Source organism: Streptomyces sp. NPDC003038 (assembly GCF_040611115.1).
Lineage (GTDB): Bacteria > Actinomycetota > Actinomycetes > Streptomycetales > Streptomycetaceae > Streptomyces.
On the sequence record NZ_JBEXNN010000020.1, the window covers coordinates 55,026 to 112,696 of the forward strand.

At 72.7% G+C, this 57,671-nt stretch carries 46 protein-coding genes; 21 read left to right on the forward strand and 25 right to left on the reverse strand.

What is annotated here, in order from left to right; genetic code table 11:
- Positions 1 to 69: 69 nt before the first annotated feature.
- On the forward strand, positions 70 to 1,533 hold the full coding sequence (locus tag ABZX75_RS23510; protein WP_355413613.1) for an MFS transporter: 1,464 nt from the start codon (positions 70 to 72) through the stop codon (positions 1,531 to 1,533).
- Positions 1,534 to 1,721: 188 nt separating this feature from the next.
- Here the strand turns inward: ABZX75_RS23510 and ABZX75_RS23515 are convergent, their stop codons facing one another.
- From ABZX75_RS23515 to ABZX75_RS23555, 9 genes are all read right to left on the reverse strand, one after another.
- Positions 1,722 to 2,933 carry an FAD-dependent oxidoreductase gene (locus ABZX75_RS23515; protein WP_355413615.1) on the reverse strand — a complete coding sequence of 404 codons (1,212 nt, stop codon included), beginning with the start codon at positions 2,931 to 2,933 and terminating at the stop codon, positions 1,722 to 1,724.
- A gap of 38 nt (positions 2,934 to 2,971) precedes the next feature.
- Entirely contained in the window at positions 2,972 to 4,417 is a 1,446-nt protein-coding gene (locus tag ABZX75_RS23520; protein ID WP_355413617.1) for an FAD-dependent oxidoreductase, read from the reverse strand.
- Positions 4,414 to 6,933: a molybdopterin oxidoreductase family protein gene (locus ABZX75_RS23525; protein ID WP_355413619.1), complete on the reverse strand. Its 2,520-nt coding sequence runs from the start codon at positions 6,931 to 6,933 to the stop codon at positions 4,414 to 4,416. The genes ABZX75_RS23520 and ABZX75_RS23525 overlap by 4 nt, the downstream gene beginning before the upstream one ends.
- Positions 6,926 to 8,341, reverse strand: a complete 1,416-nt coding sequence (locus ABZX75_RS23530) for a nitrate/nitrite transporter (protein WP_355413621.1) — start codon at positions 8,339 to 8,341, stop codon at positions 6,926 to 6,928. Before ABZX75_RS23530 ends, ABZX75_RS23525 begins: the two co-directional genes overlap by 8 nt.
- A 64-nt stretch (positions 8,342 to 8,405) precedes the next feature.
- Positions 8,406 to 9,836, reverse strand: a complete 1,431-nt coding sequence (pcaB, locus tag ABZX75_RS23535; protein WP_355413623.1) for a 3-carboxy-cis,cis-muconate cycloisomerase — start codon at positions 9,834 to 9,836, stop codon at positions 8,406 to 8,408.
- Positions 9,833 to 11,824 (reverse strand): FAD/NAD(P)-binding protein, encoded by a 1,992-nt coding sequence (locus ABZX75_RS23540; protein WP_355413625.1) that lies wholly within the window; start codon positions 11,822 to 11,824, stop codon positions 9,833 to 9,835. The genes pcaB and ABZX75_RS23540 overlap by 4 nt, the downstream gene beginning before the upstream one ends.
- Before the next feature lie 288 nt (positions 11,825 to 12,112).
- Positions 12,113 to 13,681, reverse strand: a complete 1,569-nt coding sequence (locus tag ABZX75_RS23545) for an AMP-binding protein (RefSeq protein ID WP_355413627.1) — start codon at positions 13,679 to 13,681, stop codon at positions 12,113 to 12,115.
- Between the two features lie 101 nt (positions 13,682 to 13,782).
- Positions 13,783 to 14,331: an SRPBCC family protein gene (locus ABZX75_RS23550; RefSeq protein WP_355413629.1), complete on the reverse strand. Its 549-nt coding sequence runs from the start codon at positions 14,329 to 14,331 to the stop codon at positions 13,783 to 13,785.
- Positions 14,332 to 14,587: 256 nt separating this feature from the next.
- Positions 14,588 to 15,568 (reverse strand): NADPH:quinone reductase, encoded by a 981-nt coding sequence (locus ABZX75_RS23555; protein WP_355413631.1) that lies wholly within the window; start codon positions 15,566 to 15,568, stop codon positions 14,588 to 14,590.
- A gap of 273 nt (positions 15,569 to 15,841) precedes the next feature.
- Between ABZX75_RS23555 and ABZX75_RS23560 the strand changes: the two genes are divergently transcribed.
- From ABZX75_RS23560 to ABZX75_RS23595, 8 genes are all read left to right on the forward strand, one after another.
- Positions 15,842 to 17,014, forward strand: coding sequence for a 3-deoxy-7-phosphoheptulonate synthase (locus ABZX75_RS23560; RefSeq protein WP_355413633.1), 1,173 nt, complete (start codon positions 15,842 to 15,844; stop codon positions 17,012 to 17,014).
- A 19-nt stretch (positions 17,015 to 17,033) separates the two neighbouring features.
- Positions 17,034 to 17,804: a 2,3-dihydro-2,3-dihydroxybenzoate dehydrogenase gene (locus ABZX75_RS23565; protein WP_355413635.1), complete on the forward strand. Its 771-nt coding sequence runs from the start codon at positions 17,034 to 17,036 to the stop codon at positions 17,802 to 17,804.
- 50 nt (positions 17,805 to 17,854) lie between these two features.
- A complete protein-coding gene (locus tag ABZX75_RS23570) occupies positions 17,855 to 18,478 on the forward strand; it encodes an isochorismatase family protein (RefSeq protein ID WP_355413637.1) in 624 nt (207 codons plus the stop codon).
- On the forward strand, positions 18,475 to 20,370 hold the full coding sequence (locus ABZX75_RS23575) for an anthranilate synthase family protein (protein ID WP_355413639.1): 1,896 nt from the start codon (positions 18,475 to 18,477) through the stop codon (positions 20,368 to 20,370). The genes ABZX75_RS23570 and ABZX75_RS23575 overlap by 4 nt, the downstream gene beginning before the upstream one ends.
- 130 nt (positions 20,371 to 20,500) lie before the next feature.
- On the forward strand, positions 20,501 to 21,523 hold the full coding sequence (locus ABZX75_RS23580; protein WP_355413641.1) for a beta-ketoacyl-ACP synthase 3: 1,023 nt from the start codon (positions 20,501 to 20,503) through the stop codon (positions 21,521 to 21,523).
- A 52-nt stretch (positions 21,524 to 21,575) separates the two neighbouring features.
- Positions 21,576 to 22,400 carry an arylamine N-acetyltransferase gene (locus ABZX75_RS23585; protein ID WP_355413643.1) on the forward strand — a complete coding sequence of 275 codons (825 nt, stop codon included), beginning with the start codon at positions 21,576 to 21,578 and terminating at the stop codon, positions 22,398 to 22,400.
- A gap of 16 nt (positions 22,401 to 22,416) precedes the next feature.
- Positions 22,417 to 24,030 carry an FAD-dependent monooxygenase gene (locus ABZX75_RS23590; RefSeq protein ID WP_355413645.1) on the forward strand — a complete coding sequence of 538 codons (1,614 nt, stop codon included), beginning with the start codon at positions 22,417 to 22,419 and terminating at the stop codon, positions 24,028 to 24,030.
- A gap of 239 nt (positions 24,031 to 24,269) precedes the next feature.
- On the forward strand, positions 24,270 to 24,437 hold the full coding sequence (locus tag ABZX75_RS23595) for a hypothetical protein (RefSeq protein ID WP_355413647.1): 168 nt from the start codon (positions 24,270 to 24,272) through the stop codon (positions 24,435 to 24,437).
- Between the two features lie 117 nt (positions 24,438 to 24,554).
- Here ABZX75_RS23595 and ABZX75_RS23600 read toward each other — a convergent pair whose 3' ends face one another.
- Positions 24,555 to 27,665 (reverse strand): BTAD domain-containing putative transcriptional regulator, encoded by a 3,111-nt coding sequence (locus tag ABZX75_RS23600; protein ID WP_355413649.1) that lies wholly within the window; start codon positions 27,663 to 27,665, stop codon positions 24,555 to 24,557.
- Positions 27,666 to 27,816: 151 nt separating this feature from the next.
- Here ABZX75_RS23600 and ABZX75_RS23605 point away from each other — a divergent pair, with 151 nt between their 5' ends.
- Positions 27,817 to 29,187, forward strand: a complete 1,371-nt coding sequence (locus ABZX75_RS23605; RefSeq protein WP_355413651.1) for a transposase — start codon at positions 27,817 to 27,819, stop codon at positions 29,185 to 29,187.
- Positions 29,188 to 29,265: 78 nt separating this feature from the next.
- Here the strand turns inward: ABZX75_RS23605 and ABZX75_RS23610 are convergent, their stop codons facing one another.
- From ABZX75_RS23610 to ABZX75_RS23625, 4 genes are read right to left on the reverse strand one after another with little or no spacing between them, the layout of a single operon-like run.
- Entirely contained in the window at positions 29,266 to 30,465 is a 1,200-nt protein-coding gene (locus tag ABZX75_RS23610) for an MFS transporter (protein ID WP_355413653.1), read from the reverse strand.
- A gap of 44 nt (positions 30,466 to 30,509) precedes the next feature.
- On the reverse strand, positions 30,510 to 31,811 hold the full coding sequence (locus tag ABZX75_RS23615) for an ATP-grasp domain-containing protein (RefSeq protein WP_355413655.1): 1,302 nt from the start codon (positions 31,809 to 31,811) through the stop codon (positions 30,510 to 30,512).
- A gap of 27 nt (positions 31,812 to 31,838) precedes the next feature.
- Positions 31,839 to 32,483 (reverse strand): NADPH-dependent FMN reductase, encoded by a 645-nt coding sequence (locus tag ABZX75_RS23620; RefSeq protein WP_355413657.1) that lies wholly within the window; start codon positions 32,481 to 32,483, stop codon positions 31,839 to 31,841.
- On the reverse strand, positions 32,480 to 35,956 hold the full coding sequence (locus ABZX75_RS23625; RefSeq protein WP_355413659.1) for an ATP-grasp domain-containing protein: 3,477 nt from the start codon (positions 35,954 to 35,956) through the stop codon (positions 32,480 to 32,482). The genes ABZX75_RS23620 and ABZX75_RS23625 overlap by 4 nt, the downstream gene beginning before the upstream one ends.
- Before the next feature lie 305 nt (positions 35,957 to 36,261).
- Here ABZX75_RS23625 and ABZX75_RS23630 point away from each other — a divergent pair, with 305 nt between their 5' ends.
- From ABZX75_RS23630 to ABZX75_RS23665, 8 genes are read left to right on the forward strand one after another with little or no spacing between them, the layout of a single operon-like run.
- Positions 36,262 to 38,136 carry a WD40 repeat domain-containing protein gene (locus ABZX75_RS23630; RefSeq protein WP_355413661.1) on the forward strand — a complete coding sequence of 625 codons (1,875 nt, stop codon included), beginning with the start codon at positions 36,262 to 36,264 and terminating at the stop codon, positions 38,134 to 38,136.
- Complete coding sequence (gene ribA / locus ABZX75_RS23635; protein ID WP_355413663.1) at positions 38,133 to 38,834, forward strand: GTP cyclohydrolase II RibA; 702 nt, start codon at positions 38,133 to 38,135, stop codon at positions 38,832 to 38,834. Before ABZX75_RS23630 ends, ribA begins: the two co-directional genes overlap by 4 nt.
- The gene (locus tag ABZX75_RS23640; RefSeq protein ID WP_355413665.1) at positions 38,831 to 39,802 is read left to right on the forward strand and encodes an SUMF1/EgtB/PvdO family nonheme iron enzyme; all 972 of its coding nucleotides are present in this window, start codon (positions 38,831 to 38,833) and stop codon (positions 39,800 to 39,802) included. Before ribA ends, ABZX75_RS23640 begins: the two co-directional genes overlap by 4 nt.
- On the forward strand, positions 39,799 to 40,881 hold the full coding sequence (locus ABZX75_RS23645; protein ID WP_355413667.1) for a pyridoxal-phosphate dependent enzyme: 1,083 nt from the start codon (positions 39,799 to 39,801) through the stop codon (positions 40,879 to 40,881). The genes ABZX75_RS23640 and ABZX75_RS23645 overlap by 4 nt, the downstream gene beginning before the upstream one ends.
- Positions 40,865 to 41,656 (forward strand): class I SAM-dependent methyltransferase, encoded by a 792-nt coding sequence (locus tag ABZX75_RS23650; RefSeq protein WP_355413669.1) that lies wholly within the window; start codon positions 40,865 to 40,867, stop codon positions 41,654 to 41,656. The genes ABZX75_RS23645 and ABZX75_RS23650 overlap by 17 nt, the downstream gene beginning before the upstream one ends.
- Before the next feature lie 29 nt (positions 41,657 to 41,685).
- Positions 41,686 to 42,609 carry a 2-oxoglutarate and iron-dependent oxygenase domain-containing protein gene (locus tag ABZX75_RS23655; RefSeq protein WP_355413671.1) on the forward strand — a complete coding sequence of 308 codons (924 nt, stop codon included), beginning with the start codon at positions 41,686 to 41,688 and terminating at the stop codon, positions 42,607 to 42,609.
- A complete protein-coding gene (locus tag ABZX75_RS23660) occupies positions 42,606 to 43,178 on the forward strand; it encodes a serine O-acetyltransferase (RefSeq protein ID WP_355413673.1) in 573 nt (190 codons plus the stop codon). The genes ABZX75_RS23655 and ABZX75_RS23660 overlap by 4 nt, the downstream gene beginning before the upstream one ends.
- Positions 43,175 to 43,489, forward strand: coding sequence for a hypothetical protein (locus ABZX75_RS23665; RefSeq protein ID WP_355413675.1), 315 nt, complete (start codon positions 43,175 to 43,177; stop codon positions 43,487 to 43,489). Before ABZX75_RS23660 ends, ABZX75_RS23665 begins: the two co-directional genes overlap by 4 nt.
- 15 nt (positions 43,490 to 43,504) lie before the next feature.
- Here the strand turns inward: ABZX75_RS23665 and hemB are convergent, their stop codons facing one another.
- From hemB to ABZX75_RS23695, 6 genes are all read right to left on the reverse strand, one after another.
- Positions 43,505 to 44,506 (reverse strand): porphobilinogen synthase, encoded by a 1,002-nt coding sequence (hemB, locus tag ABZX75_RS23670; protein WP_355413677.1) that lies wholly within the window; start codon positions 44,504 to 44,506, stop codon positions 43,505 to 43,507.
- Positions 44,507 to 44,651: 145 nt separating this feature from the next.
- Positions 44,652 to 46,325 carry a bifunctional uroporphyrinogen-III C-methyltransferase/uroporphyrinogen-III synthase gene (locus ABZX75_RS23675; RefSeq protein ID WP_355413679.1) on the reverse strand — a complete coding sequence of 558 codons (1,674 nt, stop codon included), beginning with the start codon at positions 46,323 to 46,325 and terminating at the stop codon, positions 44,652 to 44,654.
- On the reverse strand, positions 46,322 to 47,290 hold the full coding sequence (gene hemC / locus ABZX75_RS23680) for a hydroxymethylbilane synthase (RefSeq protein ID WP_355413681.1): 969 nt from the start codon (positions 47,288 to 47,290) through the stop codon (positions 46,322 to 46,324). Before hemC ends, ABZX75_RS23675 begins: the two co-directional genes overlap by 4 nt.
- The gene (locus ABZX75_RS23685) at positions 47,287 to 48,966 is read right to left on the reverse strand and encodes a glutamyl-tRNA reductase (protein WP_355413683.1); all 1,680 of its coding nucleotides are present in this window, start codon (positions 48,964 to 48,966) and stop codon (positions 47,287 to 47,289) included. Before ABZX75_RS23685 ends, hemC begins: the two co-directional genes overlap by 4 nt.
- Complete coding sequence (locus ABZX75_RS23690; RefSeq protein ID WP_355413685.1) at positions 48,963 to 49,772, reverse strand: redox-sensing transcriptional repressor Rex; 810 nt, start codon at positions 49,770 to 49,772, stop codon at positions 48,963 to 48,965. Before ABZX75_RS23690 ends, ABZX75_RS23685 begins: the two co-directional genes overlap by 4 nt.
- Positions 49,773 to 50,045: 273 nt before the next feature.
- The gene (locus tag ABZX75_RS23695; protein ID WP_355413687.1) at positions 50,046 to 50,324 is read right to left on the reverse strand and encodes a glutaredoxin family protein; all 279 of its coding nucleotides are present in this window, start codon (positions 50,322 to 50,324) and stop codon (positions 50,046 to 50,048) included.
- Between the two features lie 106 nt (positions 50,325 to 50,430).
- Here ABZX75_RS23695 and ABZX75_RS23700 point away from each other — a divergent pair, with 106 nt between their 5' ends.
- The 3 genes from ABZX75_RS23700 to ABZX75_RS23710 all read left to right on the forward strand — a co-directional run bounded on the left by ABZX75_RS23700 (position 50,431) and on the right by ABZX75_RS23710 (position 53,979).
- Positions 50,431 to 51,381 carry an HAD-IB family hydrolase gene (locus ABZX75_RS23700; RefSeq protein WP_355413689.1) on the forward strand — a complete coding sequence of 317 codons (951 nt, stop codon included), beginning with the start codon at positions 50,431 to 50,433 and terminating at the stop codon, positions 51,379 to 51,381.
- Positions 51,382 to 51,742: 361 nt separating this feature from the next.
- A complete protein-coding gene (locus tag ABZX75_RS23705) occupies positions 51,743 to 52,558 on the forward strand; it encodes an ECF subfamily RNA polymerase sigma factor, BldN family (RefSeq protein ID WP_355413691.1) in 816 nt (271 codons plus the stop codon).
- A 218-nt stretch (positions 52,559 to 52,776) separates the two neighbouring features.
- The gene (locus ABZX75_RS23710) at positions 52,777 to 53,979 is read left to right on the forward strand and encodes a DUF5667 domain-containing protein (RefSeq protein ID WP_355413693.1); all 1,203 of its coding nucleotides are present in this window, start codon (positions 52,777 to 52,779) and stop codon (positions 53,977 to 53,979) included.
- A gap of 71 nt (positions 53,980 to 54,050) precedes the next feature.
- On the opposite strand, the gene ABZX75_RS23715 is transcribed toward ABZX75_RS23710, so the two are convergent.
- From ABZX75_RS23715 to ABZX75_RS23735, 5 genes are all read right to left on the reverse strand, one after another.
- Complete coding sequence (locus tag ABZX75_RS23715) at positions 54,051 to 55,043, reverse strand: lysophospholipid acyltransferase family protein (protein ID WP_355413695.1); 993 nt, start codon at positions 55,041 to 55,043, stop codon at positions 54,051 to 54,053.
- Complete coding sequence (locus ABZX75_RS23720; protein ID WP_355413697.1) at positions 55,043 to 56,119, reverse strand: NAD-dependent epimerase/dehydratase family protein; 1,077 nt, start codon at positions 56,117 to 56,119, stop codon at positions 55,043 to 55,045. Before ABZX75_RS23720 ends, ABZX75_RS23715 begins: the two co-directional genes overlap by 1 nt.
- Positions 56,120 to 56,219: 100 nt before the next feature.
- On the reverse strand, positions 56,220 to 56,318 hold the full coding sequence (locus ABZX75_RS23725) for an AURKAIP1/COX24 domain-containing protein (protein WP_003948845.1): 99 nt from the start codon (positions 56,316 to 56,318) through the stop codon (positions 56,220 to 56,222).
- A 150-nt stretch (positions 56,319 to 56,468) separates the two neighbouring features.
- A complete protein-coding gene (locus tag ABZX75_RS23730) occupies positions 56,469 to 56,678 on the reverse strand; it encodes a helix-turn-helix domain-containing protein (RefSeq protein ID WP_008738568.1) in 210 nt (69 codons plus the stop codon).
- A 113-nt stretch (positions 56,679 to 56,791) separates the two neighbouring features.
- The gene (locus tag ABZX75_RS23735) at positions 56,792 to 57,622 is read right to left on the reverse strand and encodes a phosphatase (RefSeq protein ID WP_355413700.1); all 831 of its coding nucleotides are present in this window, start codon (positions 57,620 to 57,622) and stop codon (positions 56,792 to 56,794) included.
- Positions 57,623 to 57,671 lie beyond the last annotated feature (49 nt).

Here is a 57,671-nt window from a genome sequence, read left to right on the forward strand (position 1 = left end):
GCTTCACACCGCTTCACACAGCGACCCCCAGACCATCCCCCGACCCGACACCCGGGAGCTGTACACACCATGTCTTCGACCCCGATCGCCCAGGACGGCCGGCGCAAGCGCCTCGGCTTCACCCTGGCCCTGCTGGCCTTCGCCCAGCTGATCATCTCCATCGACTACAACATCGTCTACGTGGCGCTCCCGGACATCGGTTCCGGGCTCGGCTTCTCCGCCCAGACCCTCCAGTGGGTCGTCAGCGCCTACGCCGTCGCCTTCGGCGGATTCCTCCTCCTCGGCGGCCGTGCCTGCGACCTCTTCGGCCCGCGCCGCATGTTCGTCCTCGGCCTCGGCCTCTACGCCGGCTCCTCGCTCCTCGGCGGCCTCGCCGGCTCCCCCGAGGTGCTGATCGCCGCCCGCGCGATCCAGGGCATCGGCGGCGCCTTCCTCTTCCCCGCCACCCTCACCCTGGTCTCCACCAGCTTCGCGGAGGGCAAGGAGCGCAACCGCGCCTTCGCCGTCTGGGGCACCGCCGGCGGCAGCGGCATGATCGTCGGCTCGCTGCTCGGCGGCGTGCTGACCGAGTCCTTCGGCTGGGAGTCCGTCTTCTACGTCAACGTGCCGCTCGCCGGCGTCGCGATGCTGCTCGCCTTCCCGCTCATCAAGCCCGACACCAACGTCAGCAGCGGCCGTAGCTTCGACCTCATGGGTGCGCTGACCTCCACCGTCGGCATCACCGCGATCGTCTTCGCCCTCGTCCAGGGTCCGGAGTCCGGCTGGACCGCCCCCATCGTCCTCAGCGCCCTCGCCATCGGCGTGGTCCTGGTCGTCGCCTTCTTCGTCATCGAGAAGAAGTCCTCCGACCCGCTGCTGCCGCTGAGCCTCTTCAAGAACCGCAACCTCACCACCGCGGTCGGCGTGACCTTCTTCTACATGGCCACCTTCGGCACCCTGCTCTACTTCCTGACCGTCTACTTCCAGGGTGTCCACGGCTACAGCCCGCTGGAGACCGGCATCGCCTTCCTGGTCCCGATGGTCGCCATCGCCATCGGCGCCCAGACCGCCGGCGGCCTCGCCACCAAGCACGGCATCCGCGCCATCATGGTGGCCGCGATGGTCATCGGTGTCATCGGCACCGCGATCCTCGGCTTCACCCTCGCCACCGACGCCACGTACTGGCTCCTCGTCCCCGGCCTGATCATCATGGGTCTCGGCCAGGGCGCCGGCTACACCCTGATGTTCGGTGCCGCCGCCATCGGCGTCGCCCCCGAGGAGCAGGGCATCGCCTCCGGTGTCGCCTCCACCACCCAGCAGATCGGTGGCGCCGTCGGCCTCGCCGTCCTGGTCGCCATCGCCAACTCCGGCCTGGAGGGCCAGACCGGTGAGGCGCTCCGCGCCGCCACCACCGACGGTCTGCGCACGGCGGTCTTCATCGCCGCCGCGGGCATCGTCATCACCGCGCTGATCGCCCTGGGCCTGAAGAAGCCCGAGCAGCAGGCGCCGGCCGCGTCCGCCGCCGACCGCAAGTCGGAGACCGCCGCCGTCTGATCCGGTCCGAGGAACCGACGCCCCCACGCCCCGACTACGCACCGGAGCACCGGCGCACCGCACGGCGAGAGCCCTTACCCCGATCGGGTAAGGGCTCTCGCCGTTGGTGTTCACGGTCAGGACCAGGACCAGGAGCAGGGCCGGGGCCGGGACCAGGGCCCGGGCCGGGAATCGGCTCAGGCCCAGGATCACGAGCTCGCGAGCAAGGCCTCCGCCGAGTCCGGGAGTTCACGGCCCAGCAGGGAGCGCAGCAGCGGGTAGGCCGCGGCGTCCCCGGCGAGGATCCCGCCGAGCAGGCTGTCGCCCTCGGAGTCGAGCACGAGCTTCGCGTACACCTCGCCGCCCGCGGACTCCCGTACGAATTCCAGCGCCCCCGGCGTCTGCGCGTGCGCGTCGCCGAAGGAGGCGACGTCCACGCCCATCAGCTTGAGCTTCGTGGACATGTCGGCGCCGGGGAAGCGGGTGGGACCCTCGCCCAGGAGCTGGCCGGCGACGGCCTCCGCCATCCGGTAGCCGGGGGCGACCAGGCCGTAGCAGCGGCCCTCGACGGCCGCGCACTCGCCGATGGCCCAGACGTACGGGTCCGGGGTGCGGCAGTGGTCGTCGACGAGGAACCCGCCGCGCTCGCCGCGCGGCATGTCCGCGGCTTCGGCGAGGGAGTCCGCGGGCCGTACGCCGGCGGAGAAGACGACGAGCCCGGTCTCGATCGACGTACCGTCCGCGAACACCAGGCGCGCCACCCGGCCGTCCGGGCCCGCCTCGATGTGGCTGGTCGCGACGCCCAGGTGCGTGGTGACGCCGAGCCGGCCGACAAGCCGGTCCAGCACCCGCCCGCCGCCCTCGTCGACCTGGACGGGCATCAGCCGCGGGGCCATCTCCACGACGTGCGGGGACAGGCCCAGCAGCCGCAGGCCGTTGGCGGCCTCCAAGCCGAGCAGGCCGCCGCCGATCACCACCCCGGTGGTGGTGCCGGCGGCGGCCTGACGGATCGCGTCGAGGTCGTCGAGGGTGCGGTACACGCAGGCGCCCGGCAGGTCACGGCCGGGGACGGGCGGGACGAAGGGCACGGAGCCGGTGGCTAGGACGAGGGCGTCGTAGGGGAGCTGCCCGCCGTCCTCCAGGGTCACGGTGCGGGCCGCGCGGTCAATGCCGACGGCCCTGGTGGAGTGACGGAACTCCACCAGGGCGTCTTCGTACAGTTCTGCTTTCACCAGGCTCAGCCCGGCGGGGGTGGCGCCGTCGAGGGCCGAGGAGAGCCTGACCCGGTCGTAGGCGGGGTGTCGCTCGGCGCCGAGGACCACCACCCGCCAGAGTCCGTCCCGGTCGCGGGAGCGGACCTCCTCCACGAGGCGGTGGCCGGTCATTCCGTGGCCGATGACGACGAGGGTGCGGGTGGTCATGCGGTGCCGTCCTTAGAGGTGGGGACCACCGCTCCGGCTCAACTGCCGGTCGCGGCCGGTCTGGTGGAGGCCAGGGAAGCGCAGATCGCTTCCACTTGGCGGGTGCAGCCGCCGCAGCCGGTCGTGGCGCGGGTGGCGGCGGCCAGTTCGGGGAGCCGGCGGGAGCCGGCGTGCCACGCGTCGGTGAGGTCCCGGTGCGTGACGTTGTTGCACAGGCACACGACGGTGTCGGGGCTCAGCTCGGTCGAGCCGGTCCGCGCCACGCGGGGGGCCCGGCCCAGGAGCAGGCTCAACCGGTCACGCGGGACGGGCAGGTCGTGGACGTACAGCTCGGTGGTGGTGGCGATGGCCCGGTCGAAGCCGAGCAGAACCCCGGCGGTGATGCGTTCGCCGGCGAGCTCCAGGCGGGCGTAGCGGGCGTTCGCCGGGTCGTTGAGGGTGATCGTCTCCTCCGCGGGGACACTGCCCGGGACGCCGAGGACGACCAGGCCGGGGCCGGCGATACGGGGCCGCAGCACGCGGCGGGCGGCGGCCACGCCGCGCGCTCCGGTGGCGAGATGGCGGGCCAGCGCCTCGGCCTGGGCCCAGCCGGATGCGAGGGAGCCGCCGCGGCCGCCGCGGTGCTCGGCGCAGTCGCCGAGGGCGTGGATCAGCGGGTCGTCGGTGCGCAGGCAGTCGTCGACGACGATGCCGGTGCGCACGCTCAGGCCGGCGGCGCGGGCCAGTCCGGTCTCGGGCAGCACGCCGGTGCAGAGCAGGAGGGTGGCGACGGGCAGAGTGCGGCCGTCGGCGAGGGTGAGGGCGCCGGGGGTGTACGCGGCGGCCGCCTGGCCGGTGACGACCTCCACTCCGGCGGTCGCGAGCCGGTCGGCGACGAGGGCTCCGGCGGTCCGGTCGAGGAGGTGGTCCATGGGCCAGGCGCCGGGGTGGACGAGGGTGACCGGACGGTCCTTGGCGGCCAGCGCGAACGCCGCCTCCACGCCGAGGGAGCCGGCGCCGAGGATGGTCACCGGGGTACGGGCGGCCACCGCCGCCGGATCGGTGAGGCGGGCGCAGTCGGCGAGCGTACGGAGGGTGGCGACGCCCGCGGCCGGAGCGCCGTCGGGCGTCCGCAGGCCCGGCAGGGCGGGCAGCAGCGGCGTCGCGCCGGTGGCCAGGACCAGCCGGCCGTACGGGAAGACCTGCCCGTCGGCGGTGTGCACCCGGCGCCGGGCGCGGTCGATGCGGACGGCGCAGACGCCGGTGCGGACGCGGGTGTCGCCGGGCGGCGGGGGCAGCTCCATCGCCGCGGGCGGGAGACTGCCGTCGAGCGCGGAGGTGAGCAGCGCGCGGTGGTAGGCGGGGACCTCTTCGGCGCCGAGGACGGTGACGGGGTCGGTGCAGCCGAAGTGGCGCAGCCGGTCGAGGAGTTGGTGGGCGGCGGGCCCGTTGCCGATGACGAGGATCGGAGCTTGCCCTTGCCCTCCGGGCACGGTCGCGGTCATGATCGGCCCCCCTGGAGGCGTGTGACACCGGCTGCGCCGGGCGCGGACGAATCGAACGGAACGGCTGCCCTCACGGCTGCGCCGGGCGGGGCGCCCTTCGCGTCGGCCGGGGCCGGCGGCACAGCCCGGGCCGCGTCGGGCACGCCCGCCAGAGCGGCGCGGTCGGCGGCAGGCGCCGCGGGCGGAACGGGCCCGGGCGCAGTCGGACCGGCCGCCGCAGGCGGGACCGCGGCCCCCACCACGCCGGGCACGGCCCGGACCGGCACGGTGGGCGCGGGTGCCGGGGGCGCCGGCTCGGTGGCTTCACGGGTGGATGCCGCGGCCAGCGGATCGGCAGGCGCGAGGCTTACCGCGCAGACCTTGAATTCCGGCATGCGGCTGCGCGGGTCGAGGGCGTCGTTGGTGAGCAGGTTGGCCCGTCCCGCGCCCGGGAAGTGGAACGGCAGGAAGACGGTGTCGGTGCGCAGCGTCGGGTCGAAGCGGACCCGGGCCAGCGTGGAGCCGCGCGCCGAAGTGATCCGCGCGTGGGCGCCGTCGGTGAGGCCGGCCCGGGCGGCCGTGTCGGGGTGGACCTCAAGGTGCGCCTCGGGGGCGGCCGCGATCAGTTGCGGCACCCGGCGGGTCTGCGCGCCGGACTGGTACTGGGCCAGCACGCGCCCGGTCGTGGCGTACAGCGGGTACTCGGCGTGCGTCTCCTCGGCGGGCGGGCGGTGTTCGACGTCGGCGAAGCGGGCGCGGCCGTCCGGGTGGGCGAACCGTTCCAGGAAGAGCCGCGGCGTGCCCGGACTGCCCTCGGGGCACGGCCAGTGCAGCGCCTCCCCCGCGTCGAGCCGCTCGTAGCTGATGCCGGAGTAGTCGGCGGGCCCGCCGGCCGAGGCGCGGCGCAACTCCTCGAAGACGGCGCGCGGCTGCGCCGGATAGCGCTCGGGCAGGTCGCCCAGCCGGGTGGCGAGGCCGCGCAGGACCTCCAGGTCGGAGCGGGTCCCGGCGGGCGGGTCGAGGAGCCGGCGGCGGCGCAGGACACGGCCTTCGAGGTTGGTCATGGTGCCCTCCTCCTCGGCCCACTGGGTGACGGGCAGCACCACGTCGGCCATGCGGGCGGTCTCGGAGGGCACGAAGTCGGCGACGACGAGCAGGTCGAGGGAGGAGAGCCGCTCGGCGACGTGCGCGGAACGCGGCGCGGAGACCACCGGGTTGGCGCCGAAGACGAGCAGGGCGCGCGGGCCGTTCTCGGTGCCGAGGGCGTCGAGGAGTTCGTAGGCGCTGCGGCCCGGCCCGGGCAGGACGGCCGGATCGACGCCCCAGACGGCCGCCACGTGCGCGCGGGCCGCCGGGTCGGTGATCATGCGGTAGCCGGGCAGCTGGTCGGCCTTCTGGCCGTGCTCGCGCCCGCCCTGGCCGTTGCCCTGGCCGGTGAGGCAGCCGTAGCCGCTGCCCTCGCGGCCGGGCAGGCCGAGGGCGAGGGCGAGGTTGATGAAGGCGGCGACGGTGTCGGTGCCCTTGCTGTGCTGCTCGGCGCCGCGCCCGGTGAGGACGTACGCGCGGGAGGCGGCGGCCAGCATCCGGACGGCTTCGCGCTGGTCGCTGACGGGCACGCCGGTGACCTTCTCGACGCGCTCGGGCCACCAGGAGGCGGCGCGCTTCCAGGCGGCGTCGAAGCCGGTGGTGCGCCGGTCGACGTACTCCCGGTCGCTGTGTCCCTCGACGACCAGGATGTGGAGCAGGCCGAGGGCGAGCGCGAGGTCGGTGCCGGGGCGCGGCTGGAGGTGGAGGGCGGCGCGCTCGGCGGTGGGGGTGCGGCGCGGGTCGATGACGATCAGCCGGGCGGCGGTGAGGTGCCGCATCAGCGGGGGCATCGTCTCGGCGGGGTTGGCGCCGGCGAGGAGGACGGTGTCGGCGGAGCCGAGGTCGGTGACGGGGAAGGGCAGGCCGCGGTCGAGGCCGAAGGCGGCGTTCCCGGCGGCGGCGGCCGAGGACATGCAGAAACGGCCGTTGTAGTCGATCTGGCTGGTGCCGAGGGCGAGGCGCGCGAACTTGCCGAGCAGGTAAGCCTTTTCGTTGGTGAGGCCGCCGCCGCCGAAGACGCCGACGGCGTCGGGGCCCTGCTCGGCGCGGATCCGGGCGAGGGAGGCGGCGACCGTGTCGAGGGCGGTGTCCCAGTCGGTGGGGCGCAGGGTGCCGGAGGCGTCACGGACGAGGGGGGTCCGCAGCCGGTCGGGGGTGGTGAGCAGGGCCGGGGCGGTCCAGCCCTTCTGGCACAGGCCGCCGCGGTTGACGGGGAAGTCGGGGTCTGGCTGGACGGTGACCGTACCGCCCTCGGCTCCGGCGGGACGGGTGCCGGCGCCCGGCCCCGTACCGGGCTCAGTCCCCGGCTCAGTCCCCGGCGCGGCATCCGGCGCAGTCCCCGGCGCGGCACCCGTGCCGGCGCTGAGCCGGGTGCCGCATTGCAGGGCGCAGTACGGGCAGTGCGTGGCCACCTGGCCGGGCCGCGCCGGCGTGCGCTCGGCGTCACGCATGGACCGACTCCGTAGGGCGGGATCCGGCGGGGGCAGGGGCGCCGGCGGCGGTCGCGGCCGCCACGGGGGCGGATCCGGCCCGCTCGCGGCGGACGTACACGACCCAGGTCACGACCGCGCACACCGCGTAGTAGCCGAGGAAGGACAGGAAGGCGGGGGTGCCGTTGCCCGCGCCGCCGCTGTAGGCGCCGCGGAAGGCGAGGTTGATGGCGACTCCGCCGAGCGCCCCGACCGCACCGGCGATGCCGATGGCGGCGCCGGACATCCTGCGCGCGGTGGCGAAGGCACTGGTGGCGTCGCTGCCGGCGACGATGCGGGCCTCGGCGTCACGGGCGAAGGCGGTGGGGATGAGCTTGTAGGTGGAGCCGTTGCCGATGCCGCTGAGGACGAACAGCGCGGTGAAGCCGGCGATGAAGATCGGCAGCGAGTGCTGCGCCGAGGCGATGAGCAGGACGCCGGTTCCGGCGCCCATGCCCCCGAAGATCAGCAGGGTGACCCGGGCGCCGCCGAACTTGTCGGCGAGCCAGCCGCCGAACGGGCGGGCGAAGGAGCCGAGCAGCGGGCCGAGGAAGGTGTACGAGGCGGCCTGGAGCGGGGTGGAGCCGAACTGCGTCTGCAGGACCAGCCCGAAGGCGAAGCCGTAGCCGATGAAGGAGCCGAAGGTGCCGATGTACAGGAGGGAGATCCACCAGGTGTCACGGTGGGCGAGGGCCTGGCGCTGGACGCCCGGTTCGGTGCGGACGGTGGCGATGTTGTCCATCTTCATCGCGCACAGCAGGGAGATGAACACGATGAGCGGCAGGTACACGGCGGCGACGTAGGCGGGGTGGGTGTCACCGACGGTGGAGATGACGAGCAGGCCGAGCAGCTGGACGGCGGCGACGCCGAGGTTGCCGCCGCCGGCGTTGAGGCCGAGGGCCCAGCCCTGGTGGCGGTGGGGGAAGAAGCTGGTGATGTTGGTCATCGAGGAGGCGAAGTTGCCGCCGCCGACCCCGCCGAGGGCGCTGATCAGCAGGAACACCCACAGCGGGGTGCCGGGCTGCTGGATGAAGTACACGGTCGCCACGGCCGGGATCAGCAGGATCGAGGAGGCGAAGACGGTCCAGTTGCGGCCGCCGAAGCGGGTGACGGCCCAGCTGTACGGCGGCCGCAGGAGGGCGCCGACGAGGGTGGGGGTGACGACGAGGAGGAACTTCTCGTCCGGCGCGAAGCCGAGGCCGATCTCGGGCGTCATGAACAGCACCAGGACCGACCACATGCTCCAGACGGAGAAGCCGATGTGCTCGGAGGCGACGGACAGGAAGAGGTTGCGGCGGGCGATGCGCTTGCCGCCGCGCTCCCAGTACTGCTCGTCCTCGGCGTCCCAGTCCTCGATCCAGCGCCCCTTGGCGGATCTCATGGCACTCATCTGACCTGTCTCCCTATGTCTGTCAGGCGGGTTGTCGTTCCGGAATGGCGTTCATGAAGGGCGTTCAGGAGCGGCCTGCGGACGGTGCGCCGGCCAGCGCGCGGTCGACGAGGGCGCCCGCCCCGCCGCTGTAGCCGGCCGGGTCGCACAGCCGCGCGACGGCCTCCGCGTCGAGCCCGTGGCCGGGCATCGCCGCGAGGACGGCGCCCAGGGGCCGCCCGCTCGCCGCGGCGGCCGCCGAGGCCTCGGTGAGCAGCTGCTTCGCGGCGGCCTTGCCCAGGCGCGGCGCGAGCCGGGCCGCGATGCGCTCGGAGACGATCTGGCCGCCGGTGAGGTCGAGGTTCTCCCGCATCCTTGCGGGCCGGACCTCCAGCCCCTCGGCGAGCTCGACGGCGGTGTGCGCCGCGCCGCCGGTGAGCCGCAGGGCTTCGCGCAGCAGCTGCCATTCGGCGTGCCACACGCCGCCGGAGCGCTCGTCCTCGGTGACCAGGCACTGTGTCAAACCGGCGGCGATGACGGGGACCTGGAGGGCGGCGGCGCGGATCAGGGTGGCGAGGACCGGGTTGCGCTTGTGCGGCATGGCGGAGGAGCTGCCGCGTCCGGCGGCGGTCGGCTCGGCGACCTCGCCGACCTCGGTGCGGGTCAGCGACTGGACGTCGACGGCGATCTTGCCGAGGGCCCCGGCGGTGAAGGCCAGGGCGGCGGCGAGATCGGCGAGCGGCGTGCGCAGCGCGTGCCAGGGCAGGACCGGGCGGGCGAGTCCGGTCTCGGCGGCGAAGGCGTCGACGAGCCGGTCCAGGTACGGGTGTTCGGCGCTGGCGGCCACCTCGGGCCGGTCGATGTCGGCGTACTCCAGGTAGCCGGCGAGGGTGCCGGCGGCCCCGCCGAGCGAGACGGGCAGGCCTTCTCGCAGGACGCGGGCCAGGCGGGCGTCGGCGTCGAGGACGAGCCGGTGCCAGCCCGCCGCCTTGAGGCCGAAGGTGGTCGGTACGGCGTGCAGGGCCAGGGTGCGCCCGGCCATCAGGGTGTCGCGGTGGGTCTCGGCCAGGCCCGCCAGGGCCTGCGCGGTCCGTGCCAGGTCGGCGCGGACCAGGCGCAGGGCCCGGGCGGCCACCAGCATGGCGCCGGTGTCGAAGATGTCCTGGCTGGTGGAGCCCCGGTGGACGTAGTCCGCGGCCTGCGGGTCCCGCTCGCGGACGGCCGCGGTGAGCGCCCGGACCAGGCCGACGACCGGGTTGGCGGTCTCCCGCGCGGCGAGCGCGAGGGCCCGCAGGTCGAAGTCCTCGGCCCGGGCGGCCTCCGTGATGGCGTCCGCGGCGCTCTTCGGCAGGGTGCCGAGTCCCGCCTGGGCCCGGGCCAGGGCGGCCTCGGCGTCGAGCATGGCCTGGAGCCATGCCCGGTCGCCGACGGCCGCCTCGGCCGGGGTGCCCGCCCGCACGGGGGAGAGCAGGCCGGCGTCCATGAGGAGGTGACCCCGGTCTGGGTCCGTCGTCATACGATCACGCCGGGCAGGTGGTCGTCGGCGGCCACGGCGTCGGTGACCGGGCGGATGCCGGCCGGGACGTTCGCGACGGGCGGCAGGGCCAGCACGGCGCGGGCGATGGCGTCGGAGTCTCCGAGGGTGACGGAGTCCACGCCGGGACGGATGCCGGCGGCGGTGACCCAGTGCACGGATTCGGTGGGCACGCCGTAGGCGAAGCGGCGCGGGTGGGCGACGCCGCGGGCATCGACGAGCCGGTACGGACGCTCGGTGACCGCGAGGCCGCCGGTCTGGTAGCCGCCCTGGCCGCCGGTGACGACGTACGGCTTGGCCTGGTCGGTGTCCAGCAGGTGCTGGAGCAGCGGGTCGGCCGTGCGTCGCAGGTCGGGTTCGGGCAGCCGGGCCTCGATGAGGACCTGCGCCTTGATCACCGCGCCCGGCACGGTCGCGGACTCGGCCAGGTACGTCTGGGCGTTGGTGTCGATGCGCACCTGCGTGCCGGGGCCGGTCAGGGTGAGGATGCCCGCCTCGATCAGGGCGATCATCTCCTCGATGCGGGTGGCCGGCGGGCCGATGGAGAGGAAGCCGTTGAGCGGGGTGTACCAGCCTTCGAGGTCGTCGCGGTGCGAGTCGCCGTCGAGGCCGCCGTGGTCGACGGCGAGGCGGACTTCGTTGCGCAGGTCGCGCAGGACGTCCAGGGCCGACTTGAGCGGGCCGTTGACGTTGCCCTGGCGGGCGGCGACGACATCGGCCGCGAGGTACTCGACGAGCCACTTCTGGAAGGCGTCGCGGTCGGCGAACCGCGTGTCGCCGTAAGGGCGGGAGAGCTTCTCCCAGCTCCAGTGCTGCTCCTCGGGGATGCCGTACTCGGCGAGCAGGTTGACCCGGTCGTCGGCCTCTTCGAGGTCGAGGTAACGCTCGGTGAACGCCTCGCGCTCCTCCTGCTGACCGGTGGCGGCGAGCAGGGCCCCGTAGTAGACGCTCTCGACCTCCCGCGAGATGAAGGGCCACAGGTCGGCGTTGAAGGTGACGGAGCCGCCCTCGGCGGCGCGCTCGCGCAGGCTCTGGACGTAGGCCGGGGTCAGCAGCTTGGGGTAGTAACGGCCGTACGCGCCCTTCTCGTTGTCGCCGCGGGCGTGGTACGGGATGCCGCGCCGGGAGAAGGCGTACAGCCGGGGCTCCTGCCCGGAGGGCTGGTAGGTGAGCTTGCCGTCCTCGTCGCGGACGAAGGTGCCGCCGCGGCCGTGGCTGAACAGCGACATGTAGTCGAAGAAGTTCAGGCCGAGGCCGCGCAGGAGGACCGACTGGCCGGGCTTGACCTGCGAGAGGTCGGCGTCGGCCGGGTTGCCCGGCGTCAGGTACGTCAGGTAGTGGATGCGGGCGAGGGAGGCGGTGCGGGCCTCGCGCGGGGTCAGGCGGGCCGGGACGTGGCCCTGGGCCAGGATGATCGCGTCGAGGTCGTTCAGGCGGGTGCCGTCCTCCAGCCGGACGCCCTGCGGGCCGCCGGGTATGCCCCGGGTGTCGGCGACGGCGACGGCGCGGGAGTTGTGGACGTGGACGGTGACGTGCTTGGGGGCGCCGACGATGACGCGTTGGAAGCACTCGCCGAGGTAGCTGCCGTAGAAGGCGCGGGTGGGGTAGGTGTCCGGGCCCATGGCGGCGGCCTCGGCGAGGGTGCCCTCGTCGTAGTCGCCGAACTGGCCGAGGACCGAGAGGGACTTGGCCCACTCGTAGAGGCTGGGGCCGGGCTCGATCGGGCCGTCGATCGTGCAGCTCTCGTCGGTGTAGACGGTGATCTGGCAGGCGACGGTGTTCATCAGCAGGTGGCGGGACTGGCCGGAGCGCCAGACCTGGCCTGCGCCGGGCGCGGAGGGGTCCACGACGTGGATGGCGACCGAGTCGTGCGAGGGCCGCTGCCGTTCGTTGGCGGCCAGTCGCTCCACGACGGACAGGCCGCGGGGACCGGCGCCGACGACGCAGATCTCGACGGATGAGCTGCTCATGCGATTTCTCCGTTGCTGTGGGGTGTACGGGCCGGGTCGGCTGCCGAGTCGGCTGCGCCGGGCTCGGGGGTGCGGGTCCGGCTGCGCCGGGCTCGGGGGGCGGTCCGGCTGCGCCAGGCTCGGGGGAGCGGTCCGGCTGCGCCAGGGCCGGATCGGCTGCGCCAGCGCCCGGGGGGCCGGTGCGGGGCTCGGCCCCTGGCTCCGGGCTCCGACTCTCCCGGCCACCTCCCCCGGAGGTGCCCCCTGGCGAGCCTGCCCCGGCGCCAGGGCAGGCCGGCTCCCGGCGGGCTATTCGGCGGTGGAGCCGGCCGCGACCAGGCGCGCGAGCTCCAGACGCTTGATCTTGGTGGTGGAGGTCTGCGGGACGTCCTCCAGGCGCCACTGGACCGGGTCGGCCAGCTTCGGCAGGCCGATGACCGCGGATTTCCACGCGATCAGGTCGAGCGGCTTGTCGTCGCGGGTGCACACCACCGGCACCGGAACGCCGTCGGCGCCGGGGATGATGATGACCTCGATCAGCTCGTGCAGCCGGGTGAAGAGCTTGTCCTCGATCTCCAGCGTGGAACCGATGCCGGGGATCTCGTCGACCTCGCGGTCGAGGAGGTGCAGGCAGCCCCACTTGGTGCGGTAGCCGAGGTCGCCCATGCGCCACCAGCCGTCGTTGACCTGCTTCTCCCAGCGTTCGTGCTCGGAGAGGTAGGTGATGATCCGGCCGTCGGACTTGATCTCGATGAAGCCGGGGTTCGTCTTGGTGACGGGGTTGCCGTCACGGCTGACGACGCGGACGTTGGTCATGCCGGGGAACGGCGATCCCACGCAGCGGCCGTCGAAGTCCGCGCCGCCCTTGCGGGTGTAGGTGCGGGCGGCGATGGGGCCGACCTCGCTCTGGCCGTAGGCCTGCGCGAAGAGCGGGTTACGCCTCTTCGTCGCGTTGAGCAGGATGGAGACGGTGCGCGGGTGGATCGCGTCGAAGGTCGAGCTGAAGTACTTGACGTTGGCGAGGGGGCCGCGCGGGTCGTCGGCCAGGGCCTCCCAGCGCAGGAAGGTGTTGGGGTGGGCCTCGATGAAGCCGGGCGGGACCTGGGCGAAGATGTCGCTGACGGTCTCCGGGTCGTCCTCCCGCAGGACGATGAGGGTGTGGCCCTGGAGGATCGAGATCGGCATGGCCGTGAACATCCGGGAGTGCACGAAGGAGACGTGCACGGCGACGGGCTCGCGCTTGCTGACGGCCGAGAAGACGGTGGCCTGCGGGCGGTAGCGGGACTCGAAGGTGTGGCCGGTGTGCACGGCGAGCTTCGGGGTGCCGGTGGTGCCGGAGGTGTGCGTGATCAGGGTCGGGTGGTCCGGCGGCATCGGGATGGCCGGGACGCGGACCACACCGGCGAGCGAGGCCAGTTCGACGGCCCCCTCGAAGGCGCCCGTGGTCAGCAGCACCTTGGCCGTGATGTCGAAGACCTCGGCCGGCAGGTGGTGGTCCAGCTTGTCCTGGTCGGTGATCAGGAAGGGCTGGTCGATGCGGCGGATCAGCACCGCGACCGTCTCGCCGTCCAGCTTCGGGGACAGCAGGGCCGGGATCGCGCCGATGCGGGCGATCGCACAGGCCAGCAGCGAGATGTCGAAGCCGTCGGACTTGTGCACGACGACGTGGTGGTTCGGCCGCACGCCGACCGACCACAGCCTGGAGGCGAAGTCGTCGACGAGGTCGGCGAGTTCGGTGAAGGTGGCTCGGCGCCCGAGCTGCGGGGCGATGTCCAGGTCGTGGTCCATGACCACGAGACCGGCGGGGGTCCGGGCGGCCGCTCGGTCGAAGAGCGTACCCAGCCGAATGCCCTTGTTTCCTATGCGCTGGAGAAGCATGGCCCTCGTTCTCTCAAGATTGTCTTCGTTGGCGTACGGGGAGTGCGCCGGCACCGGGGGGACGACCGGTGCCGGCGGCCAGGCGGTCGGGCAACGCGAGCTCAGCGGCCTTCGACGACGTCGCGGATGCGGGCGAGGGTGGCGTCGAGGTCCTGTTCGAGCTTCTCGGTCCAGTCGGCGATGAACTGCTTGCGCTGGACCTCGTCCAGGTCCGCCACGATCTTCTGGATGCCGGCGGTCGCCTTGCCCATCCGGAAGTGGTGCACGAGGACCGAACCCGAGCCCTGCTCGGCCGGCTCGATGTCGAAGCCCCAGATGGACTCCTGGTCCTCCTGGGCGTGCGTCAGCATCATCCAGCGGAAGGTGCGGCCGGGCTCGGCGGCCGTGATGCGGGCCTCGGTGTACCAGGTGCCGCGGACCAGGGGGGCCCAGCCGACGACGTCCTCGGCGCGCAGGTTCTCGCCGCGGAAGACGGCGCCGACGCTGGAGGGCTCACCGGAAATCCACTCGCCGCCCTGGCACTCCGGGCTCCATTCGCCGCTGCGGGTCAGGTCGCTGACGACGTCGTAGATTTCCTGCGCGGTGGCCGCGACGGGAATGTCCGCGCGGACCTCGAAAAGCGGGGTCGAGTCGATGATGGAGTTCGTCATGGCCGAAATACTGCTGCCCTGGCATTCGGCGATCAATGACCTTCTCCGAGGTCCATCAAGTCATTTACCCGGACCTGCGGGAGGATGACTGGGGTCGCGTTCCGGGCGCGCCGAAGCGGCGCCGTGGCCGTCATGCCGCGGCGCCGCCGAGCGAATTCTCACCCGGGCTTCCGTACCGGCTTCCTGCCGGGATTCCGTCCCTGGTTCCTGCCGGAATTCCGTCCGTTACACGGAATCGATATCCGGAATATCCCGTTCAGTTCTTGGCGCGCAGGACGAGCTTTCCCGTCACCTTGCCCTCGTCCAGCAGCCGGTGGGCCCGGGCCGCCTCCGACAGCGGCAGCACCTCGGTGCCGCGCGGGCGGAGCAGGCCCGCCGCCGTCAGCCTGTTGACGTGGGCCGCGGCCTCGGCGAGCCGGCCCGCGGTGGCGTGGGAGATCGCGAAGCCGCGCACCGAGCAGTCCTTGAGGTAGAGCGGCCCGACGGGCAGCACCGGACGGGTGCGCATTCCGGAGAGCAGCACGATCCGGCCGCGGCTCGCCAGCAGGTCCACCGCCGTCTCCAGGTCGTTGCGGGCCGAGGTGTCGACGTGGATGTCCACCCCGCCCGGGGCGAGGGCGCGGATCCGGCCCGGCACGTCGGGGTCGTGGTAGTCGATGACCTCGGCCGCGCCCAGCTCCCGTACGTAGGCGAAGTCGCGCGGCGAGGCCGTCGCGATGACCCGGGCTCCGGCGTGCGCGGCCATGGTGACCAGCGCGCTGCCGACGTTGCCCGCGGCCCCGGCCACCAGCACGGTGTCGCCGGCCGTGATGTCTCCCTGGTCGAAGAGGGCCAGGTATGCGGTGACGGCCGGGTGCGCGAGGGCGACGGCGTCCACCGGGTCCACCCCCTCGGGCAGCGGGTAGAGCCGCTCGGCCGGGACCACGGCCTGTTCGGCGGCGGCGCCCTGGCGGCCGTCGTGGCCGAGGCTGTTGCACCAGACGCGGTCGCCGGGGGCGAAGCGGTGGGCGACGGCGGGGCCCGCGCGGAGCACGGTCCCGACGAGGTCCCGGCCGATGACGAAGGGGAAGTCGAGCGGGGTGCGCCAGGCACCCGAGCGGACGAAGGTGTCGACGTGGTTGACGGAGACGACGTCGACCTCGACGAGGACGTCGGACGGCCCCGGCTGCGGAGCGGGGAGCTCACCGAAGCGGATGACCTCCGCGGGACCGAGCTGTTCGATATAGGCGGCATGCATGAGTCGGATTCTGTTCGGGCCGGCCGCCGCGGGAAACCTTCCGTCCGCCGTCTGTCAGGTACCGCCGCCCCGGCGACCGGCCCGCAAGCCGCGCCCGCACGAGTTCCGGCCGCGGATGCGGCCCGGCACTCGCACGGTGCACCCGTAACTCTCACCTGACGTAGTGATCCGTGGTCCGTGGTTACTTCCGGCCAGCCACCGCAGGATCCATATTCCGCCCGCCCTTCACATTTGCCCGAGCACCCCACGCCTGCCCATTCCTGGGAGTTTCCTGTGGTTACAGCTTCGCTTACCGTCAGAAAAGAGTCCGCCCGTCAGCAGCCAGATTGGGCCGACAATCCGGAACTGCCGAAGGTAAAGGAAGAGCTTTCCCAAAGACCGGCTCTGGTCAACGCCGGAGACGTCCGCCGCCTGCGTTCCCACCTCGCACGTGTCGCGGCGGGCGACGCGTACATCGTCCAGGCCGGCGACTGCGCCGAGGACCCGTCGGAGTGCGACGCCGGCTACATCGCCCGCAAGTCCGCACTCCTCGACCTGCTCGCCGGCACCCTCAAGATGATCACCCACAAGCCGGTGGTCCGGATCGGCCGCCTCGCCGGCCAGTTCGGCAAGCCGCGCTCGCGCCCCACCGAGATCGTGGACGGGACCGAACTCCCCGTCTTCCGCGGCCACATGGTCAACGGTCCCGAGGCGAGCCTCGCCGAACGCATCCCCGACCCCTACCGGCTGCTGGCCGGCTACGACGCCGCCTCCCAGGCCATGGCCCACCTCGGCTGGACCGACCCGGCCCGCCGCTCCGGCATCTGCCCGCCGGTGTGGACCAGCCACGAGGCACTGCTCCTCGACTACGAACTGCCCATGATGCGCTGGGACGAGGAGGGCAACACGCTGCTGACCTCGACGCACTTCCCGTGGATCGGTGAGCGCACCCGGCAGCTCGACGGCGCCCACGTCGACACGCTGGCCGGCGTCGTCAACCCGGTGGCCTGCAAGGTCGGTCCCTCGATGGACCCGGAGGAGCTCATCGAGCTGTGCCGGCGCCTCGACCCGTGGCGCGAGCCGGGCCGCCTCACCCTCATCGCCCGCATGGGCGCCGACCTGGTCTCCGAGCGGCTGCCCGCGCTGGTGGACGCGGTCCAGCAGGCCGGCCACCCGGTGGTCTGGATCACCGACCCGATGCACGGCAACACCGTCACCGCTCCCGGAGGTCTCAAGACCCGCCTCGTCGACACCGTCGTCGAAGAGGTACGGGGCTTCCAGGCGGCCGTGGTCCGCGGCGGCGGCGTCGCGGGCGGGCTGCACCTGGAGACGACCCCGGACCCGGTCACCGAGTGCGCCGCCGACGCGGGCCACCTCGACGGGGTCGGCGAGACCTACACGAGCTTCTGCGATCCCCGCCTCAACCCGCACCAGGCCTACGCCGTGGTGTCGCAATGGCGGGCCTGAACAAGCAGGGAGATGGGACATGGACAACAAGGTCGCCCTCGTCACGGGAGCCGCGGGAGGCATAGGCCTGGCCGTAGCCCGCCGACTCGCCGAGGAGGGCGCGGCGGTGGCAGCCGTCGACCGGGACGCGACGCGGCTTCGGGAGGCGGTGGACAAGCTGATCGCCGACGGGCTCACCGCCCGTGCCTACCCGGCCGACGTCACCAGCACCGAGCAGGTGGAGGCGGTCGTCGACCAGGTCGAAGCCGAACTGGGTCCGCTGGACTTCCTCGTCAACACCGCGGGCATCCTGCGCATGGGCGAGGTACGGGACTTCAGCGACGAGGACTGGCTGCAGACCTTCGAGGTCAATGTCAGCGGCGTCTTCCGGCTATCGCGCGCCGCCGTCAACCGGATGGCCCCGCGGGGTCGCGGAGCCATCGTCACCGTCGCCTCCAACGCGGCCGGCACCCCGCGGACCGGTATGGCCGCCTACGGGGCCTCCAAGGCCGCCGCGACGATGCTCACCAAGTCGCTCGGCCTGGAAGTCGCCCAGTACAACATCCGCTGCAACGTCGTCGCACCCGGCTCCACCGACACCGCGATGCTCGCCTCCATGTGGGAGGACGAGCAGGGACCCGCCAAGACCATCGCGGGCAACCCCGCTTCCTACAAGGTCGGCATCCCCCTGGGCAAGCTCGCCCGGACCACCGACATCGCCGAAGCCGTGCTCTTCCTGCTCTCCGACCGCGCGGCCCACATCACTCTGCACGTCCTGACCGTGGACGGCGGAGCCACGCTCGGCGCGTGACCCCGCCGATCGCCCAGCCCTTTGAGGAACGACACATCCGAGAGGAAATCATGGCCGGCATACCGACCATCGAGCCCTATCCCCTCCCCACCGCGGGAGACCTTCCCCCGTCCGTCCCGCAGTGGTCGTTCGACGCCGACCGGGCCGTGCTGCTCGTCCACGACATGCAGCGCTACTTCCTCGCGCCGTTGCCCGAAGGGCTGCGCGAGGAGCTGACCGCCAACGCCGTCCTGCTGCGCGAGCACTTCGCGGACGCCGGCGCGCCCGTCGCCTACACCGCCCAGCCCGGCGGCATGACCCCCGAGCAGCGCGGCCTGCTGGCCGACATCTGGGGTCCGGGCATGCGTACGAGCCCCGAGGACCGCGAGGTCGTCCCCCCGCTCGCCCCCGCCGACGGCGACTGGGTCTGCACCAAGTGGCGCTACAGCGCCTTCTTCAACACCGACCTGCTGGAGCGGATGCGCGCCGCAGGCCGCGACCAGCTGGTCATCTGCGGGGTGTACGCGCACGTCGGCGTGCTGACCACCGCCATCGAGTCCTTCAGCCACGACATCCAGACCTTCCTCGTCGCGGACGCGATCGGCGACTTCAGCGAACGGGAGCACCGGCTGGCCATCGACTACGCCGCCAAGCGCTGCGCGGTCGTCACCACCGCGAAGGAGATCGCAGGATGAGCTCGCCACTGCTGGCCCGCGTCCTCGGCCCCAACCCGCCCCCCTTCGCCCTCCTCTACCGTCCCGAGGCCACCGGCCCCAGCATCCTGGACGTCATCGTCGGCGACACCCGGGACGCCGAGACCCTCGCCCAGCTGCGCCCGGTGGAGGCCCAGGCCGCCCAGGGGCCGGCCGGCGCCCGGCACGAGGTGCTGGCGCTCGTCCCGTACCGGCAGATCACCGAGCGAGGCTTCGCCGCCCCCGAGGAGGACACCCCGCTGGTCGCGATGACCGTCACCGGCCAGGAGCGCGTCTCCCTGGTCGAGGCCCTCGCGCTCATCCCCGACCTGCCGATCGAGCTGGAGGGCGGCCGGTTCGACGTCTCCGACGAGGAGTACGCCGACACGGTGCGCCGGGTGATCTCGGACGAGATCGGCGAGGGCAAGGGCGCCAACTTCGTCATCAAGCGCTCCTGGTCCACCGGCATCCGCGAATACTCCACGGACCACGCGCTGACCCTCTTCCGGCGGCTGCTGGAGCGGGAGTCCGGCGCGTACTGGACCTTCCTCGTGCACACCGGCGAGCGGACCCTCGTCGGCGCCAGCCCCGAGCGGCACGTCAGCCTGCACCGGGGCGCCGCCGTCATGAACCCGATCAGCGGCACCTACCGCTATCCGGCGGCCGGGCCCTCGCTGCCGGAGGTGATGGACTTCCTCGCCGACACCAAGGAGACCGACGAGCTGTACATGGTCGTGGACGAGGAACTGAAGATGATGGCCCGGATCTGCGAGGGCGGTGCCCGCGTGGAGGGCCCGTACCTCAAGGAGATGGCCCGCCTCGCCCACACCGAGTACTTCATCGAGGGCCGCAGCGAGCGCGCGCCGGAGGAGATCCTGCGCGAGACGCTCTTCGCGCCCACGGTGACCGGCAGCCCGCTGGAGAGCGCGGCCTCCGTCATCGCCGCCTACGAACCGCAGGGCCGGGGCTACTACAGCGGCGTACTGGCGCTGATCGGCCGCGACGAGGAGGGCGGGCACGCACTGGACTCGTCCATCCTGATCCGTACGGCCGACATCACCGCCGCCGGCGAGGTCCGCATCGGCGTCGGCGCGACCCTGGTGCGCCACTCCGACCCGTGGTCGGAGGTGGCCGAGACCAAGGCCAAGGCGGCCGGGCTGCTCGCGGCGCTGGAGTCGCGGGGCGGCCGGACCCGGTTCGCCTCCCACCCCCACGTCCGCGCGGCGCTGCGGGACCGCAACCGGACCATCGCCGGCTACTGGCTGGGGGAGGAGAAGGAGCGGGCGGCCGTGGACCCGGCGCTGGCCGGACGGCGGGTGCTGGTGGTGGACGCCGAGGACACCTTCACCGCCATGATCGCCCGTCAGCTCGGCTCGATCGGCCTGGACGTGACGGTCCGCCGGTTCGACGAGCCGTACTCCTTCGACGACCACGACCTCGTCGTGATGGGTCCCGGCCCCGGCGATCCGCGCGACGCCGCCCATCCCAAGATCGACCACCTGCGGACGGCCGTACGGACCCTGCTGGACGAGCGCAGACCCTTTCTGGCCGTCTGCCTGAGCCACCAGGTGCTCTCCACCACCCTCGGCTTCGAGCTCGTGCGCCGGAGCGAGCCCAACCAGGGCGTGCAGAAGGAGATCGACTTCTTCGGCCGGCCGGAGCGGGTGGGCTTCTACAACACCTTCGCCGCGCGCTCCGCCGTCGACTCGGCCATCGTCCCGGGCATCGGGCTCGTGGACATCAGCCGCGACCCGCGGACGGGCGAGGTGCACGCGCTGCGCGGCCCGCACTTCGCCTCGATGCAGTTCCACGCCGAGTCGGTGCTGACACAGAACGGTCCGCGGATCACCGGGGAGCTCCTGGCCTCGCTGACGGCGCGGATGCTCGCCGCCTGACGCCGGTGCGGGGCGGTCCCCGGCGGACCGCCCCGCGCCGCCCGCCCTACCTGACAAGGTCCCGCAGACACCATTGTCGGCATTTCCCCGGGACGGAACCATAAGTTTCACGCAGTGAGGAGTCGCCCAAATGATTACGACGGGAATTCACGGTGCGCGCAATTCTCTTTCGGTCGGCGTGCTGGGCACGGGGTCGTACGTACCGGCTCATGTCGTCTCCAACGACGAAGTCGGAGCGCCGGCCGGGGTCGATCATGAATGGATCTTCGGCAAAACGGGAATACGCAACCGCAGGTGGGCGAAGGCCGATGAGGCCACATCCGACCTTGCGGTGATCGCGGGGCGCGCGGCGCTGGAGAGCGCCGGAATCCGCGCCGCGCAGCTCTCCCTGATCGTGGTGGCGACCTCCACCCCCGACCAGCCCCAGCCGCCGACCGCGGCCGTGGTCGCCGCCGAGCTCGGCGCCGACCAGGGCACCGCCGCCTTCGACGTCAACGGCGTGTGCACGGGTTTCCTGTTCGCGCTGGCCACGGCGCAGAGCATGCTGGCCGCCGCGGCCGGCAACGGCTACGCGCTCGTCATCGGCGCCGACGTCTACTCCCGCATCCTCAACCCCGAGGACCGGCGCACCACGATCCTCTTCGGTGACGGAGCGGGTGCGGTCGTCATCGGCCGGACGGCCGGAGCGGGCCGGGGAATCCTTTCGAACCGGCTGGCCAGTTATGCGGCGGACCGGCATCTCATCGAGGTTCCCGGCGGCGGCAGCCGCATTCCCACCACTGCCGAAACCCTCGCCCAGGGACTTCAGTACTTCACCATGAACGGCCGCGGTGTCCGCGATTTCGTGGCCGAAAACGTCCCGCCCGCGGTCCGTGAATTCCTCGCGGAGCAGGACCTCACCCCCGCGGATCTCGCGCATTTCGTTCCGCACCAGGCCAACGGCCGCATGCTGGAGAGCCTTTCCGCCGAACTCGGCGTGGGCGCCGGCCGCACCTGGACCACGTACGAGGAGTACGGCAACACCGGCTCCGCCTCCGTCCCCATCACCCTCGACCACGCGGCGCGCTCCGGCCGGCTGACCGCCGGCGACCTGGTCCTGCTCGCCGGCTTCGGCGGCGGCATGGCCCTGGGTCTGTCGCTCATCCGCTGGTAGTCCACCTCCCTCCCCTACCACCCCAGGGGATGACATCCCTCAAGGAGTTCCCATGCTGGACGCAACCGTGCTCGACGACGCCACGGTCGACGCCTACCTCACCCGCATCGGCGCCACCCGGCCCGCGGCCCCGGACCTCGCGGGCCTGCGCCACCTGGCCGAACGCGCCGTGCTTTCCGTACCGTTCGAGAACCTCGACTACCACCTCGAAGGCCGCGAGATCCACATGGACCAGCGGTCCGTGGACAAGGTCGCCCGGGAGAACCGCGGCGGCGGCTGCTACGAGGTCAACCCCGCGCTCGGCTTCGTCCTCGAAGCCCTGGGCTACGACGTGGAGATCCTGCCGGGGCGCGTGCACCGCCCGGAGGGCCTCGGCCCGTTCCTCGGCCACCTCGCCCTGAAGGTGACCATCGGCGCGGACGCCTACCTCGTCGACACCGGCTTCGGCCGCAACAGCCGCTTCCCGCTGGACTTCAACAGCCGCGAGGTCCAGAGCGACCCGCACGGCGAGTACCAGCTCAAGGACGTGGAGGGCCAGGCCGGCACCGTCGACCTGTGGCTCGGCGGCCGCCCGCTGTACCAGGTCGTCGAGACCCCCGTCCGCATCGAGGACTACGCGCCCTCCCTGTGGTGGTACCGCACGGCGCCCGACTCCTCCTTCCTCCAGGCGCTGTTCTGCTCCATCCGCACCGAGAACGGCCTGGTGACCCTCAAGGGCCGCCACCTGAACATCGTGGACGGCGACCAGCGCTCCAAGACCGTCCTGGAGGACGACGCAGACGTCCTCGCGGCGTACAAGACCCACTTCGGCATCAGCCTCGACGTGCTGCCCGCCGAGCCGGCGAACTCCACCACCACCGGCGTCCGTACCGACTGAGAGAGTCCCAGAGGCCATGGCTGACCTGATCGCCGGCGAAAGCCGGCCCACGAGAGAGAGCGAAGCGGTGTCCGCCGCCGGGCCGTCCGACCTGGACGTCCTGGTGGTCGGGGCCGGCCCCACCGGCCTGCTGACCGCCGTCGAGCTGCTGCGGCGCGGCATCCGGGTCCGGGTGATCGACCGAGCCGCCGAACCCATGCTGACCCCCAAGGCCCTGTCCGTCTGGCCCCGTGCCCTCGACATCCTCGAAGACACCGGCCTGGGTGACGTGGTGAACGAGGAGTCCGTACGGATCAACACGCTGAGCTACTTCTCCGAGCGGCGCCCGCTGGCCTCCTTCGGATTCTCGGACGACCTGGCGTGCCGCACCCTCCCGCAGCACGTCACCGAGCGGCTCGTGACCGAGCGCTTCCAGGCACTCGGCGGGAAGATCGAGCGCGGTGTACGGCTCCTGGCCCTGGACGGCGTGGACTTCTCCGGCCGGATCGAGGCCACCGACGGCGTCACCGCCGTGCTGGAGACGCCCGAAGGCCTGGAGCGGATCCGCGTACCGTTCGTCGTCGGCGCCGACGGCGCGGGCAGCGCGGTCCGCGGCCAGCTGGGCGTCGGCTTCGAGGGGTCCACGTACGAGATGGCCTTCGCCCTGGTCGACGCCCGCATCGAGGGGCATCTGCCGCCGGACGAATGCCACTTCTACCAGTCGGCGAACGGCGCCCTGGTGATCGTGCCCATCCCGGGCGGGATCTTCCGGTTCCTGTCCGTGATGCCGCAGGGCGACGCCCAGGTCGACGCCGAGATGATGCAGGCCATCATCGACGAGCGCGGCCCGCGCGGTGTCCGGATCAAGGAAGCCGTCTGGAAGGCCGTGTTCCGGGTGCACGCCCGGCGCGCCAGCGAGTTCCAGCGCGGCCGGGTCTTCCTGGCCGGCGACGCCGCCCACGTCCACAGCCCGGCCGGCGGCCAGGGCATGAACAACGGCCTCCAGGACGCGCACAACCTCGCCTGGAAGCTCGCCGCGGTGATCCGCGGCGAGTCCCCCGCCTCGCTGCTCGCCACCTACGGCGAGGAGCGCTCGGAGGTCACCCGGCAGATCGTGCGCGACACCGACCTCCAGACGCGGGCCTGGGTCGCCAAGGCCAAGGCCACGGTGGCGGCGCGCGACGCGGCGTTCCGGCTGCTCGACCGGACCGGGATCGTCTCGGAGTTCTACGCCCCCGTGATGGCCGGCCGCCGGCTCTCCTACCCGGTGACCCGCGACTCGCAGCAGCCCTCGGGCTGGACCGGCTGCCGCGTACGGCGGGCCCTGCCCGGCGGGCTGGAGGTCGGTGCGGTCTTCCCGCGGCGCCTCGCGCTCGCGTACGGGATCTCCGGACCGGCGGCCGACCCGCACGGATGGAACCTGGCCGTCGTGTCCGACGGCAGCCGGGAATGGGAGGAGGAGCTGGGGCACGTCGTGGCCCAGTGGCCGCTGCTGCGCCAGGTGACGCTGCGCCGCCGGGAAGCCGGGGCGCAGGCCGGGTGCAGGGCCGCGGGTTACTACCTGATCAGGCCCGACGGGCACATCGTGGCCCACGGTCACGCCCGTGACCTGGGACGACTCGAAGCGGAACTGCGGCTTTCGTTCGCCTGAGCCGAAACTTCCGGAAACTTCCCCGCTATTCGGCCACGCTTTTCCGGCCCCGATCCCGGTTATCTGTCAACTCCGATCCCTTACCGGACCCGTTCCCGCGCCCGGTTCCCGCGTTCCCGTTCCCCGTTCCCGAGTTCCCCCCTCGGGCGGGAACCGAGCGGGAACGGTCCGGTAAGCCCCCTTGGGAATCTCAGTTTGTCGAAAGCGACACGGGATTCGAAACAAACAAGGGGAACGAAATGCGCGGCAAGCTCGCTGGTCTGGTCGGTATCTTCGCGGTCGCCCTCGCCCTCGGCCTGGGTGTCTCCGCCGAGCAGGACGACCAGGCCTACGGCGCCACGACCGGCTACTCCATCCTGGCTGAGAACAAGGGCCCGAACGCCCCGCTCCCGGCGCCGGGCGTGTGACCCGACTCGCCGCGCACACCAGTGGGGCCCCGTCCACATCCGGACGGGGCCCCACTGGTGTTCCGGCACCGGCCGCGCAGGAGCCCGTGTGCGCCGCCGCGGGCGCGCGCACCTCCCTCAGACGGCCGTCCGGCGGCCGCGGGGCGGTACCCCCATCGCCTCGAACAGCGTCTCGGCCCGCTCCCGGTACCCGGCGGCGTCCGACTGGCCGAGCTGCTCCGCCGCATCCGCCATCCCGTTGAGCGCGTGGGCCATCTCGACCCGGTATCCCGCGCCCTCGGCACAGGCCAGCGCCCGCCCGTGCAGGCGCAGGGCCTCCTCGTACCGGCCGTGGCGGCGGTGACCCAAGGCCAGGAGGTTGTCCACGCGCGAGCGCCTCTGCGGCGGTGTGGTCGGGGTGATCAGTTCCAAGGCCATCACCTCGTGCTCCCGCGCCTGCTCCGTATCACCCAGCAGGTCGCACACGTCCGCCGCCACCGCCAGCGTCAGCACGAGGGTCTCCGCCATGCAGGAGGCACTCAGCGACAGGGCCCGCCTCAAGCTGGTCCTGGCCTCCTCGAACTCCCCGATGGCGCGGTGCGTCAGGGCCAGCCCCGTCCACGCGGTGGCCTCGAGGTCGGGGTGGTGGAACTCCCGGCACAGCTCGATGGCCCGTCGCGCGGCGTCGGCCGCCTCGTCGTGGCGGCCGAGTGCCGTGCACACCGTGGTGACGGTGTTGAGGTCCTCCACCCGCTGCTGCGGCATCGTGGAACCGCGCCCGTCGAGCGCTTGTACGGCCTCCATCGTGTAGGCGTAGGAACTGGTCAGGTTCCCCAGCGCGTAGTGGACCAGCCCGAGGACTCCGAGACTGACCGCCTCGTCCTCCACGTCACCGGCCCTCCTGGCCCAGTCGATCGCCTCCTCGCCCGCCTCCACGGCCTCGGCGAACCGGCCGAGCTTCCAGCGCGCGACGCCCAGGTTGTTGAGAGTCCGGCAGATCAGCTGCGGGTCGCCCATACTGCGGGTCGCCGTCAGGCCCGCCCGGCACACCGCCTCGAACTCGGTGAACCGGCCGCGGAAGTTCAGGTGGAAGGACGCGTTGCGGGCCAGGGCGAACACCTGCTGCGGGCAGGTCTCGTGGCCGCCCCGGGCCAGCAGCGTCTGGATGCCTGCGGACTCCCGGTCGAACCATTCCAGCGCCCGGTCCTCCCGCTTGATCGGCGGCAGCGCGTACTCGGGGCCCAGCGCGTCCAGCTTCATGCTGCGGCGGCTGGGGAACAGCACCACGCACGCGGCCTCGGTCGCGCCCGTGTAGTAGCCGAGCAGCCTGCCGGCCGCAGCCCGGCCCTGCTCGCCGTGCGAGCCGTCGCCGAGCGAGAGCGCGTACGTGCGCACCAGGTCGTGGAAGGCGTACAGCCCGGGCTCGTTCTGCACCAGCAGGTGCATGTCGAGGAGGTCCTCCAGCATGTCCTCCGCGTCACGCACCCCGGTCTCCAGCAGCGCCGCCGCCGAATAGACGTCGACCTCCGCGCCCGGATGCAGGCCCAGCAGGCGGAACGCGGCCCGCAGCTCCTCCTCCATCGCCTTGTACGAAAGGCTCAGCGTCGCCGCCACACTGCGCTCGCCCGCGCTCAGCTCGTCCAGCCGGCGGGTCTCGTCCTCCAGCCGGTCCACCAGGTAGCGGACCGTCCAGCGGGGCCGGTTGCGCAGCCGCGCGACGGCGAGGCGCAGGGCCAGCGGCAGGTGGCCGCACAGCTCGGCGAGTTCGGCCGCGGCCCCGGGCTCCCTGGCCACCCGGTCGTCACCGAGCAGCTCGGTGAGCATCACCTGGCTCTCCTCGGGCGGCATCACACCGAGCGAGATCCACTCGGCGCCGTCGAGGTCGAGCAGCCTGGCCCGGCTGGTGACCAGCACCAGGCACTCCGCGGAGGAAGGCAGCAGCGGCAGCACCTGGCCGGCGTCGAAGGCGTTGTCGAACAGGAACAGCAGGCGGCGGCCCGACAGCGTGGCCCGCCACAGCCCGATCAGACCGGCCTCGTCGTCCGGGATGCTGTCGGCGGGCACCCCGAGGACGCGCAGCAGACCGCCGAGGGTGGCGGCCGGGCGCTGCGGTTCCTCGCCGGGGGTGAAGCCGCGCAGGTCGACGTAGAGCTGGCCGTCGGGGTACTCGGCGGCGAGCTGGTGCGCGGTGCGGACGGCCAGCGCGGTCTTGCCGCAGCCGCCCATGCCGTCGACGGCGATGACCCGCGGGCCCTCGCCCACGTCCTGGCGGCAGGCCTCCAGCACTTCGGCCAGCTCGCGCTCGCGGCCGGTGAAGTCCGGCAGGTTGGGCGGCAGCGTGCTGGGCGCGGAGTCGCGTGGCGCCGCGGGCTCCCGGGTACGGGCGGCCCCGCGGGCGGTGCCGCCGGCGGGAGCGGGAGCGGCGTCCCCGTCCTCGGCCGGGGCGGCGGCCGCGGGAGCGGCGGGCAGCGGGGCGGCCGGGCCCGTCAGTCCGGGCGACGCGCGCAGGATGTCCTCGTACATCGTGGTGAGCTGCCCACTGGGGTCGATGCCCAGTTCCTCGACGAGCAGCTCCCGGACCTTGGCGTACTCGGTGAGCGCCTCGGCCTGCCGCCCGGAGCGGTACAGCGCCAGCATCAGATGGCCGCGCAGCGTCTCGCGCAGGGGGTGCTGGGCGATGAGGGTGCGCAGGTCGCTGATGAGCTCCCCGGACTCCCCGAGCGCCAGGCGCAGCTCGAAGAGCTGCTCGGCGGCGCCGAGCCGGCGCTCCTCCAGTACGGCGGCGGCCGCCTCCACCACCGAGCCGCCGGCCCCGGACATGACGGGGCCCCGCCACAGGGCCAGGGCGGCGCGCAGTTCGTCGGCCGCGTCCTGGGTGCGGCCCGCGGCGGCGGCGTGCCGGGCCTCCTGCACGTGGCCGGAAAACTCCTTCAGGTCGAGCCGGTCGCCGCTCACCTCGGCCCGGTAGCCGGGACCGTCGGTGACGATCACCTTCCCGCCCTCGGGGATCCGGCGGCGCAGATCGGCCACGGCCTTGCGGATCTGATGGGAAGCGGTCACGGGCGGTTCTTCGTCCCATACCGCCTCGACAAGCCGGGCAACGGTGACGACATTTCCCGGTTCGAGCAGCAAGGTGACAAATACTCGCTCGTGAATTTGACCGCCGAGCCTTATTCGTGTTCCGTCCGCCCAGCCTTCGAGCGGTCCGAGAATGTTGAAACGCACCTGGCTTTCCATCGGATTCCCCATGGCCCTCTTACCCTGCCCCCCTTCAATACTCCCCGATGGGGAGTATTTCCCGGATCCTATGCACGTTACCGGCCAGAGGGGTAGCGAGGAGGGAACGAAGTAGGAACACCGGCTCCGACAGTTGCGTCCTGACTCGGACTCAGGAGCAGCGATGAAGACTTTCGGCCTCGGCGCCACACGGCGGACAGTGCGCCGTGCGGCGACCCACTCCGGCACCCGGCCGGCCGCCGCGCACAGCGCCTACCAGGCACCCGTCCCCTCTTCGGCACAGGTGCCCCCCGCTCCCCCGGCCCCCGCGACCCCGGTCGTGGCGGCGGACCCTCGGGAGCAGATCCTCGAAGCAATGATCTCGGAGCTGGCACCCCAGCTCTTCAAGTCGCTGCGCCGCAGCGACCAGCGCGCCCGCGGCGAGCAGTACCTGCGCGGCCTGCTGTACGCGGAGGGCCGCAAGTCCATCCGCAACCTCGCCACCGTCGTCGGCGGGGCGGGCACCGAACAGTCCCTGCACCACTTCATCACCGAGTCCACCTGGAACTGGGCTCCGATGCGCACCGCCCTCACCCGCCACGTGGAGGGCATGGTCCAGCCCAAGGCCTGGGTCATCCAGTCCATGCCGATCCAGAAGGCCGGCGAGCAGTCGGTGGGCATAGACCGCCGCTTCGTCCCCGAGCTCGGCCACTCCGTCCACGGCCAGCACTCCTACGGGCTGTGGATGGCCTCCGAGGCGATGAGCGCCCCCGTCAACTGGCGGCTGTTCCTCTCCCCGTCCTGGCTCCAGGACGAGGAGAAGCGCCGCCGCGCCGACATCCCCGACTGGGTGGAGGAGGAGTCCGTGGGCGAGTGCGCCGCGGCCTGTGCCCTGGAGGTCCTGGAGCGGGGCGGCGAGCGCCGCCCGGTGGTCCTGCCCTCCCGCGACTTCGTCAGCAGCGCCGTGCTGAGCCGCTTCCACGCGGCGGGCGTCCCCGTCATCGCCCGCCTGCGGGCCATGGACCAGCTGCGGGTGGCCGACACGGCCATGCCCGGCTACGGCGCGGGCCCCATCCCCGTCGCCGACATGCTCCAGCACGTACGCGGGCTGCGCCGGCCCGTCGAGTGGCTGGACGGCTCCTCCGGTGCGCCGGTCGTGCGTACCGGTCTGGTCGCGGGCATCCGCGTCGAGCTGCCGCAGGCCCGCCGCTCGGTCTCCGGCCCGCAGCAGTGGCTGCTGATGGGCGAGTGGACCAACCGCAACGGCCCGCCGAGCGAGTTGTGGCTCACGGACCTCACCACCACCTCGCTCGACGGGCTGACCCGGCTGGCCAAGCTCAGCCGGCGGACGGCCTTCGACAGCGCCGCCACCGGGGAGCGGGCCGGTCTGCGCGACTTCGCCGGCCGCTCCTTCCAGGGCTGGCACCGCCACCTCACTCTCTCTTCGGCCGCCCACACCGTCGCGATCGGCGCCGACCACGCCGCATCCCGCAGCCGGGAGGCGGCTTGGAACGGCAGTCCGTCCGAGAACCGGCAGCAGCGGCAGACGGGTTGAGACGTGTCGTCCGAGGATGACGGTAAGCCGCGCAAAGAGGAGTGTTCGGGGCCCGCTCCAGCCCTTCCTCGACCCGCCTCACGCGCCGGCTCCGACGGTCTGCGGCGCCTTGGCGCCGGCCTGCCGGGGCGCCGGTACGCGCATCGCGATCAGGCCCACGACGGTGAAGTAGACCCCCCAGCCGAGCCAGCCCCAGACGGCCCAGCCGACGGACGCGGTGATGAGCGGGGGTCCCACCACGGTGGTGACGGCGAAGCCGAGGTTGAAGGCGGCGAGGTAACCGGTCTTGCGGCCCTCGGGGATGTGCAGCAGAGCGGCGCCGGTGGTGCCGGAGATGATGTACAGCTCCCCGAGGGAGAAGAGCAGCGCGGCTGCGACTACCAGAGCCAGGTCCGTACCTGCCCCGCCGAGCGCCGTCAGCGGTACGAGGACCGCGGCCAGCGCCGACAGCAGTCCGCCGCGCCGCATCATCCGGCGGGCAGTGCCGAGGTTCTCGGAGCCCTTGCTGACGCGGACCTGGAGCACGACGACGAGGGCGGTGTTGAGGACCTGGATGAGGGTGACCGTCCAGGCCGGGGCCTGGGTCTGCTGGACCACCCAGAGCGGGACGCCGAGTCCGAGGACCAGCGCCGACATGGTCAGGGCCCCGTACAGGGCGGTGATCCGCAGGAAGACCCGGTCGCGTAGGACGCTGGCGCGCGAGGGCTGGCCCTGCGCGGTCCCGGCGGTGTGCCCGGCGTCGCCGAAGGTCCGGCAGACGAGGGCGCAGCCGATGAACAGGACGGCGGAGAGCACCATCACCCCCCGGTACGCCCAGGGTTCGCCGATGGCGATGGCCGCCCCCGAGGGCAGCGCTCCCGCCGCCATGCCCGCGTTGCGCAGCGACCGGAGCCGGGCGAGGGCTCCGACCGCCTCCTCGTTGGTGGCCCGGGCGATCAGTCCCGACTCGATGAGCGGGCTGATGCCCCGGCTCAGGATCCCGGCCACCGCGGAGGCGAGCAGTGCGGCGACGAAGGAGTGCGAGAGGGACAGCGCGAGGAAGGCGGCGGCCCGCACCAGGAACAGGACGGTCAGGACGGTACGGGTGCCGAAGCGTTCGGCGGCCCGCGCGATGGGCATGGCGCCCAGCAGCGAGGTGATGCCGGCGACGCCGAGGACCAGCCCGATCTGGGCGTTGGGCAGGTCCACGGCCTTGTCGAAGAAGAGGACGGACAGGGAGAGGTACATGCCCAGTCCGACGGCGTCGGAGAGTCCAGTGGCGTAGAAGCGTTTCTTCATCAGAGCGGTCCCAACGTATGAGGGAGAGGGATTGCGGTGCCGGCTCAGGCGGCCCGCGCCACGGCCGGCGGCGGGCCGGCCTCCTCTAGTTCGATGCCGAGGCCGCGCTCGACGCGGTCGGCCAGGGCACGGGCCTCGCCCGGCGTCGGCGCGCTGAGCAGGAAGGTCGCCAGGTGCAGGGTGCGGTTGCGGCTCACCTGTGCGCCCGGCGTGAACCGCGGTGCCACGTAGACCAGTTCCGGGAAGGCGGCGAGTACCTCCTCCTTCGGGGTCTGCGCCGTCACCCGCCACTCGCCCGCCGGGATCGGCATCATCCGCACCAGCGCGACCCTGCTGAACTCAGGTGTGGCGTCCGGCGCGAGCCCGAGCGCGCTGCGGGCGATCTGCCCGGCGTAGTCGTAGTCCGCGCCGACCTGGAACATGAGCGGCATCGGTCCGCCCGCCCGGGCGTTGACCTCGATCACGCGCGGTCCCCGCGGGGTCAGCGCGATCTCCGTGTGCACGGCCCCGGTGGTCAGACCGATGGCCGCGATCGCCCGGTCCGCGCAGTCGACGGCGGCCGCCTGGGCCGCCGCGTCGAGCCGTGACGGCATCGAGGTGCCCTCCTCGGCGTATCCGTGCGTCAGCGGCAGCCGGTCGGTGACGACCAGGTGGTGGCGCTCGCCCGCGGCCAGCAGCGATTCCACGCTGCAGTAGGCCGCCCAGCCGCTGTCCCCGTCGGCCTCCAGCTCCAGCCGCTCCTCCAGCAGGAAGACGTCCTCCTCCTGGAGGAAGGCGGAGGTCGCGGCCCGCCCGTCGCGGTAGGCCGCGAGGAGCTCCTCGTACGTACGCACCAGCCGCACGCTCTGGCTGCCCGCGCCCAGCGACGGCTTGAAGACGGCCGGCAGGCCGATCTCCCGGGCCGCCCGCGCCAGGTCCCGCTCCTCGCGCACCACCGCGAACCGCGGTGAGGGCACGCCCCGTTCGGCGAAGACCTGCCGCTGCCGGGACTTGGACTGGGCCACGGTCACCGCCTCCGGGGAGTTCCCCGGCAGCCCGAGCCGCTCGGCCAGCTCGGCCTGCGGGCGCAGCAGCAGCTCCGAGTAGGTCACGATCCCGGACAGCGCGCGCCGCTCGTGCAGGGCGAGTCCCACGGTGACGGCCTCGGCGAGATCGGCCGCGGTCAGGAACTCCCCCTCCAGCCCGCGCCGGGCCCAGTCCGCCCGCACCGGCTCCGGGTCGCCCCAGGCCGAGAGGTGGACGACGGAGACCGCCGTGCTGATGCGGGAGAGGGAGTCCAGTGCGTCCTCGGGGGCGTGGCCGCCGATGCCCGAGATCAGCAGGAGGTGCGGGGTGCGGGTGGTCATGGCTGGTCCTTTCGCGGACGCGTGGGGTCAGAGACGGATGAGGGGCGGCGGCGAGCAGTGTTCGTGGGTGCGCGGGGCGCGCGGGGAGTCCCGTACGGGGTCCTGCGCGAGTTCTCTTGCGCGTTCTCTTACGGGCGGCCGAGGGGGCCGGCGGGCGGAGCGGAAGGAGAGCAGTTCGGCGACCATGTCGTCCATCCGCTCCCGCAGCCCCTCCAGCGGCTCCCCCGGGGTGAAGTCCCCGCCGGTGGCGGCCACATGGGTGGGCACGGCCCAGCCGCTGAGCGCCCGCACCACCGACCGCATCTGGTCGCAGGCCGTCCCCGCACCGCGCGGGCCGCCGCCCGCGGCGATCAGGGCGACCGGCCGGTCGGCCAGGGCGTCGCCGGCGAGGTGGTCCAGCGCGTTCTTGAGCAGCCCGCTGTACGAGCCGTGGTAGACGGGCGTGGCCAGGACGGCCCCGCTCGACGCGGCGATCCGGGCCCGCAGCGCGGCGGTCTGGCTGCCGGGCGGCGGGTCGTCGTAGTCGGCGAGTCGGTGGCGGGCGGAGAACTCGACGCCGAGGTCGAGGAGTTCGTACGGCGTCCCGGTCGCCCGGATGCGGTGTGCGGCCAGCTCCAGGACCCGGCGCGAGACCGAATCCGGGGCGGAGCTGCCGAGAATGCCGAGGATCACCGCACGGCCCCCGCGGTTCCCGCTCGCGGTCCGGGAACCGGTCCCGGCTCCGGCCTGAGGACCAGGCGCACTTCGCGCTCGGCCCGGGCGACCAGCCGCTTGACCTCGGCGTGGGAGTCGTGGGCGAAGACGTGCGTGCTGACGCCCGACCCCGAGAACCGCTGCGCGGGAACCACGTCGCCGATCCGGTAGGGGACGGACCGGAAGTAGGTGTCCTCCTCGACCGCCGAGTCGTCGAAGTCCAGCAGCATCCCGCCGCGGGTGTAGTGCACGGTCCAGCCCGCGTACGCGCCCGCCGGCGCCCGGCGCCCGATCCTCGGGTCCACGCCCGCGTCCGTGAGTATCTTGGCGTGGTCGAGGTCGATCCCCGTGGTGGCCCGGAACGCCTCGGCGATCCCCGCGCCACCCGGCCGCGCCGCCACCTCGCAGAAGGTGAGACCGCTCTCGTCGACGAAGGCCTCCAGGTGCAGCACCCCCGTCCTGACCTGCCAGGCGTCGATGACCCGGCCCAGCAGCTCGTGGGCCGCCGCGCGCACGGCCGGGTCGGCGACCGTGACCGAGGACAGCGGTTCGGAGCGGGCGACGGCCAGGGTGTCCGTCTCGTAGCGGGACACGTCCCACACGACATCGCCCTCGTGGAGCACGGCGTCGATGTGGCACATGTCGCCGCTCACGAACCCCTCGCACAGGTGGCTGCCGGGGCGGAACTCCTCGCGTACCCACCGCTCCACCTGTGCGGCGTCGCGCAGCACGGACACACCGAACGAGCCGGATCCGTCCCGCGGCTTGACCACGACCTTGCCGTGCCGGGCGAAGAGGTCGGTGACGTCCTCGGGGGTGTGCACCAGGTGCCCGTCGGCGGTGCGGATGCCGGCCCGGCGGGCGATGCGCTTCATCACCGCCTTGTCGACGAACTTCCGGGCCGTGGCCGGGTCGTCGCCCGCCGCGCCGAACACCTTCCGTAGGGCGGCGGCCGGTTCCTGCAGCCGCTCGGAGACGGTGGCGACCCGGTCCACCGGGTGCAGCGCGTTCACGGCGCCGGCGAAGGCCCGTACCGCCTCCTGGTCGAACACGTCCGTGTGCGCGGCGAAGTCGGTGGCGGCTCCCCTGCCGTGGGCGGCGCCGGAGCCCAGCACGCTGACCCGGAACCGGTCCGGGTCCAGCAGCGGCGTGCCGTCGTCCCGCGTCCACACCGAGGGACCGATCCGGTCCAGCAGCAGGACGTGCGTGCGGTCGGCCGGCTCGGTGCGCCACACGAGCGAGCGCTCTATGCGGGCGGCCGCCTGCTCGGCGCGTACGGTGTTCGGCGCGGCCACGGTGTAGACGAGGCGCGGGGCGGGGCCGGTGTGCGTGCCGTCGCGGCCCAGCGGGGTCCGCGCGGAGGCCAGTTCGGGCCAGTCGTACAGTTCCTCGGCGACGGTCGCGGCGACGATCCGGAAGCGGCCGGAACCGGCGGGCAGGAACCGCTGGACGGCGACGCGCCCGGCGTCGGGCAGCGCGGCGCTGACGGGCCGGCCCAGCGCGCTCTCGGCGGCCGCGGTCACCAGGCTCCGCCGGTGGGCGGCGTCGTAGAGGTCGAGGACCCGCTCGTCGAAGCCGGCCAGCACGTGCGGCTCCTGGCCGCCGGCGCCGAAGACGACCCGGACGGGCCCCTCGATCCCGGCAGCCCGCACGGCGTCCCCGGCACGGACCGCGAGCCGCTCGGGCACCGCCCCGGCGACCATCCGCCGCTCGGTCCCCTCGTCGCCGATCCCCTGATCGCCGCTCTCGTCCACCACGGCGAGCGCATCCACCCGCCCCCGGCCGGCTACGGCCAGCACGGTGTGCACGGGATCACCGATGTAGGCCGGCTCCTCCAGCTCCCCGAAACCACCGCCTTCGCCGAAGCCCTCCCACCCGGCCCCGGCAAAGCCGGTGGTCCCGCCCCCGGCGGCGGCGAACCCGTCCAACTCGGCCCCGGCCCCGGCCCCGGCCGAGCCGGCGGCGACGCGGCGCAGCTGCCGCGCCTCCCGCTCGTACGCCGCCGACCAGGACAGCACCCCGGCCACCGGGTGGCGGGCGTGCGCGCGGCCGAAGGCGGCCCGCGCCTCCTCGAAGGTGAGCTCGTCGCGCCGCAGCACCGTCAGCCGCCCGGTCACCGCACCGGCCGCGCCCACGATCCGCTCGACCGGGTCGTCCCCGTCCAGCAGCAGGACCAGGTGCTCGCCCCCCGTGGCCGGAGCCGCACCCGCACCGCGCGGGGCGACCGGCTCAAGGCGCAAGGACTCCCTCACCCGCCGCGCCGCCTCCGCCGCGACACCGGCCGCCTGCGCGGCGTCCGCGCCCCGCCCCATCAGGTAGCCGAACCGGTCGTGGTTGGTGGCCAGCGCCGGCACCCGGTCCCCGGGGCCGACGCCCACCTGGCAGTCGATCACCCCGGCCGGCAGCTCGGACAGCTCCGGCACGGACCCGCGTACGATCCCGTCGCTCTCGCTCCACAGGGTGTGCAGGGCGACCGTCGCCACCGGCGGCGCCTCGTCCGCGACCGGCGTCCCGGTGGCCAGCGCCACCAGGTCCCGGGCGATGGAACGGCCCAGCGCCAGCGACATCTGGCGGGTCACCACGTGCCCGGCGATCCGGCCGTTGACCTCGATCAGCTCCGGCCCGGTGGGCGTCATCAGCAGCTCCACGTGGAGCGCGCTCGCCCGGATCCCCAGCGCCTCGACCGCGTCGAGGACGAACCGCCGCGCGGCGCCCAGCCCTTCGAAGCGGGCCGGGAAGTGCCCGCCCAGCTCGGCCGTGGTCCCGGCGGGCGCCGGGATCCGCTCCCCGAAGCCGAGCAGGACCGTGCGCCCGTCCTGCACCAGCAGTTCGGCGCTGACGTGGCGTCCGACCGCGTACTCCTCCACGAGGGCGACCGGCGGCTCCCCGCCGGGCCCCAGCGGTACGCCGAGCACCTCGGCCAGCGCGCCGGCCGCCTGCTCCCAGGTCCAGGCCACGGTGACCCCGACCGACCAGCCGCCCGCCGTCGGCTTGACGACGCACGGCAGGCCGATCTCCCGGACCGCCGCCAGCCCTTCCTCCTCGGTGACCGCCCGGCGCCAGCGCAGGGAGCCGATACCGGCCTTCCCGAGCCGTTCCCGTACGGCCGCCTTGTCGCCGAGCAGCCGCGCCGCCTCCAGCGATTCGTAGGGCAGACCCAGGTCGCGGGCGAGGAGCGCCGCGCTGTGCAGGTGGACCTCGTCCCGGCAGATCACGCCGTCGGGGCGGTGGGGGCCGAGCCTGCCGTCGAGCCTGGCGGCGAGGTCCTGGCAGCCGGCCAGTTCCGGTACCTCCACCACCCGCGCGGCCCGTGCGATCAGCTCGAAACCGGGCTTGCCGCGGTAGGCGTCCAGGCGCTCCGTGACAAAGCTGACCTCGATTCCGTCGTCGGCCATTTCGGCGACGATGTCAAAACCTCTGATGGATGCCGTCTCCAGCAGAACAACATGCATGCGCTCAGCCCCTTGAGTCCTCTTCTTCCCTCGCAGCATCAAGGGCAGGGGAGCGCGGGGCAAGCGGCAAAGGAAAACCGCGTTGCACTCCATCACGTCTTCCCGTGCCGTTCCTGTTTCGTTCCCGCCCGAATCCCTTTTCGACACCGGCTGACCTGCACACACACGCCAATCAAAAGTTTTCGAATACATCAGGTTCGGCGACTTCCCACATTGACGAGAAGCCCGTTGTCCGACCCGCCCACGCGCCCTAATTTGCAGTTCAGAGAACTGGAGAGGCAGCCGAGGAAAAGGACAGAGACAGCGTGCGCACCATCGACATTCCGAAATCCGGCACCGGACATTCGGCCCCGATCACCCACGTGGCCTTCAGTCCGGACGGCTCGCGCCTGGCCACCTGCTCCTACGACGGAACGGTGATCGTCTGGAATACGGATGACCCCGCGCGGCCCACCGAGGCGGCCACCCTGCGCCACCGCCGGCTCGTCAACGCCTCGGCCTGGAACCCCGCCGATCCGACCCTCCTCGCCACGGCCTCGGCCGACAAGACGGTCGGCATCTGGCGCATCCCCCGGACCGGCCCGGCCGCCCTCGTCAACGTTCTGGCCCGGCACACCGACGACATCAACTCCGTCGCCTGGCTGCCCGACGGCGAGCGCCTGATCTGCGTCTCCGAGGACGGCCGCGCCACCCTGTGGTCGGCCCTCGACGGCACCTTCCTCACCGAGGTCGGCTCCCACGAGGCGCACTGCATGATGGTGTCGGTCAGCGCCGAGGGCCTGGCCGCCACCGTCGGCGAGGACGGCCTCGTCGCGGTCAGCGACCCCTCGGCCCGGGCCGGCCGCGACGGCTCCTTCACCCCGCGCAAGCGCCACTACGACTCCTCCATCGAGGGCTGCGCCTGGTCCCGTACCGGCGACCTCCTCGCCGTGGCCCGCGACGACGGCTCCGTCGACCTCCTCACCCGCGAGCTGGACCACGTACTGACCGTCGAGGTATCCACCTCCGCCGCCCGCGCGGTGGACTGGGCGGAGGACGACTCCGCCTTCGTCGTCGGCGCCTACGACGGCTCCCTGCACTGGTTCACCCGGGCCGGCGAGCGGCTGCACACCGTCGCCGACCGCCGCGTGTGGCCGCGCTCGGTCTCCGCCGCCCACGGCCTGGTCGCCGCCGGATCCTTCCGCAACGCCCCGCACCTGTACGACATGGCGGGCGCCCGCGAGCTGTCCGGCCCCGACCGCGCCACCCACGGCCCGAACGCCCTCGCGGCGCGCGGCGAGGAGCTCCTCGTCGGCGGCGACTGCGGCACCGTCTTCGCCATCCGCGGCGCGGGCGACACCTGCCCGCGGGTCACGGCGATCGAGCTCACCGACGGCCCGATCCTCTCGCTCACCACCGACGGCGACACCATCTACGCCGGGACCTACTCCGGCCAGGTCATCCGCTACGACGGCGCCCGCGCGTACAGCGAGCGGCTGGGCGCACCCATCCCCTCCCTCACCGTCGACGGCGGCCGCGTCGTCGCCGGCACCTACAACGGCGAGTTCCTCGTCCTGGACCCGCGCACGCTCCGCCTCGAAGAGCGCGTCGAGGCCCACGGCGGATCGGTCAAGTCCCTGGCCCCGCTCCCGGGCGGCGGCTTCCTGTCCGCCGCCACCGACCGCACGATCGAGGCGGGCGGCCTGCGCGGACGCACCACGCTGTGGGAGCACGGCAACCTCGTCAACGCCGTCGCCGCCCTGCACGGCTCCGTCGCCGCCAGCGCGTCGCGCGACCACACCGTCAAGGTCGGGCGGCTCGCCCGCACGGCGAACGGCGGCTGGAGCGCCGGGCAGGTGCAGACGCTGCTGGGCTCCGACGAGTCCGTCAAGTGCGTCGCCCTCCTCGGCGACCCCGACCGGCCCACCGTGCTGGCCGGCTCCTACGACTTCAACCTCTACACCTGGCAGGTCGACTGGGCGGACTCCGCGGGCACCCTCGCCTCCGGCCGCGTCCTCGCCGAGTTCGGCCAGGGCCTGTCCTGCATGCTCCGGCTCGCCGACGGCCGCGTCGCCGTCGCCGGCTGGGACGGCCGGATCGCCCTCGTCGCCGCGTACCCGCACGGGGCCGCCCACATCGAGCACTTCCTCCACATCGACGACATCGCACAGGCCGCGGGCCGGAAGCAGGTGGCAGCATGACGACACGGACGAACACACCGGGAGCCGTCCTCGCGACGGTCCGGGCCCGCGTGCCCATCACGCTCGCGCGGGTACGGGACCGCAGCGCCGACCTCATCACCTTCCACGACCTGCCGGACCCCGGCGAGCACTTCGCGATCGTCGTTCCCACGGCGCCCGCCGTTCCCTCCGCGCCCGCCGCAGTGACGCCCGCCACGGTGACGGCCGCCGCCCCGGCCGCCGAAGCCCCCCTGGTGCGCCTGCACAGCGAGTGCCTGACCGGCGACGTCCTCGGCTCGGCCCGCTGCGACTGCGGCCCCCAGCTCGACGAGGCGCTGCGCCGCATCGCCGACCACGGCGGCGCCGTCCTCTACCTGCGCCAGGAGGGCCGCGGCATCGGCCTCTACAACAAGCTCGACACGTACGTCCTCCAGCAGCAGGACTACGACACCTTCGCCGCCAACCGCATGATCGGCCGCGGTGACGACGAACGCGACTACGGCGCGGCGGCCGCGATGCTCCGCGCCCTCGGCCTCACCCGCATCCGCCTGCTCACCAACAACCCGGACAAGGTCCGGGAGCTGCGCGCCCACGGCATCGAGATCACCGAGGTCATCCCCACCGGCGTGTACGTCACCTCCGAGAACGCCCGCTACCTCTCCGCCAAGGCCGAGCTCGGCGGGCACAACCTGACCCTGCTTCAGGAGACCGCGGCATGAAGCTCGAAGACCTCGCCCACTCCCCGCACTTCAAGGAGTACGCCGACCTCGCCGACCCGGCACGGGTCCACCCGGCGGGCCTGCCCGGCGCCGACCCGCGCCAGCTGGCCGTCGCCGTCGAGGACCCGGAACTCGCCCTGGCCGACCGGCTCACCGCCGGCGCCGTCCTCGGCCTCATCGGCGACCCCCGCATCCCCTCCCCCGCCGGCGGGGCGAACCCCTCGGCACGCTTCGTCCCCGGCGGCGCGGTCCGCATCGGCCTCCCGCGGGACGAGTCCGGATACGTCACCGCCGCCTGGGCGCACGCGGGCGTGGAGGAGGAATGGATCCTCAAGGAGTGCCCCGAGCACACCGTCGAGCTCGCCGACTTCTGGATCGCCACGTACCCCGTGACCAACGGCGAGTACCGGGAGTTCCTGGCCGACACCGGCCTGGAGGAGCGCCCCACCACCTGGTACCTCGGCGCCTACCCCTGGGACCGCTCCAACCACCCCGTGGCCGGCATCCGTCCCGAGCACGCCGATGCCTACGCCGCCTGGCTCACCACCCGCACCGGCCACCCGTGGCGGCTGCCCACCGAAGCCGAGTGGGAGCACGCCGCCAAGGGCCCGGACGGCCTGCCCTACCCCTGGCCGGGCGGCTTCGACCCGGCCGCCGCCAACACCCGCGAGTCCGGCGTGCACACGACCACCCCGGTCGGCGCGTTCCCGGCCGGCCGCTCCCCGTACGGCGCCCACGACATGGGCGGCAACGTCGAGGAGTTCACCGCCGACGACTACGTCCCCTACCCCGGCGGCCCCTACGTCGCCGACCACCTGGTCGAGACGATGGGCACCTACCGCGTCGCCCGCGGCGGATCCTTCTCCCGCTTCGGCGACCTCACCCGCACCCGCCGCCGCCACGGCGCCTTCCCCGGCCCCCTCTACCCCGTGGGCTTCCGCCTGGCCACCGGCGAGCGGCCCTCATGACGCCCGCCACGGCGACCGCCACCCGGGCCCGGCCGGCCGCTCCCGGCTTCGAGGACATCAGCCGCGTCCTCGCCGGCCGCGCCCCGGCGCTGTCCGACCTCACCGCCCCCTTCGCACCGCTGGAGGCCGCCGCCCACCGGCTGCTGCCCCGGCTGGCCGCCCTGCGCCCCGGCATCGGCGACACCCCGCTGGTCCCGGTCCCCAGCCGGGCCGGACGCGGCCGCATCTGGCTCAAGGCGGAGTCCGCCAACACCTCCGGCACCGTCAAGTCCCGTACCGCGTACGCCCTTCTGTGCGCGGCGGTGGCCCGAGCCGGCACCCCCGACCTGCGCCTCGTCGAGTACTCGGGCGGCAGCCTCGCCGTCGCCCTGGCCGACCTGTGCGGCCAACTCGGCCTGGACCTCCACCTGGTGGTCCCGTACGGGGTCTCCGACCGGCTGATCACCTCGCTGCGCCGGCAGGGAGCCCAGGTGTCCCGGGCCCGCCCGGGCACCGGCTTCCTCGGCTCCATGGACGAGGCCGTCCGCGTCGCCGAACGCGAGGACCGCCGGCTGCTGCTCCAGCACTGCGCGGCCGAGGCCGCGGCCATGCACCGCGAGCACACCGGCGCCGAGATCATCGGCCAGCTCTCCGGATACGGCGTGGAGCCGGTCGCCCTGGCCGCCGCCGTCGGTACCGGCGGCAGCCTCGCCGGTACCGCGATGGCCCTCAAGGGAGCGTGGCCGCACTGCCGTTATCTCGCCGTCTTCCCCACCGAGGCCGTCTACGGCGACGAGCGCGCCCCCGACGGAGCCCCCCGCATGAGCGGTACCGGAGGACTCGGCCACGGAATCCGCCAGCCCCTGATCTCCGCCTTCCCCGAGGGCTGGTTCAGCTACACCGACATCGCCTATCCGCAGGCCCTCCAGGCCATGCGCCACCTGCGCCGGGAACACGGCATCGCCGTGTCCGGCAGCGGCGCGGGCGCCTGGCTCAGTGCCTCCGCGGAAGTCGACCAAGGCCCGCCAGGGCGCAATGCCGTCGCGGTCGTCGCAGGCCGCGGAACGATCGAGGAGTGGGAGCATGCCGCAGCGAACTGACACCGCGGTCCAAACCGTCCCGGCGCACCGCGACACGGACGCCCGGACGGCCACCGAAGTCACCCAAGCCACCCGCGCCACCCCCACCCACGCCACCGAGTCGGGAGGGTCCGCGGTGACCGCCGAGCGCAACTACTGCGGCTACCGCGAGATCGTCCGCAACTCCTTCAAGCAGTGGTACAAGGACAACCGCGACTCCTGGTCCGGGACGACCACCAACGACCGCGTCACGCACTTCGCGATCGCCGCCGCCCCCACCGACGAGACGGCGCCCGGCGCGGGCCCCGCCCGCGTCCTGGACATCGGCTGCGGCCGCGGCCTGCAGACGGCCTCCCTCGCCGAATGGCTGGAGGCCGACGTCACCGGCCTGGACCTGCTCGACGTATGGGACACCCCGGAGGTCGAGCACGGCACGATCCGCTTCCACCAAGGCGACTTCCTGAGCTTCCGCGCCCACGGCCTGGACCTGCTCGTCGACAACGGCTGCCTGCACCACCAGCGCCGCGAGGACTGGGCGGCCTGGGTGGAGCACGGCCGCACGATGCTGCGCCCCGGCGGCGTCTGGGTCGTGAGCGTGTTCCTCTCCCCCGACGGACAGATCACCCCGCACCCCCTCGCGGACGGCCGCCTCAACTGGTGGCTCACCGAGGAGCTCGTGGTCGAGCTCTACGAATCCTGCGGCTTCCGCTCCACCGGCCGCCTGGAGATCGACCGCCACTTCGAGTACGAGGGCCACCGGCTCAAGTACTTGACCCTGTCCTTCGCCGCGCTCTGAGACGGGATTCACGAGAGGAGACCCAGGCCGTGCTCAAGGAGATCGCACTCGACGCCCGCGCCGACGACCAGCACATCCGCGCCGCCCTGCGCGACGGATTCTTCCTGGTGCGCAACACGGTGCCGGACAGCCTGCTGGACGAGGCGTACGCACAGCTCGGCGCGTTCTTCGAGCTGCCCGCCGAGGTCAAGGCCGACTGCCGGATACCCGGCGCCAACGGTCAGTCCGGCTACCTCCCGCCCCTGGTCGAAAAGGGTGAGAAGGGCCGGGCCCCGGACTGGAAGGAGCTGTTCCACTGGGGCGCCCCGCTGCCCGCCGGCCACCCGCTGCGCGAGCGCTACCCCGCCCGCTACCCGCAGCCGTACTTCCCCGACCACCTGGTCCCCGGCATGGGCAAGACCCTGGGCGAACTCCACGCCCGGACCGCCCGGTTCCAGCTCGACGTCGTCCGCCGGCTCGCCGGGGCACTCGGCGCGGCCCCCGGCTACTTCGAGGAGATGCTGGAGGACGGCCCCGTCGTCAACCGCGCCACCTGGTACCCGCCCATGGAGCAGGCACCCTCCGCCGACCACATCTGGATGGTGGAGCACCAGGACTTCGACCTGATCACCGCGCTGCCCCGGGCCACCGCCGCCGGCCTCGAAGTACGCATGGACGGCGGGTGGACCCCGGTGGAGGTGCCCGAGGGGTACGCCGTACTCAATGTCGGCATGGTCCTGGAACGCCTCACCGGCGGCCTCGCCCGCGCCGCCTCGCACCGCGTCGTCGCCGCACCGGACCAGCGCGGCGGCCGGCTCTCCCTCGTACAGTTCTGCCACCCCACCCCCTGGACGGTGCTCACCCCGCTGCGCTCCTGCACCCCGGCCGGCGAACCCGACCGCCATCCCTCCCTCACCGCGCACGACCTCTTCCAGCGCACGATGTACCGCATCAACCGGCTGGAGCGGCCGTGACCGCGAACAGGAGCCGGATCTCCCTCCTCCGCCAGATCCGCGAGGACCTGGACACCGTCGTCGCGCGCGACCCATCCCGCCCGCGCCGGCGCGACGCGCTGCTGCACTCGCCCTGGCACGGACTGGCCCTCCACCGGGCCGCCCACCGCCTCCACACGGGCGGCCACCGGTTCGCCGCCGGACTGCTCACCCTCGCGGGGCGGCTGCTCTCGGGCATGGAGATCCACGCAGGCGCCCGCATCGGCCGGCGCTGCTTCATCGACCACGGTTTCGGCGTGGTCATCGGCGAAACCGCCCGCGTCGGCGACGACGTGACGCTGTACCACGGCGTCACCCTCGGTTCCCGCGGCTGGACCCACACCGGCGACCCCGCCGCCCGCCGCCATCCCGTCATCGGCGACGACGTCCTCATCGGCGTCGGCGCCTGCGTCCTCGGCCCGGTCACCGTCGCGGGCGGCAACCGCATCCGCGCGCACTCCCTGGTCCTGCGGGACCTGCCCTCCCCCGGCATGACGGCCCGGATCGTCCCGATCCGGGCCCTCGCCCACCCTTCAAGGAGCACCTCATGACGCTGACCTCGTTGCGCGAGCGCACCCTCGACCTCGCCAAGGACCTCGACACCGGCGCCTGGGTCCCCACCGACCTGGAACGCAGCATCGCCCAGCGGCTGCTGACCGCCTCCACCCCCGTCGGCTGCATCACGGAGAACGCGGTACGCGACGCCGTGTGGGAGGGCTCCGAGCCGCTGACCCGGGTCAACGACGGCCGGCTCTCCGTCCTGCTCGCCGAGATCACGTACAGCCTGGCCGCGACCGAGCGCGACGCCGCCGGCCTCGCCTCGGCCCAGGCCCTGCTCTCCGCGGTCAACCGCCGCGGCTGACGCGACGGTCGGCGGTCAGCGGGCCGCGCGCAGCCAGCCCGCGACCTCGGTCGCCCAGTAGGTGAGGATCGTGTCGGCGCCGGCCCGCTTGATGCCCAGCAGGGTCTCCAGGACGGCCCGGTCCCGCTCGATCCAGCCCTTCTCGGCCGCCGCCTCGATCATCGCGAACTCGCCGCTGATCTGGTAGGCGGCCACCGGGACGTCCACCGCCTGCGCGACCCGGTACAGGATGTCGAGGTAGGGGCCCGCCGGCTTGACCATCACCATGTCGGCGCCCTCCTGAAGATCCAGCGCCAGCTCCCGCAGGGACTCCCGGGCGTTGGCCGGGTCCTGCTGGTACGTCTTGCGGTCGCCCTGGAGGGAGGAGGCGACGGCCTCCCGGAACGGCCCGTAGAACGCCGAGGAGTACTTGGCCGTGTACGCGAGGATGGAGACGTCCTCGTGCCCGGTCTCGTCCAGCGCGTCCCGGATGACGCCGACCTGGCCGTCCATCATGCCGCTGGGGCCCACCACGTGGACCCCGGCGTCGGCCTGGACCTGCGCCATCTCGGCGTACCGCTCCAGCGTCGCGTCGTTGTCGACCCGGCCGTGCTCGTCGAGGACCCCGCAGTGCCCGTGGTCGGTGTACTCGTCGAGGCAGAGGTCGGACATGATCACCAGGTCGTCCCCGACCTCGGCCCTCACATCACGGATCGCGACCTGGAGGATGCCGTCCGGCTCGGTGCCCGCCGTACCCCGCGCGTCCTTGTTCTCGTCGGCCGGCACCCCGAACAGCATGATCCCCGAGACCCCCGCCTCGACCGCCTCCACGGCGGCCTTGCGCAGCGTGTCCCGGGTGTGCTGGACGACCCCCGGCATCGCCGAGATCGCCAGGGGCTCGGTGATGCCCTCCCGTACGAACGCCGGAAGGATCAGGTCCGAGGGATGCAGCCGGTTCTCCGCGACCATCCGCCGCATCGCCGGGGTGGTGCGCAGCCGACGGGGCCGCGAGCCGGGAAAGGATCCGTACGTGCTCATCTTGTAGTCGCCTCTTCGAGCATCGAGAACAGTCGGAACAAGCGTAGGGCCCGTCCCCCCGGTCCGGCCGGGCCCGCCCCGACCGGCGGGACGGGCTGGGCCCGGACGCTCGGCGTCCGGGCCCCGCTCCGCTCACTTCCGGCGATCAGGTCGTACGACGCCTGCGCGCGCCCGGCCGCCGCTCGCTCGGCCGGAAGACGGCCTCGCCGGCCTCCTTCGCCGCGTCGCGGCGCGCCGCACCGTACTCGGCCAGCGCCTCCGCGAGCTTCGACACCGACGGCTCCGGCGAGAGCACGTCCACGCGCAGCCCGTGCTCCTCCGCGGTCTTGGCCGTCGCCGGTCCGATGCACGCGATGACGGTCACGTTGTGCGGCTTGCCGGCGATCCCGACGAGGTTGCGGACGGTGCTCGACGAGGTGAACAGCACGGCGTCGAAGCCACCGCCCTTGATCGCCTCCCGCGTGTCCGCCGGCGGCGGCGACGCGCGCACCGTCCGGTAGGCGGTGACGTCGTCGACCTCCCACCCGAGCTCGATCAGCCCGGCGACCAGCGTCTCGGTCGCGATGTCCGCCCGGGGCAGGAAGACGCGGTCGATCGGGTCGAAGACCGGGTCGTACGGCGGCCAGTCCTCCAGCAGCCCGGCCGCGGACTGCTCCCCGCTCGGCACCAGGTCCGGCTTCACGCCGAACTCGACCAGCGCGGCGGCCGTCTGCTCACCCACGGCGGCGACCTTGATCCCCGCGAAGGCCCGCGCGTCGAGCCCGTACTCCTCGAACTTCTCCCGCACGGCCTTCACCGCGTTGACCGAGGTGAAGGCGATCCACTCGTACCGCCCGGTGACCAGGCCCTTCACGGCCCGCTCCATCTGCTGCGGGGTGCGCGGCGGCTCCACGGCGATGGTCGGCACCTCGTGCGGCACGGCGCCGTACGAACGCAGCTGGTCGGAGAGCGAGGCCGCCTGCTCCTTGGTCCGCGGTACGAGGACCCGCCAGCCGAACAGCGGCTTCGACTCGAACCAGGCCAGCTCCTCGCGCCGCGCGGCGGCGCTGTGCTCACCGACCACGGCTATGACCGGCCGGGCGCCCTCGGGCGACGGCAGCACCTTGCCCTGCTTGAACACCTGGGCGATCGTGCCCAGGGTCGCGGACCAGGTCCGCTGCCGCGTGGTCGTGCCGGCGACGGTCACGGTCAGCGGCGTGTCGGGCTTGCGCCCGGCGCTCACCAGCTCGGCGGCGGCGCTCGACACGGTCTCCAGCGTCGCGGAGACGACGAGTATCCCGTCGCTCGCCCCCACCTCGCTCCAGCACCGCGCCGACGCGTTCTTCGCGTCCACGAAGCGCACGCCGTTGTCGTCGCCCCGCTTGTCCCGGAGCGGCACACCGGCGTACGCGGGCACCCCGACGGCGGTGGGGATGCCGGGCACGACCTCGAAGGGAATGCCCGCGGTGGCGCAGACGAGCATCTCCTCGGCCGTGTTGCCGTCGAGCCCGGGGTCGCCGGTGACGGCACGGACGACCCGCCTGCCGGACCGCGCGGCCTCCATGACAAGATTGGCCGCGTCCCGGATCACCGGGACCCCGGCGGCTGCTGACACCTCGTCAGCTACCGTCAGCTGCGGCGTGTCGACACCCGCACGCGCATGCGCCCGTACGACCTCGAGCACCTCGGGCTCCGCGATCAGTACGTCCGCGGCGGCGAGCGCCTCGACGGCGCGCAGCGTCAGCAGACCCGGGTCGCCGGGGCCGGCACCGAGGAAGGTGACGTGTCCGTGGGCGGCGACGGCCGGATAAGCGGAGGTGGTCGGACTTGTGGGGTTCAAAGCGCTCGCTCCCCCATCAGACCGGCCGCGCCCTTGGCCAGCATCTCGTCCGCGAGTTCGCGGCCGAGCGCCATGGCCTCGTCATACGACTGGGGCACGGGACCGGTGGTGGACAGCTGCACCAGCGTCGAGCCGTCGAGCGTGCCGACGACGCCGCGCAGGCGCATTTCATTGACAATCTGCCCGTCGGCCAACAGGTCGGCGAACGCGCCCACGGGTGCGCTGCAGCCGGCCTCCAGGGCGGCGAGCAGGGAACGCTCGGCGGTCACGGCGGCCCGGGTGTACGGGTCGTCGAGCTCGCCGAGCGCGGCGATGAGGTCCGCGTCGGACGCGAGGCACTCCACGGCCAGGGCACCCTGGCCCGGAGCCGGCAGGACGCTGTCGACCGACAGCAGCTCGGTCGCTTCATCACTGCGCCCGATCCGGTTCAGCCCGGCGGCCGCCAGCACGACGGCATCGAGCTCGCCCGCGCGCACGTAACCGATCCGGGTGTCGACGTTGCCGCGGATGGGCACCGTCTCGATCCGCTTGCCCATCGACTGGGCCAGGTGGTTGAGCTGGGCCATCCGCCGCGGCGACCCGGTACCGACCCGGGCCCCGTCGGGCAGCTGCTCGAAGGTCAGCCCGTCCCGCGCGACGAGCGCGTCCCGCGCGTCCTCACGCCGCGGCATGGCCGCGATCACGAGGTCGTCGGGCCGCGTGGTCGGCAGGTCCTTCAGCGAGTGCACGGCGAAGTCGACCTCGCCCCGCAACAGCGCGTCGCGCAGGGCCGTGACGAACACGCCCGTCCCGCCGATCTGGGCGAGGTGCTCACGCGACACGTCACCGAAGGTCGTGATCTCCACGAGCTCCACGGCACGGCCGGTGATCGCCCGTACCGCGTCGGCGACGTGGCCCGACTGGGACATGGCCAGCTTGCTGCGTCGCGTGCCGAGCCGGAGGGGCTGGTCGAGACGTGGATTCATGATGCCCGTCCTGAGTCGTCGTTCATATCGGCCTGATCGGCCGTCGCATCCGCCCGGCTGACGGAAGCCACCGTCTGCGGGTCGAGATCGAAGAGTTCGCGCAGCGCCTCCGCGTACCCGGCGCCGCCGGGCTCGCTCGCGAGCTGCTTGACGCGCACGGTCGGCGCGTGGAGGAGCTTGTCGACGACGCGGCGCACGGTCTGGGTGACCTCGGCCCGCTGCCGCTCGTCGAGGTCGGGCACCCGCCCGTCGAGCCGCGCCACTTCCATCGCCACGACCTCGGCCGCCATGGCCCGCAGTGCGACGACGGTGGGCGTGATGTGCGCGGCCCGCTGCGCCGCCCCGAAGGCGGCGACTTCCCCGGTGACTATCGAGCGCACGGCGTCGACGTCGGCCGCCATCGGCGCGTCGGCCGACGCCTCCGCGAGCGACTCGATGTCCACGAGCCGTACGCCCGGGATCCGGTGCACGGCGGCGTCGATGTCCCTGGGCATGGCCAGGTCCAGCAGCGCCAGCCGCACGGTCGCCCCATCGGCCTGGTTCCTGACCGTCCTGCGGGGCTGCCGCTGTGCGGCGGCCTCACCCTGGTCGGCCCAGGTTCCGTGCAGCTCTAGGGAGTTGGCGTCCACACCGGTCAGCGCCGACCGCCCGTCGGGCCCGACGGGACACCCGTCGGCCTCCACGGGCACGCTCACGGTCCGCGCGGCTCCCCCGTCGGCGAGCCGCCCGTGCGTCAGCGCGGCGGCAGCCAGCCGCGCCACCACATCGGCATCCAGCCCCGCCCGGGGGCCCCTCCCAGCGGTAGCTGGGGGAGTTTGAGGCGCGGGGTCTGGGGCGGAGCCCCAGGACACGGCGCCGCGCACGTCATCGGCGGTCAGCACAAGGCCCGTGGCACCGGTGCACGAGACGACCACATCGACCCGCGTCAGCTCATCCGCGACATCCGCCATGGGGATCGCCACCGCCGCGACCCCGGTGCCCGAGGCAACCAGGACCTCGGCCAGCCGCTCCGCCCGCTCGGCGGTCCGGTTCGCCACCACGATCTCGGCGAAGCCGACCCGCGCCAGCGTCGCCGCCGCCAGCGACGACATCGACCCGGCCCCGATCACCAGCGCCCGCTTCCCGGCCGCCCACTTCTCGACCGGAACCCGCAGCGCGAGCTGCTCCAGCCCGAACGTCACCAGCGACTGCCCCGCCCGGTCGATCCCGGTCTCGGAGTGCGCCCGCTTCCCGACCCGCAGCGCCTGCTGGAACAGGTCGTTGATCAGCCGGCCGACGGTGTGCTGTTCCTGCCCGAGCGCCAGCGCGTCCTTGATCTGGCCGAGGATCTGCCCCTCGCCGACGACCATGGAGTCCAGCCCGCACGCCACCGAGAACAGGTGGTGCACCGCCCGGTCCTCGTAGTGCACGTAGAGATAAGGAGTGAGCTCCTCCAGCGCGACACCGCTGTGCTGCGCCAGCAGCGTGGAGAGCTCGGCGACGCCGGCGTGGAACTTGTCCACGTCCGCGTACAGCTCGATCCGGTTGCACGTGGCGAGCACCGCCGCCTCCGCCGCAGGCTCCGCGGCGAGGGTGTCGTGCAGCAGCTTCTCCTTGGCGTCGGCGGACAGCGAAGCGCGCTCCAGCACGCTGACGGGTGCGCTGCGGTGACTCAGCCCTACGACGAGCAGGCTCATGCCGGCATCACCGCCGGCACATCACCTTCGGGACCGCCCTTGCGCGCCACGGCGGCGGCCCGTCCGGCCGGCGGCACCACGGCCGCGGCCGGCGCGGCGCCGCCCATGGAGGGACCGCCGGCGGCAGCGGCGGCGGCCGCTTCCTCGCCGGCCTTGCGCTGCTCGTGGAAGGCCAGGATCTGGAGCTCGATCGAGAGGTCGACCTTGCGTACGTCCACGCCGTCCGGCACGGACAGCACCGTCGGCGCGAAGTTCAGGATGGAGGTGACACCGGCCGCGATCAGCCGCTCGCTGACCTGCTGCGCCGCACCGGCCGGCGTCGCGATGACGCCGATCGAGACCCCGTTCTCCTCGATGATCCGCTCCAGGTCATCGGTGTGCTGCACGGGCATCCCGGCCACCGGCTTGCCGGCCATGGCCGGGTCGGCGTCGATCAGCGCGGCCACACGGAATCCGCGGGAGGCGAAACCGCCGTAGTTGGCGAGAGCGGCGCCGAGGTTTCCGATGCCGACGATGACGACCGGCCAGTCCTGGGTCAGCCCGAGCTCGCGGGAGATCTGGTAGACGAGGTATTCCACGTCATAGCCGACGCCGCGCGTGCCGTAGGAACCCAGGTACGAGAAGTCCTTGCGCAGCTTCGCGGAATTGACTCCGGCGGCGGCCGCGAGCTCTTCGGAGGACACCGTGGGCACCGATCGCTCGGAGAGCGCGGTGAGGGCACGCAAGTACAGCGGAAGCCGGGCGACAGTGGCCTCGGGAATACCTCGGCTGCGGGTCGCCGGTCGGTGAGTTCGGCCAGTTGCCACGATGCTCCTGCGGGATGAGCGGGGCTGCAGGCGGCCACTTGTCCCAGGACCGCCCCGTCGACAGCAGGCTATGCCTTTGTGAACGCGTGCACAAAGATGGTGTCCGCTTTGTCCAAGCAAAGTGACCGGGGTCACGCGCGTCCGACACGCCGGGCGGGAACGGACGCTACGCCGAACCCGTTCAAAACCCAAGGGGGGCAAAACCGCACACACTCCTCACAGATACGCCCCCGAGTCCCCATAAATCGCCCATGATGGTAACCGGGAAGCGACTCAGCCCTCCAACGCCCGCCGCAGCCGGTCCGGGTTCACCCGCCAGAAGGTGTGCTGCTCGCCGTCGACCAGCACCACCGGAATCTGCTCCCAGTACAGCCGGTAGAGCTCCTCGTCCCGCGAGATGTCCTTCTTCTCCCAGCGCGCGCCCGTCTCGGCGCACACCTTCTCGATCACTTCCCGGGCGTCGTCGCACAGATGGCATCCGGGCTTCCCGATCAGCGTCACCATCCGCTCTTCGGGACGCTTCTTTTCCTTACGGCGCAACAAAGGGCTCATGCCCTCATTCTCCCGCTCCCCGGCGTCACGACAGCGCCCCGAGGAGTTCACGCCTCCGCATCCGGCCGGTTCGGGAACTCCCGAACACAGTGGCTATGCTCACCGCATGGCCGCTCTCGGATGGCTCACCCCCCGTAGGCGCTCCGCGACCGCGCGGAGCGTACTGGCAGGCGAGGCCTCGGCCGAGGCCGCCCGCAAGACCGCGCTGGCCGAAGCCCCACCTCTCACCGGAGCCGGAACAGAAGCACCCCGGGCGCCCGAGGCGCCGGCGTTCCCGGTCGCCGGGGACGATCTCGCCGCCGCCTTCTTCGACCTCGACAACACCGTCATGCAGGGCGCCGCGATCTTCCACTTCGGCCGCGGCCTCTACAAGCGGGAGTTCTTCCGCCGCCGCGAGCTCGCCCGCTTCGCCTGGCAGCAGGCCTGGTTCCGGCTGGCCGGGGTCGAGGACCCCGAGCACATGCAGGACGCGCGCGACAGCGCCCTGTCCATCGTCAAGGGGCACAAGGTCTCCGAGCTGATGGCCATCGGCGAGGAGATCTACGACGAGTACATGGCCGAGCGGATCTGGCCGGGCACCCGCGCCCTGGCCCAGGCCCACCTCGACGCCGGCCAGAAGGTGTGGCTGGTCACCGCCGCTCCCGTGGAGACGGCCACGATCATCGCCCGCAGGCTCGGGCTGACCGGAGCCCTGGGCACCGTCGCCGAATCCCTGGACGGCGTCTACACGGGCCGCCTGGTCGGCGAGCCCCTGCACGGCCCCGCCAAGGCGGAAGCGGTCCGCGCCCTGGCCGCGGCCGAGGGCCTGGACCTCGAACGGTGCGCGGCGTACAGCGATTCGCACAACGACATCCCGATGCTGTCGCTGGTCGGACATCCGTACGCGATCAATCCCGACACAAAACTGCGCAAGCATGCCCGGGCCCACGACTGGCGGCTGCGCGACTATCGGACCGGCCGCAAGGCCGTGAAGGTCGGCGTCCCGGCGGCCGCCGGCGTCGGCGCGATCGCGGGCGGCGCGGCCGCCGCCGTCGCCCTGCACCGCCGCCGCAAGTAGCAACGGCGGGCCCCCGCCCGGCCGGTCCCCCTCCCGCCCCTCACGGGGCCGGGACCGCGGGCATTCCCTCACCTCTACCCGCACTCCCGGTGCGGCACTCCGGCATGCCCGGGTCGGTCGCGAGCCACCATGGAAGCTGCCATTCCGCGTATCCAAGTGATCAGGAATCGATCACCAACCGCGACTGAATATGCCCTCGACAGGCAACAGAAGTGTCGGAACCGGTGATTTGAGCAACTGGGTGTAGCGCTGCCTGTACGAAGCGTTATTCTCCTCAAACGCATGCCACCGCTCATCTGTCGCCACGACGGGTGAACGGTTCCGCACTGCACGTGATGGAAGCTCTGCCTCTGGGAGTCCCGTGTACCCACCTGTCGGGGTTGACGCCTCGGGCCTGGCTACGCTGCGCGCAACGGTCATCGACCGCCTGCGCGGCTTCGTCCCCACCGCGTACGCCGTCCCTGCCTTCGCCGCCGCGGTCCCTGCCGGCCTCGGTCCGGCCGGTCCTTGCTATGCCCTGACCGACGGTGGAGCGACGGTGGGCAGACGCGGCCGCGCGGGAGGAGCCTCAAGCGGCGCAGCCGGCACGAGCACGCAGGCCGCCCCCCGCCGTCCCACCGCGGACAGCGACCAGGCCCGCATGATGGACCTGGTCGAACGCGCCCAGGCCGGCGAGGCCGACGCCTTCGGCCGGCTCTACGACCAGTACAGCGACACGGTCTACCGCTACATCTACTACCGCGTCGGCGGCAAAGCGACGGCGGAGGATCTCACCAGCGAGACCTTCCTGCGCGCGCTGCGCCGCATCTCCACCTTCACCTGGCAGGGCCGCGACTTCGGCGCCTGGCTCGTGACGATCGCCCGCAACCTGGTGGCGGACCACTTCAAGTCCAGCCGCTTCCGGCTGGAGGTCACCACCGGCGAGATGCTCGACGCCAACGAGGTCGAGCGCAGCCCCGAGGACTCCGTCCTGGAGTCCCTCTCCAACGCGGCCCTGCTGGAGGCCGTACGGAAACTCAATCCGCAGCAGCAGGAGTGCGTGACCCTGCGCTTCCTGCAGGGCCTGTCGGTCGCCGAGACGGCCCGGGTGATGGGGAAGAACGAGGGCGCCATCAAGACGCTCCAGTACCGGGCCGTCCGCACGCTGGCCCGGCTCCTTCCGGACGACGCCCGCTGACTGCCCTCACTCACATCCGGTGACCCTTCGATGACGCTGTGGTCCGATCATCCTTCGTCCGTAACCCAAGTGCCGCGACGCTCGTTGTGCGGAATGCAGGCTCCCTGTGGACAAGCCTTGCTCGAAGCCGCTCACCCGAAAGGGTGGATGTGCTCAAGGAAGGCAACCTTCCGGACACCCTGGGGAGTCGATCGTCATGACGAGAGGAGGTGCCGCCAGTGATCGCGAACGTGACTCCGCACCGGCGGGCGAACGCCTTCGCCCAGGCCCTGGAGGATCGGACCCCGTCCGATCTTCCAGAACCGGACCCGGCGGCCGAGCAGTCCGAGGCACCTGCCGAACCTGCCGACCACGACCGGCTGTTGGCCTTGGCGAGTGCGCTCGGTGAAATGCCGCGCCCGGTACTGGACGCAGACGTCAAAGTGGTGCAGCGAGCCCAGCTCGTCGCCGCCATGGAGGCCATGGTGCTGGAGGAGAGGGCCGGGGGCGTTGCCGCCCCGGACCCTCAGATGCCCGAACAGCGGACCGGCCGCGGCGCCCACCGGGCGGCCACGCTCCGGAAATTGCGGCCCCGCTCCCGCTGGTCCAAGGGCATCGCGGCAGGGGGCCTCACCGTGGGTGTGGCGGCAGGGGCCTTCAGCGGAGTGGCCGCTGCCAGTTCCGACGCCCTGCCCGGTGACCACCTCTACCCCGTCAAACGGGGCATGGAGGACCTCAAGCTGGGAATGGCCGACGAGGACGCGGACCGGGGCGAGCTCTATCTCGACCAGGCCTCGAACCGTCTGTCGGAAGCCCGCCGGCTCATGGAACGCGGCCGGACGGGCGTCCTGGACCACGAGTCCCTGGGCGCGATCCGCCGCGCGCTGGCGGGCGTGAAACACGACGCGGAGGAGGGCCACCGTCTCCTCCAGGCAGCCTACGAACGGGACGGCTCGCTCGGCCCGATCCAGAAGCTGTCGTCGTTCTCCCGCTCCCACCGTGACGCGTGGGGCAAGCTGCGGGAGAGGCTGCCGGCGCAGCTCACGGACGTGGGCGGTGAGGTGGAGTCGGTCTTCCAGGCCATAGACGATGACGTGGCGCCGCTCCAGAGCATGCTCCCGAAGGCACCGGACCATACCCGCGGCTCCGGCTCGCCCGGTTCCCCGGCCAAGCCGGGCACCCCCGGCGGCACACAGCAGTCGGCTCCGGCCTCCGGCACGCCGTCCGGCAGTCCCACGCCGCCCCCCTCGGGCAGCGCGCGGCCTGCGCCCCCCGACGGGCTCCTGGGCGGTACGGGCGACCTGCTCAACCCGCCCACGGGCCCCTCGGCCCCGGCCACCCCGGCGACCCCGGACATCCCCAAGCCGGACATCACCCTCCCGCCCCTCCTCCCGGGCCTGCTCCCGGGCCTGGGCATCAACGCGGAGGACGCCGGGCAATAGCACGCCGAAGAAGCCGGCGGGGCAGATACGGCCTCGCCGGCTTTTCGGGCGCCGGATCCGGGGGGCTTCGGTCAGAAGAAGACGGACCGCCGCTGCACCAGCAGCCGGTACAGCGTGTGCTGGATCTGCTCCCGCACCTGGTCCGTCAGGTTGAACATCAGCATCGGGTCCTCCGCCGCCTCCGGCGCGTACCCGTCCGTCGGGATCGGCTCCCCGAACTGGATCGTCCACTTCGTCGGCAACGGCACCGCCCCCAGCGGACCCAGCCAGGGGAACGTGGGCGTGATCGGGAAGTACGGAATCCCCAGCAGCCGCGCCAGCGTCTTCGCGTTGCCGACCATGGGGTAGATCTCCTCCGCCCCCACGATCGAGCAAGGCACGATCGGCGTCCCCGCCCTCAGGGCCGTCGACACGAACCCGCCCCGCCCGAAGCGCTGGAGCTTGTACCGGTCACCGAACGGCTTCCCTATCCCCTTGAAGCCCTCCGGCATCACACCGACCAGCTCCCCGGCCTCCAGCAGCCGCTGCGCGTCCTCCGCACACGCCAGGGTGTGCCCGGCCTTGCGCGCCAGTTCGTTCACCACCGGCAGCATGAACACCAGATCCGCCGCCAGCAGCCGCAGGTGCCGCTGCGCCGGATGGTGGTCGTGGACGGCGACCTGGAGCATCAGCCCGTCCAGCGGCAGTGTCCCCGAGTGGTTCGCCACGATCAGCGCGCCGCCCTCCGCCGGGATGTTCTCGATGCCCTTGACCTCGACCCGGAAGTACTTGTCGTACAGCGGCCTCATCAAGGACATCAGGACCTGGTCCGTCAGCTCCTTGTCGTAGCCGAAGTCGTCGACTTCGTACTCCCCGGTGATCCGCCGCCGCAGGAACGCCAGCCCGCCGGCGATCCGCTTCTCCCAGCTGTCGCCGCCCGCCTCCTCGGCGGCCGGCTCCGCCACTTGCTCCACCACCGGCCGGGCCGCTACGGGCCCGGCCGGCGGAGCGATCCGCACCCGCCGCCCCACGGGCCGCCGGCGCGGCCGGTCCTCGTCGAACGGAATGACTTTGGCGTCCGCCACTATCGCTTCGCTCCTTCAGCCACATCGCCCCCGACATCCAAGCCGTCCACCTTCAGCATGGCGGCCACCCGTTCCACGGCCCGCCCCAACCGCTCCGGCGGCAGCAGCCCGCGCCCCCGGCTCCGCGCGAAGTCGGCGAAGGCCTCCGCAGTCGTGTACATCGGCTCAAAGCCGAGCACCTCCCGCATCTGCGTGGTCTCCACGACCCGGCCGTGCGTCAGAAGCCTTATCTGCTCCGGCGAGAAGTCGGTGACCCCGACCGCGCGCAGCGCCGAGCCGGCCCACGTCACCGCGGGCAGCAGCAGCGGAAGCGTCGGCCGCCCCAGCCGCCGCGAGCACTGTGACAGCAACAGCACGCCGTCGCCCGCGATGTTGAAGGTCCCGCTGTTCAGCGTCCCCCGCTTGGGCTCCCCCGCCGCCAGCCGCAGCACGTCGAGCACGTCGTCCTCGTGCACGAACTGCAACCGCGGGTCGTAGCCCAGCACGGTCGGCATCACGGGAATGGAGAAGTACTCCGCGAGCGCCGAGTCCGCGAAGGGGCCCAGGATGTTCGCGAACCGCAGGACGCACACCGCGACATCGGGCCGCCTGCGCGCGAAGCCCCGTACATATCCCTCGACCTCGGCGGCGTCCTTGGCGAAGCCGCCCGCCGGCAGCGACTTGGGCTGCGTGGTCTCGGTGAAGACGGCCGGATCCCGCGAGGTGCCCCCGTACACGCTGGTACTGGACTTCACCACGAGCCGTCGTACCGTCGGGGACTTCTGGCAGGCTCCCAGGAGCTGCATCGTCCCGATGACGTTCGTTTCCTTGACGGCGCTGTGCGCGCCGCCCGTCCCCGCGCTGCCCCCGGTGACCGCCAAGTGGACCACCGTGTCCACGGCGTGCTCGGCGAGCACGCGCGCGATCGCCGACTGCCTGATGTCCGTACGGACGAATTCGGCCGATCCCAGCCGGTGCGGCGGCACCACCGCGTCCACCGCGATGACCCGCTCGACCTCCGGATCGCGCTGGATCCGCCGCACGAAGCGGCCTCCCAGCTGCCGGGCAGCCCCGGTGACGAGTACGACCTTGCCCACGAGCTCAGCGCCTCCCTAGTAGGAACAACCGTCTCCGGCTGCACCGCAGCCCCCCCACCAGAATGGTGGAGGGGCTGCGGAGAACACGTACAGCTGCCGTTTACTTCTTGTTACGGCGCTGAACGCGGGTGCGCTTGAGCAGCTTGCGGTGCTTCTTCTTGGCCATCCGCTTACGCCGCTTCTTGATAACAGAGCCCACGACTACCCTCGCTCACTTCTCGGAACATCCCCGCGCCAGCGGGGAACGGTGCGGGGCGTCTGGGCCCACACGACCTACGTCGGCCTAGCCTACCCGCCCGAGCTCTGAGCTTGTAATCCGAGCCCTTCGAGGGAGTCGCGAGCGTCAGTCTCAGGCCGATTCCACCCCCACATAGGACTCTCGGAGGTACTCGTGGACCGCGTTCTCGGGGACCCGGAAGGACCGGCCCACCCGGATTGCGGGCAGATGACCGTTGTGCACCAGCCGGTACACGGTCATCTTTGACACTCGCATCACCGAGGCGACCTCCGCCACGGTCAGGAACTGAACCTCGCTGAGAGGCCTCTCGCCAGCAGCCATGACACACCTTGACCTTCCGCGCATGACGGGCACCGGCTTCCCCTCCGGTTACTCCTCGTCGTCGCACGCTCACTCCCAGAGTAGGGGCGCGTGATACGAGTGGGGAAGAGGAGCTACAGCCACTCCTGCCGACCCGACATCCTCGCCCGATTGAGTACATAGCGAGCGAGGGGCCGGTAGTGGTCCGCGCGAACCGCGTCATCAAGCGGAACCGCCACCGAGACCCGCCCCTCGGCCTCCCCGACGAACAGCGCGGGATCATCCGTGTCCGCCAGCCCGATCGCCTCCACACCGAGCTGACCTGCGCCGCAGACCCATCCGTGGTCCCCCACCACCAGCTCCGGCAGAGGCCCTCCCGCATCCGCCAGCGCCCCCAGCGCGATCCGAACCGGCAGCGGCGAATGGGTGTGTGCGCCGGTCGCACTCCCCGGTGCCCGCACGCCGGGTTCCCGCACCAGCGCGACCCCCCGTACGTAATCGATGCTGTACGTGCGTACGCCGAACCGGGTCGCCATGTCGACACTCACCCCCTGCGCCGGAGTGAGGACAACACATCCCGCCGCCGTCATCGCGCGGGCCAAAACGGCGTAGAAGCCCAGGAGGCGGTGGGGATGACCGGTCCCGAACAGCACCGGCGACCGCGCCCCGGCCGCTTCGCGCAGCCGCCCCGCGAAGGCCTCCAGCGCCACCACCGTCCGCTCCGGGTCGATCACGTCCGGCCCGCTGACATGCGCCGGATCCGCCGAGACCCCGCACTTGTCCGCCATCAGCCGCAGCACATCGCGCTCGCCCCAGCCCCGCTCGGGATCGAGCCCCAGCAGCACCCGCGGATCCCGCGCCGCGAACAGCCGGTAACTGCGCAGGCTCTCCTCCCGGGAAGTGGCGACGGTCCCGGCCAACCGGGCGGCCAGCAGATGCGCACGCAACGCGCCGGTGTTCAACACCCTCCGATGCTGCCCCACCGGAACTGGCGGTTCATCAATTCACCGGAAC

Coding starts and splice junctions, on each gene's coding strand:
- ABZX75_RS23550 (WP_355413629.1), bottom strand. CDS start 14,331: ATGACGAACTCCATCATCGACTCGACCCCGCTTTTCGAGGTCCGCGCG.
- hemC (WP_355413681.1), bottom strand. CDS start 47,290: ATGAATCCACGTCTCGACCAGCCCCTCCGGCTCGGCACGCGACGCAGC.
- ABZX75_RS23585 (WP_355413643.1), top strand. CDS start 21,576: ATGCTGGACGCAACCGTGCTCGACGACGCCACGGTCGACGCCTACCTC.
- ABZX75_RS23700 (WP_355413689.1), top strand. CDS start 50,431: ATGGCCGCTCTCGGATGGCTCACCCCCCGTAGGCGCTCCGCGACCGCG.
- ABZX75_RS23645 (WP_355413667.1), top strand. CDS start 39,799: ATGACGCCCGCCACGGCGACCGCCACCCGGGCCCGGCCGGCCGCTCCC.
- ABZX75_RS23525 (WP_355413619.1), bottom strand. CDS start 6,933: ATGCGTGACGCCGAGCGCACGCCGGCGCGGCCCGGCCAGGTGGCCACG.
- ABZX75_RS23685 (WP_355413683.1), bottom strand. CDS start 48,966: ATGAGCCTGCTCGTCGTAGGGCTGAGTCACCGCAGCGCACCCGTCAGC.
- ABZX75_RS23555 (WP_355413631.1), bottom strand. CDS start 15,568: ATGCATGCCGCCTATATCGAACAGCTCGGTCCCGCGGAGGTCATCCGC.
- ABZX75_RS23650 (WP_355413669.1), top strand. CDS start 40,865: ATGCCGCAGCGAACTGACACCGCGGTCCAAACCGTCCCGGCGCACCGC.
- ABZX75_RS23605 (WP_355413651.1), top strand. CDS start 27,817: ATGAAGACTTTCGGCCTCGGCGCCACACGGCGGACAGTGCGCCGTGCG.
- hemB (WP_355413677.1), bottom strand. CDS start 44,506: ATGAGCACGTACGGATCCTTTCCCGGCTCGCGGCCCCGTCGGCTGCGC.
- ribA (WP_355413663.1), top strand. CDS start 38,133: ATGACGACACGGACGAACACACCGGGAGCCGTCCTCGCGACGGTCCGG.
- ABZX75_RS23595 (WP_355413647.1), top strand. CDS start 24,270: ATGCGCGGCAAGCTCGCTGGTCTGGTCGGTATCTTCGCGGTCGCCCTC.
- ABZX75_RS23520 (WP_355413617.1), bottom strand. CDS start 4,417: ATGACCGCGACCGTGCCCGGAGGGCAAGGGCAAGCTCCGATCCTCGTC.
- ABZX75_RS23545 (WP_355413627.1), bottom strand. CDS start 13,681: ATGCTTCTCCAGCGCATAGGAAACAAGGGCATTCGGCTGGGTACGCTC.
- ABZX75_RS23575 (WP_355413639.1), top strand. CDS start 18,475: ATGAGCTCGCCACTGCTGGCCCGCGTCCTCGGCCCCAACCCGCCCCCC.
- ABZX75_RS23695 (WP_355413687.1), bottom strand. CDS start 50,324: ATGAGCCCTTTGTTGCGCCGTAAGGAAAAGAAGCGTCCCGAAGAGCGG.
- ABZX75_RS23510 (WP_355413613.1), top strand. CDS start 70: ATGTCTTCGACCCCGATCGCCCAGGACGGCCGGCGCAAGCGCCTCGGC.
- ABZX75_RS23540 (WP_355413625.1), bottom strand. CDS start 11,824: ATGAGCAGCTCATCCGTCGAGATCTGCGTCGTCGGCGCCGGTCCCCGC.
- ABZX75_RS23600 (WP_355413649.1), bottom strand. CDS start 27,665: ATGGGGAATCCGATGGAAAGCCAGGTGCGTTTCAACATTCTCGGACCG.
- pcaB (WP_355413623.1), bottom strand. CDS start 9,836: ATGACGACGGACCCAGACCGGGGTCACCTCCTCATGGACGCCGGCCTG.
- ABZX75_RS23610 (WP_355413653.1), bottom strand. CDS start 30,465: ATGAAGAAACGCTTCTACGCCACTGGACTCTCCGACGCCGTCGGACTG.
- ABZX75_RS23565 (WP_355413635.1), top strand. CDS start 17,034: ATGGACAACAAGGTCGCCCTCGTCACGGGAGCCGCGGGAGGCATAGGC.
- ABZX75_RS23625 (WP_355413659.1), bottom strand. CDS start 35,956: ATGCATGTTGTTCTGCTGGAGACGGCATCCATCAGAGGTTTTGACATC.
- ABZX75_RS23665 (WP_355413675.1), top strand. CDS start 43,175: ATGACGCTGACCTCGTTGCGCGAGCGCACCCTCGACCTCGCCAAGGAC.
- ABZX75_RS23515 (WP_355413615.1), bottom strand. CDS start 2,933: ATGACCACCCGCACCCTCGTCGTCATCGGCCACGGAATGACCGGCCAC.
- ABZX75_RS23590 (WP_355413645.1), top strand. CDS start 22,417: ATGGCTGACCTGATCGCCGGCGAAAGCCGGCCCACGAGAGAGAGCGAA.
- ABZX75_RS23615 (WP_355413655.1), bottom strand. CDS start 31,811: ATGACCACCCGCACCCCGCACCTCCTGCTGATCTCGGGCATCGGCGGC.
- ABZX75_RS23570 (WP_355413637.1), top strand. CDS start 17,855: ATGGCCGGCATACCGACCATCGAGCCCTATCCCCTCCCCACCGCGGGA.
- ABZX75_RS23580 (WP_355413641.1), top strand. CDS start 20,501: ATGATTACGACGGGAATTCACGGTGCGCGCAATTCTCTTTCGGTCGGC.
- ABZX75_RS23530 (WP_355413621.1), bottom strand. CDS start 8,341: ATGAGTGCCATGAGATCCGCCAAGGGGCGCTGGATCGAGGACTGGGAC.
- ABZX75_RS23730 (WP_008738568.1), bottom strand. CDS start 56,678: ATGGCTGCTGGCGAGAGGCCTCTCAGCGAGGTTCAGTTCCTGACCGTG.
- ABZX75_RS23640 (WP_355413665.1), top strand. CDS start 38,831: ATGAAGCTCGAAGACCTCGCCCACTCCCCGCACTTCAAGGAGTACGCC.